This window comes from Mycobacterium sp. NGS66 (assembly GCF_059812225.1).
Window position 1 is genome coordinate 167318 of sequence record NZ_JCALCG010000006.1, and the last position, 56489, is coordinate 223806.

The 56489-nt window shown below is 64.6% G+C and carries 49 protein-coding genes, 1 other RNA gene and 2 pseudogenes (2 of these 52 running past the window's edge); 21 read left to right on the forward strand and 31 right to left on the reverse strand.

Annotated elements, in window-relative coordinates:
• On the forward strand, nucleotides 1-214 hold the end of the coding sequence (locus AC5Y2L_RS14230) for a phytanoyl-CoA dioxygenase family protein (RefSeq protein ID WP_499935934.1). The gene continues 647 nt to the left of window position 1, outside the view; 214 of the gene's 861 nt are visible here — the last part of the coding sequence; its start codon lies off the left edge, out of view; its stop codon occupies nucleotides 212-214.
• A gap of 8 nt (nucleotides 215-222) precedes the next feature.
• Here AC5Y2L_RS14230 and AC5Y2L_RS14235 read toward each other — a convergent pair whose 3' ends face one another.
• Together AC5Y2L_RS14235 and AC5Y2L_RS14240 are read right to left on the reverse strand one after the other, a co-directional pair.
• A complete protein-coding gene (locus AC5Y2L_RS14235; protein ID WP_499935932.1) occupies nucleotides 223-2274 on the reverse strand; it encodes a M13 family metallopeptidase in 2052 nt (683 codons plus the stop codon).
• A gap of 108 nt (nucleotides 2275-2382) precedes the next feature.
• Entirely contained in the window at nucleotides 2383-3120 is a 738-nt protein-coding gene (locus AC5Y2L_RS14240) for a FadR/GntR family transcriptional regulator (protein ID WP_499935931.1), read from the reverse strand.
• 23 nt (nucleotides 3121-3143) lie between these two features.
• On the opposite strand from AC5Y2L_RS14240, the gene AC5Y2L_RS14245 reads away from it, so the two are divergent.
• Entirely contained in the window at nucleotides 3144-4637 is a 1494-nt protein-coding gene (locus AC5Y2L_RS14245; RefSeq protein ID WP_499935929.1) for a carotenoid oxygenase family protein, read from the forward strand.
• Nucleotides 4634-5788 (forward strand): acyl-CoA dehydrogenase family protein, encoded by a 1155-nt coding sequence (locus tag AC5Y2L_RS14250; protein WP_499935927.1) that lies wholly within the window; start codon nucleotides 4634-4636, stop codon nucleotides 5786-5788. The genes AC5Y2L_RS14245 and AC5Y2L_RS14250 overlap by 4 nt, the downstream gene beginning before the upstream one ends.
• A 9-nt stretch (nucleotides 5789-5797) precedes the next feature.
• On the opposite strand, the gene AC5Y2L_RS14255 is transcribed toward AC5Y2L_RS14250, so the two are convergent.
• Both AC5Y2L_RS14255 and AC5Y2L_RS14260 read right to left on the reverse strand, forming a co-directional pair.
• Nucleotides 5798-6301 (reverse strand): winged helix-turn-helix transcriptional regulator, encoded by a 504-nt coding sequence (locus tag AC5Y2L_RS14255; protein WP_499935926.1) that lies wholly within the window; start codon nucleotides 6299-6301, stop codon nucleotides 5798-5800.
• Between the two features lie 51 nt (nucleotides 6302-6352).
• Complete coding sequence (locus AC5Y2L_RS14260) at nucleotides 6353-6775, reverse strand: DUF6188 family protein (RefSeq protein ID WP_499935924.1); 423 nt, start codon at nucleotides 6773-6775, stop codon at nucleotides 6353-6355.
• 270 nt (nucleotides 6776-7045) lie between these two features.
• Here AC5Y2L_RS14260 and AC5Y2L_RS14265 point away from each other — a divergent pair, with 270 nt between their 5' ends.
• Nucleotides 7046-8860, forward strand: coding sequence for a serine/threonine-protein kinase (locus AC5Y2L_RS14265; protein WP_499935923.1), 1815 nt, complete (start codon nucleotides 7046-7048; stop codon nucleotides 8858-8860).
• 10 nt (nucleotides 8861-8870) lie between these two features.
• On the opposite strand, the gene AC5Y2L_RS14270 is transcribed toward AC5Y2L_RS14265, so the two are convergent.
• A complete protein-coding gene (locus AC5Y2L_RS14270) occupies nucleotides 8871-9707 on the reverse strand; it encodes an LmeA family phospholipid-binding protein (protein WP_499935921.1) in 837 nt (278 codons plus the stop codon).
• A gap of 333 nt (nucleotides 9708-10040) precedes the next feature.
• Between AC5Y2L_RS14270 and AC5Y2L_RS14275 the strand changes: the two genes are divergently transcribed.
• Nucleotides 10041-12365, forward strand: coding sequence for a putative bifunctional diguanylate cyclase/phosphodiesterase (locus AC5Y2L_RS14275; protein WP_499935920.1), 2325 nt, complete (start codon nucleotides 10041-10043; stop codon nucleotides 12363-12365).
• Nucleotides 12366-12382: 17 nt separating this feature from the next.
• Here AC5Y2L_RS14275 and AC5Y2L_RS14280 read toward each other — a convergent pair whose 3' ends face one another.
• The 10 genes from AC5Y2L_RS14280 to prfB all read right to left on the reverse strand — a co-directional run bounded on the left by AC5Y2L_RS14280 (nucleotide 12383) and on the right by prfB (nucleotide 20643).
• A complete protein-coding gene (locus AC5Y2L_RS14280) occupies nucleotides 12383-13150 on the reverse strand; it encodes an esterase (RefSeq protein WP_499935918.1) in 768 nt (255 codons plus the stop codon).
• A 330-nt stretch (nucleotides 13151-13480) separates the two neighbouring features.
• Nucleotides 13481-13848, reverse strand: a transfer-messenger RNA (tmRNA) gene (gene ssrA, locus AC5Y2L_RS14285).
• A gap of 135 nt (nucleotides 13849-13983) precedes the next feature.
• Complete coding sequence (locus tag AC5Y2L_RS14290; protein ID WP_499935917.1) at nucleotides 13984-14946, reverse strand: ferritin-like domain-containing protein; 963 nt, start codon at nucleotides 14944-14946, stop codon at nucleotides 13984-13986.
• A 153-nt stretch (nucleotides 14947-15099) separates the two neighbouring features.
• Nucleotides 15100-15945 (reverse strand): maleylpyruvate isomerase family mycothiol-dependent enzyme, encoded by an 846-nt coding sequence (locus AC5Y2L_RS14295; RefSeq protein WP_499935916.1) that lies wholly within the window; start codon nucleotides 15943-15945, stop codon nucleotides 15100-15102.
• A gap of 39 nt (nucleotides 15946-15984) precedes the next feature.
• Nucleotides 15985-16476, reverse strand: coding sequence for an SsrA-binding protein SmpB (smpB, locus tag AC5Y2L_RS14300; RefSeq protein ID WP_499935914.1), 492 nt, complete (start codon nucleotides 16474-16476; stop codon nucleotides 15985-15987).
• A gap of 4 nt (nucleotides 16477-16480) precedes the next feature.
• A complete protein-coding gene (ftsX, locus tag AC5Y2L_RS14305) occupies nucleotides 16481-17377 on the reverse strand; it encodes a permease-like cell division protein FtsX (RefSeq protein WP_499935913.1) in 897 nt (298 codons plus the stop codon).
• Complete coding sequence (gene ftsE / locus AC5Y2L_RS14310; RefSeq protein WP_499936189.1) at nucleotides 17378-18067, reverse strand: cell division ATP-binding protein FtsE; 690 nt, start codon at nucleotides 18065-18067, stop codon at nucleotides 17378-17380.
• A 44-nt stretch (nucleotides 18068-18111) separates the two neighbouring features.
• Nucleotides 18112-18567, reverse strand: coding sequence for an Rv3103c transmembrane domain-containing protein (locus AC5Y2L_RS14315; protein ID WP_499935911.1), 456 nt, complete (start codon nucleotides 18565-18567; stop codon nucleotides 18112-18114).
• Nucleotides 18564-19547 carry a mechanosensitive ion channel family protein gene (locus tag AC5Y2L_RS14320; RefSeq protein WP_499935910.1) on the reverse strand — a complete coding sequence of 328 codons (984 nt, stop codon included), beginning with the start codon at nucleotides 19545-19547 and terminating at the stop codon, nucleotides 18564-18566. Before AC5Y2L_RS14320 ends, AC5Y2L_RS14315 begins: the two co-directional genes overlap by 4 nt.
• A complete protein-coding gene (gene prfB / locus AC5Y2L_RS14325; protein WP_499935908.1) occupies nucleotides 19537-20643 on the reverse strand; it encodes a peptide chain release factor 2 in 1107 nt (368 codons plus the stop codon). Before prfB ends, AC5Y2L_RS14320 begins: the two co-directional genes overlap by 11 nt.
• A 43-nt stretch (nucleotides 20644-20686) precedes the next feature.
• On the opposite strand from prfB, the gene AC5Y2L_RS14330 reads away from it, so the two are divergent.
• Nucleotides 20687-22045, forward strand: a complete 1359-nt coding sequence (locus AC5Y2L_RS14330) for an FAD-dependent oxidoreductase (protein ID WP_499935907.1) — start codon at nucleotides 20687-20689, stop codon at nucleotides 22043-22045.
• Nucleotides 22046-22053: 8 nt separating this feature from the next.
• On the opposite strand, the gene AC5Y2L_RS14335 is transcribed toward AC5Y2L_RS14330, so the two are convergent.
• Both AC5Y2L_RS14335 and AC5Y2L_RS14340 read right to left on the reverse strand, forming a co-directional pair.
• Nucleotides 22054-23637, reverse strand: a complete 1584-nt coding sequence (locus AC5Y2L_RS14335) for an FAD-binding oxidoreductase (protein WP_499935905.1) — start codon at nucleotides 23635-23637, stop codon at nucleotides 22054-22056.
• Between the two features lie 9 nt (nucleotides 23638-23646).
• The gene (locus AC5Y2L_RS14340) at nucleotides 23647-23847 is read right to left on the reverse strand and encodes a hypothetical protein (protein WP_499935904.1); all 201 of its coding nucleotides are present in this window, start codon (nucleotides 23845-23847) and stop codon (nucleotides 23647-23649) included.
• A gap of 271 nt (nucleotides 23848-24118) precedes the next feature.
• Between AC5Y2L_RS14340 and AC5Y2L_RS14345 the strand changes: the two genes are divergently transcribed.
• Together AC5Y2L_RS14345 and AC5Y2L_RS14350 are read left to right on the forward strand one after the other, a co-directional pair.
• Nucleotides 24119-25084, forward strand: a complete 966-nt coding sequence (locus AC5Y2L_RS14345; protein WP_499935902.1) for an Acg family FMN-binding oxidoreductase — start codon at nucleotides 24119-24121, stop codon at nucleotides 25082-25084.
• 22 nt (nucleotides 25085-25106) lie between these two features.
• Nucleotides 25107-25538, forward strand: a complete 432-nt coding sequence (locus AC5Y2L_RS14350) for a pyridoxamine 5'-phosphate oxidase family protein (protein ID WP_499935901.1) — start codon at nucleotides 25107-25109, stop codon at nucleotides 25536-25538.
• Here AC5Y2L_RS14350 and AC5Y2L_RS14355 read toward each other — a convergent pair.
• On the reverse strand, nucleotides 25533-25952 hold the full coding sequence (locus AC5Y2L_RS14355) for a group III truncated hemoglobin (RefSeq protein WP_499935899.1): 420 nt from the start codon (nucleotides 25950-25952) through the stop codon (nucleotides 25533-25535). The two genes, AC5Y2L_RS14350 and AC5Y2L_RS14355, sit on opposite strands and share 6 nt — an antisense overlap.
• Nucleotides 25953-25954: 2 nt before the next feature.
• Complete coding sequence (locus AC5Y2L_RS14360; RefSeq protein ID WP_499935898.1) at nucleotides 25955-27346, reverse strand: WS/DGAT/MGAT family O-acyltransferase; 1392 nt, start codon at nucleotides 27344-27346, stop codon at nucleotides 25955-25957.
• Between the two features lie 192 nt (nucleotides 27347-27538).
• Here AC5Y2L_RS14360 and AC5Y2L_RS14365 point away from each other — a divergent pair, with 192 nt between their 5' ends.
• Nucleotides 27539-28537: an Acg family FMN-binding oxidoreductase gene (locus AC5Y2L_RS14365; protein WP_499935897.1), complete on the forward strand. Its 999-nt coding sequence runs from the start codon at nucleotides 27539-27541 to the stop codon at nucleotides 28535-28537.
• On the opposite strand, the gene AC5Y2L_RS14370 is transcribed toward AC5Y2L_RS14365, so the two are convergent.
• The 3 genes from AC5Y2L_RS14370 to AC5Y2L_RS14380 are packed head-to-tail and all read right to left on the reverse strand — an operon-like array spanning nucleotide 28517 to nucleotide 31701.
• Nucleotides 28517-30217, reverse strand: a complete 1701-nt coding sequence (locus tag AC5Y2L_RS14370) for a GAF domain-containing sensor histidine kinase (protein WP_499935895.1) — start codon at nucleotides 30215-30217, stop codon at nucleotides 28517-28519. The genes AC5Y2L_RS14365 and AC5Y2L_RS14370 overlap by 21 nt on opposite strands.
• Before the next feature lie 10 nt (nucleotides 30218-30227).
• On the reverse strand, nucleotides 30228-30875 hold the full coding sequence (gene dosR, locus AC5Y2L_RS14375) for a hypoxia response regulator transcription factor DosR/DevR (protein ID WP_499935894.1): 648 nt from the start codon (nucleotides 30873-30875) through the stop codon (nucleotides 30228-30230).
• A 22-nt stretch (nucleotides 30876-30897) separates the two neighbouring features.
• A complete protein-coding gene (locus AC5Y2L_RS14380; RefSeq protein WP_499935893.1) occupies nucleotides 30898-31701 on the reverse strand; it encodes a universal stress protein in 804 nt (267 codons plus the stop codon).
• A 293-nt stretch (nucleotides 31702-31994) separates the two neighbouring features.
• Here AC5Y2L_RS14380 and AC5Y2L_RS14385 point away from each other — a divergent pair, with 293 nt between their 5' ends.
• Genes AC5Y2L_RS14385 through AC5Y2L_RS14395 form a run of 3 tightly spaced genes read left to right on the forward strand, consistent with a single transcriptional unit; the run spans nucleotide 31995 to nucleotide 35659 of the window.
• On the forward strand, nucleotides 31995-34238 hold the full coding sequence (locus AC5Y2L_RS14385; RefSeq protein WP_499936187.1) for a nitric-oxide reductase large subunit: 2244 nt from the start codon (nucleotides 31995-31997) through the stop codon (nucleotides 34236-34238).
• A gap of 3 nt (nucleotides 34239-34241) precedes the next feature.
• Nucleotides 34242-34880 (forward strand): hypothetical protein, encoded by a 639-nt coding sequence (locus AC5Y2L_RS14390; RefSeq protein ID WP_499935891.1) that lies wholly within the window; start codon nucleotides 34242-34244, stop codon nucleotides 34878-34880.
• Complete coding sequence (locus AC5Y2L_RS14395; RefSeq protein WP_499936185.1) at nucleotides 34862-35659, forward strand: slipin family protein; 798 nt, start codon at nucleotides 34862-34864, stop codon at nucleotides 35657-35659. The genes AC5Y2L_RS14390 and AC5Y2L_RS14395 overlap by 19 nt, the downstream gene beginning before the upstream one ends.
• A gap of 5 nt (nucleotides 35660-35664) precedes the next feature.
• Here AC5Y2L_RS14395 and AC5Y2L_RS14400 read toward each other — a convergent pair whose 3' ends face one another.
• The gene (locus tag AC5Y2L_RS14400; RefSeq protein WP_499935890.1) at nucleotides 35665-35985 is read right to left on the reverse strand and encodes a hypothetical protein; all 321 of its coding nucleotides are present in this window, start codon (nucleotides 35983-35985) and stop codon (nucleotides 35665-35667) included.
• A gap of 23 nt (nucleotides 35986-36008) precedes the next feature.
• On the opposite strand from AC5Y2L_RS14400, the gene hisN reads away from it, so the two are divergent.
• From hisN to AC5Y2L_RS14415, 3 genes are all read left to right on the forward strand, one after another.
• On the forward strand, nucleotides 36009-36797 hold the full coding sequence (hisN, locus tag AC5Y2L_RS14405; RefSeq protein ID WP_499935888.1) for a histidinol-phosphatase: 789 nt from the start codon (nucleotides 36009-36011) through the stop codon (nucleotides 36795-36797).
• Nucleotides 36798-36878: 81 nt separating this feature from the next.
• Nucleotides 36879-38297 (forward strand): acyl-CoA dehydrogenase family protein, encoded by a 1419-nt coding sequence (locus AC5Y2L_RS14410; RefSeq protein WP_499935887.1) that lies wholly within the window; start codon nucleotides 36879-36881, stop codon nucleotides 38295-38297.
• Nucleotides 38298-38321: 24 nt separating this feature from the next.
• A complete protein-coding gene (locus tag AC5Y2L_RS14415) occupies nucleotides 38322-39524 on the forward strand; it encodes an acyl-CoA dehydrogenase family protein (RefSeq protein ID WP_499935886.1) in 1203 nt (400 codons plus the stop codon).
• 279 nt (nucleotides 39525-39803) lie between these two features.
• Here AC5Y2L_RS14415 and dmpG read toward each other — a convergent pair whose 3' ends face one another.
• The 4 genes and pseudogenes from dmpG to AC5Y2L_RS14435 all read right to left on the reverse strand — a co-directional run bounded on the left by dmpG (nucleotide 39804) and on the right by AC5Y2L_RS14435 (nucleotide 43198).
• Nucleotides 39804-40820, reverse strand: a complete 1017-nt coding sequence (gene dmpG / locus AC5Y2L_RS14420; RefSeq protein WP_499935885.1) for a 4-hydroxy-2-oxovalerate aldolase — start codon at nucleotides 40818-40820, stop codon at nucleotides 39804-39806.
• Nucleotides 40817-41772, reverse strand: a pseudogene (locus AC5Y2L_RS14425) (acetaldehyde dehydrogenase (acetylating)). The gene dmpG and the pseudogene AC5Y2L_RS14425 overlap by 4 nt, the downstream one beginning before the upstream one ends.
• Nucleotides 41773-41780: 8 nt before the next feature.
• Nucleotides 41781-42563 (reverse strand): 2-keto-4-pentenoate hydratase, encoded by a 783-nt coding sequence (locus AC5Y2L_RS14430; RefSeq protein WP_499936184.1) that lies wholly within the window; start codon nucleotides 42561-42563, stop codon nucleotides 41781-41783.
• Nucleotides 42563-43198, reverse strand: a complete 636-nt coding sequence (locus AC5Y2L_RS14435) for a TetR/AcrR family transcriptional regulator (RefSeq protein ID WP_499935881.1) — start codon at nucleotides 43196-43198, stop codon at nucleotides 42563-42565. Before AC5Y2L_RS14435 ends, AC5Y2L_RS14430 begins: the two co-directional genes overlap by 1 nt.
• Nucleotides 43199-43290: 92 nt before the next feature.
• On the opposite strand from AC5Y2L_RS14435, the gene AC5Y2L_RS14440 reads away from it, so the two are divergent.
• The 4 genes and pseudogenes from AC5Y2L_RS14440 to AC5Y2L_RS14455 all read left to right on the forward strand — a co-directional run bounded on the left by AC5Y2L_RS14440 (nucleotide 43291) and on the right by AC5Y2L_RS14455 (nucleotide 47775).
• Nucleotides 43291-44874 carry a bifunctional 3-(3-hydroxy-phenyl)propionate/3-hydroxycinnamic acid hydroxylase gene (locus AC5Y2L_RS14440; RefSeq protein WP_499935879.1) on the forward strand — a complete coding sequence of 528 codons (1584 nt, stop codon included), beginning with the start codon at nucleotides 43291-43293 and terminating at the stop codon, nucleotides 44872-44874.
• Nucleotides 44871-45740, forward strand: coding sequence for an alpha/beta fold hydrolase (locus tag AC5Y2L_RS14445; RefSeq protein ID WP_499935878.1), 870 nt, complete (start codon nucleotides 44871-44873; stop codon nucleotides 45738-45740). The genes AC5Y2L_RS14440 and AC5Y2L_RS14445 overlap by 4 nt, the downstream gene beginning before the upstream one ends.
• Nucleotides 45737-46735 carry a VOC family protein gene (locus tag AC5Y2L_RS14450; RefSeq protein ID WP_499935876.1) on the forward strand — a complete coding sequence of 333 codons (999 nt, stop codon included), beginning with the start codon at nucleotides 45737-45739 and terminating at the stop codon, nucleotides 46733-46735. Before AC5Y2L_RS14445 ends, AC5Y2L_RS14450 begins: the two co-directional genes overlap by 4 nt.
• A 12-nt stretch (nucleotides 46736-46747) precedes the next feature.
• Nucleotides 46748-47775, forward strand: a pseudogene (locus tag AC5Y2L_RS14455) (amidohydrolase family protein).
• A 75-nt stretch (nucleotides 47776-47850) separates the two neighbouring features.
• Here the strand turns inward: AC5Y2L_RS14455 and AC5Y2L_RS14460 are convergent.
• Entirely contained in the window at nucleotides 47851-48435 is a 585-nt protein-coding gene (locus AC5Y2L_RS14460) for a hypothetical protein (RefSeq protein ID WP_499935875.1), read from the reverse strand.
• A 267-nt stretch (nucleotides 48436-48702) separates the two neighbouring features.
• Nucleotides 48703-49161 (reverse strand): RNA polymerase sigma factor, encoded by a 459-nt coding sequence (locus AC5Y2L_RS14465; RefSeq protein ID WP_499935874.1) that lies wholly within the window; start codon nucleotides 49159-49161, stop codon nucleotides 48703-48705.
• Between the two features lie 875 nt (nucleotides 49162-50036).
• Here AC5Y2L_RS14465 and AC5Y2L_RS14470 point away from each other — a divergent pair.
• Nucleotides 50037-50747 carry a hypothetical protein gene (locus AC5Y2L_RS14470; RefSeq protein ID WP_499935872.1) on the forward strand — a complete coding sequence of 237 codons (711 nt, stop codon included), beginning with the start codon at nucleotides 50037-50039 and terminating at the stop codon, nucleotides 50745-50747.
• A 57-nt stretch (nucleotides 50748-50804) separates the two neighbouring features.
• On the opposite strand, the gene AC5Y2L_RS14475 is transcribed toward AC5Y2L_RS14470, so the two are convergent.
• Nucleotides 50805-53066: a serine/threonine-protein kinase gene (locus AC5Y2L_RS14475; RefSeq protein WP_499935870.1), complete on the reverse strand. Its 2262-nt coding sequence runs from the start codon at nucleotides 53064-53066 to the stop codon at nucleotides 50805-50807.
• A 547-nt stretch (nucleotides 53067-53613) separates the two neighbouring features.
• Between AC5Y2L_RS14475 and AC5Y2L_RS14480 the strand changes: the two genes are divergently transcribed.
• Nucleotides 53614-54792 (forward strand): BTAD domain-containing putative transcriptional regulator, encoded by a 1179-nt coding sequence (locus AC5Y2L_RS14480; protein WP_499935869.1) that lies wholly within the window; start codon nucleotides 53614-53616, stop codon nucleotides 54790-54792.
• A gap of 77 nt (nucleotides 54793-54869) precedes the next feature.
• Here AC5Y2L_RS14480 and AC5Y2L_RS14485 read toward each other — a convergent pair whose 3' ends face one another.
• Nucleotides 54870-56489, reverse strand: partial view of a trypsin-like peptidase domain-containing protein gene (locus tag AC5Y2L_RS14485; protein ID WP_499936182.1) — the 3' portion only. It continues 75 nt past the right edge of the window; 1620 of the gene's 1695 nt are visible here — the last part of the coding sequence; its start codon lies off the right edge, out of view; its stop codon occupies nucleotides 54870-54872.

Below are 56489 nucleotides of genomic sequence, written 5' to 3' on the forward strand. Positions count from 1 at the left end.
CACCACCGCCGCTGACCGGCTCGCCGTCACCGCCCAGTACTGCCAACCGTGGCTGCGGCCGATGGAGGCCTTCACCTTGTCGATCTCGCGCGATATCGCCCGAGCGGTCTCCGACGACATCCGCCGCATGCTGGGCTACAGCATCCATCCGCCCTTCGTCGGCGCGGTCGACGGGCTGCACCCCCTGCGGCTGCTGGAAACCGGGGAGGACTAGCAGCCGGGTCACCAGACCCGGACGCGGTCCTCGGGCTTGAGAAACAGCGAGTCGCCGGGCTGGACGTTGAACGCGGCATACCACTCGTCCATGTTGCGGACGATCCCGTTGACCCGGAACTTCGCGGGGCTGTGGACGTCCGACATCAACCGGCTGCGCACAGTTTGGGGACGGCAGATCTCCTTCCAGCTCGCCGCGAAGGCGATGAAGAACCGCTGGTCTCCGGTGAGGCCGTCGATTATCGGCGCCTCTTTTCCGCCGAGGGACAGCCGGTAGGCGTCGTACGCGATGCGCAGTCCGGCGAGATCGGCGATGTTCTCGCCGAGTGTCAGCTTCCCGTTGATGCGATTGCCCGGTAGCGGCTCATACCCGTTGAACTGCTCGACGAGCTTGTCCGACTCGCGCACATAGCGCTCGGCGTCGGCGGGCGTCCACCAATCGCGCTGCACGCCGGTGCCGTCGCTCTTGCGGCCTTGGTCGTCGAAGGCGTGGCTCATCTCGTGGCCGATTGTGGCCCCGATGGCGCCATAGTTCGCCGCGGGATCGGCCGCGGGATCAAAGTTCGGCGGCTGCAGGATCGCGGCGGGAAACACGATGTCGTTGAGCCGCGGAGAGTAGTAGGCGTTGTTGGTCTGCGGCGTCATGTCCCATTCGCCGCGGTCGATGGGCTTTCCCAACTTGCTGACGTCGTCGTTCCAGGACCACACGGCCAGATTGTTCTCGTTGCCGACGAGGTCGCGCGCGTCGATCTTGACCGTCGCGTAGGACTTCCACTTGTCCGGATAGCCGATCTTGGCAACCAGTGCTGCCAGTTTCGCCTGCGCTTCTTTTTTGGTCTCCGGTGCCATCCACGACGCGCCGTCGATGCGCTTGCTGTACGCCTTGCGGAGATTCTCGACCAGCGCTCGCGCGCTGTCGCGGGTCTGCTGACTGAAGTGCGCGTGCACGTAAAGCTCGCCGACCGGGTCGCCGAGTTCATTGCTCACCCGCGAAACACCGCGCTTTTCCCGCGGTGCGCGCTCCTGGGCGCCCGCCATCGTGCGTCCGTAGAAGTCGAACAGTTCATCGGCGAACGGCGTCGAAAGCTCACTGCCGTATGAATGCAGGACGTGGTAGCGCTGGTACGCCTTCCACGCGTCCAACGGCTCGGTAGCGAAAAGCCTTGCGGTGCTGCGCAATACGTCGGGCATGCCGACCTGCAGGTCGGTGGTCGGCGGCAACTTCAGCGCGTCGAACATCTCGTGCAGCGGCGCGCCCTGCCCAATCTGCTCCACCTCTGCACGCGGCATGATGTTGGTGGTCTGCTCGACGTTGCGCGCAAGCTCCCGCGGCAGTTGCACCTCGGCCAGCTTGGTTTCCAAGGCAAGCAACTGTTCGGCCTGTTGCTGCGCATCGGCGTAACCGGCCAGACCCAGCAGCTTGGCGACGTGCGCGACGAACTTGTTTCGCAGCTCCACCGATTCAGGATCGGTGTTGACGTAATAGCCGCGGTCACCGAGCGAAAGCCCGCCCTGCCAGATCTTGGGTAGGTAGCGGGTCGGCGTCTTCGGGTCGATATCCACCGACACCGGGAACGGGTCGTCCACCCGGGTCTTGCCGTTGAAGGAAACCAGAACCGCGTTGAGCCCCGGCCTGTCGGTGATGGCATCGATCGACGTGAGCAGGGACCGCACGGGCTCGACGCCCTTCTTGTTCAGCAGCTCCTCGTTCATGTACGAGGCGTAGAGATCGCCGATCTGCTGCGAGATATCACCCGCCGCAGCGTGTTTCGCGGCAGCGCTCTGGACGATCGCCTTGAGGTCCGCGTCCAGCTGGTTTTGGATGTCGAGATTGACGCCCGCGCAGACCCGGTCCGCAGGGATCTTGGCGTTCTTCACCCAACTGCCGACGACATAGTCGAAAAAATCGTTGCCGGGCCGCACCGACCTGTCCATGTCGGCCAGGTCGACGCCCCAGCTGCCGATTTTGGCCTTGGGCGGCTGCGGCGCCGGTCGGTCACATCCGACGAGCACCAACCCGGTGGCCAGGGACAGAGCCACCGCCCGAACGAATGCGCGCACCGCGAACCCTCCATGAGCTGAGACCGGCATGTCTGCTGACCGCCACAGGCAATTTACTGCGGCGGCTTACGGACCGCATTTGGTGCACCGGCTAACACGGCCGAGGGATCACCGCCACGGGAGGTCGGTGTGGTCAGTGCCCCAGCGTGACGGGGGAATCATCGGTGCGCCGGCCAACCCGGAGGCTTCGACGTGTCGGAGGGCCGCGTCGAGGTGTTGGCGCATCCGGCGCTCGGCTTTCCGCGGGTCTGCCGCAGCGATAGCGTCGGCGATCGCGCGGTGTGATCTGGCGGCTTCGGCGCGGTCGTACTGAGTGATGTCCTGTTCGGCGGCAGCCCAGCGGACCGCTTGCTCCACCGCGGCCAGCACGGTTGTGAGCAGAGCGTTTCCGCTCGAACGCACCACGAGTTCGTGGAATTCGTGGTATCCGCGGCCGTCGGGCGCGATGCCGCGCTCGGCAACTTCGACGATTGCCGCTCGCTCCTCCGGCGAGGCGTGTTCGGCGACCAACGCTGTCGCCGACGGTTCGAGCATCTTGCGGAATGAAAGGAGGTCACCCCACGTCGCCCCGGTCAGCGTGAGCAATTGCACCAACGAGCGAGCGGCCCGCTGGGGTTCGGGGTGACGGATCCGCACACCGCCGCGGCCCTGGGTTGTCTCGGTAAGGCCTTCGGCGTCGAGCAATCGCAGCGCAACGCGGACCGTTTCGCGGCTGACGCCAAGCTGGTTCACCAGCTCGGTTTCGGTGGGTAGCGAGTCCCCCGGGGAAAGCTCACCGCTGAGGATGCGACGCCGCAGCGCACCGGCGACGATATCGGGGGCGCGGGCGGGTTTCGCAACGGTCATGCGACTTAGTATACTAAGCAGCCATGGTGGCGATCCCCAACGCGGCAGTACTCACCGGGGCGTTTCGCCCGATGAGGTTCGAGGCAACCGTCGAGGACTGCGTCACGACGTTCGGCGAGATCCCCCGAGGACTGTCCGGCGGGTTCTATCGCGTGGGCCCGACGTTCAAGCGGCCGACCAAGCAAGGCGGCAACGGACTGCTGGCCATGGACGGCATGGTGCAAGGCCTGGTGTTCGAGAACGGCCGGGCCGATTTCCGCAACCGCTGGGTCCGCACGCCCAAATACCTGCTCGAGGAGCGCCACGGGCGCAGCGTATTCTGCTGGGCCGACGGCGACTGGGTCGATTGGCGCAACATCGGGTTCGGCCCGGCCATCCGTGACGAGCTCACCCGCGGAATCCCGCAGGGCACCAGCAACATCAATTGCTTCCCGTTCGCCGGCGAGATCCTTGCCTCCGGCGAGCAGGGCGGTCCACCCGTCGCGCTGGATCCCCTGACATTGGAAACCCGAGGGATTGTCGGCTGGTCACCGCAGCTGTCGCGCGGCATCTTCGACCAAGCGGGTTTCGGCGATGCCGCATTCACCGCGCACCCGAAGTGGGACCATGCCACCGGCACCCTGTACGGCTGGTCGTACAGCGACCGGCGCCCGTATGTGACCGTTCACGTGGTTCGGCCGGACGGCACCGTGACTTCACGCGAGCTCTGGGAGGCACCGTACTGCTCGGAAGTTCACGACATGTGGTTGACGCCCGAGTGGATGGTGTTGCCGTTCCAGGGGTTTGCGTTCGAACCTGACCGGGTGCGCCGCGGGCTCTCGGTCCAGGCATGGAATCCGGAGCTACCGATCGTCCTGGCGTTGGTGCCGCGCAACGACGTTGCACACGGCGACATTCGTTGGATTACCGCAGAAGTCGAGCCGCAGTACGTGATGCATACGCTGTCGGCCAACGTCGTCGACGACACCATCACGCTGGACGCGCCCATCTTCGAGCGGCCGCCTTTCCCGCTCGACATCGATGGTTTCGAAGGTGACGATGTCGCGCTGTTCTTCAACCTGGCCCGCAGCACGCTGGGCCGCTGGAGCGTCGACTTGCGGGCCGGCACTGTCAAATCCGAGATGCTCAACGACCGACCCGCCGAGCTGCCGAAGGTCGACGAACGATACTACGGGCGTGGCCATCGGTGGGGCTACCTCATCGGGGGCGACGCGAAGGGCGACGGAATGCGGATGCACAGTCTCGTCGTGCGAGATATCGAAACGGGGAACGAGCAGGAGTACCGGTTGCGCCACGAGCGGCCGTCGCTGGTGATGGAGCCGACGTTCGCGCCGCGCGAGCCTGATGCTCCAGAGGGCGACGGTTTTCTGATAGTGCCGGTGTCGAGGTGGACCGAAAACCTGGGCGAGTACGTCATTTTCGACACTTCCGACATCACGAGCGGTCCGGTGTGCCGCATCGAGATCCCGTTCCTGCTGGGCTTCACACCACACGGCCATTGGATGGATTTCCGATGACGGCCGCGCTGAGCGCGGCCGAAGAGGCCGAACTGCGCACGTCGGTGCACGGCATCGTCGCGAAGTTCGGCAACGACTATTTCACCCGGTGCAGCGAGACGTTGCAGCACCCCACCGAGCTATGGGACGCGCTCGCGGCGGGCGGGTTCGTCGGGGTCAATCTCCCGGAGCAATATGGCGGCGGCGGAATGGGATTGACCGCTTTGAGCATTGTCGCCGAGGAGGCTGCCGCCGCGGGGTGCCCGGAGATCATGCTGATGATCTCGCCGGGCATCGTCGGCAGCCTGCTGTCCAGGCATGCGACGCCCCAACAGAAGCAGCGCTGGTTGGCGCCGATGGCAGCAGGCACCGCCAAATTCGCATTCGCGATCACCGAGCCGGACGCGGGCTCCAATTCCCACCACATCAGCACCACCGCGCGTCGGGCGGGCGACAAGTACTACATCACCGGGCAGAAGACGTTCATCACCGCCATCGACCAGGCCGATGCGGTCTTGGTCGTCGCCCGCACCGGCATGGATTCCGCAGGCCGCGGCCAACTTTCGCTCTTCATGGTCGACGCTGACGCGCCAGGACTCGAAATGCACCGCATTCCCATGACTTTCGAGATCACCGACAAGTCATTCTCGGTCTTCTTCGACGACGTGGCGGTCGGCGCCGATTGCCTTGTCGGCGGCGAAGGCAACGGTCTGCGTGTCGCATTCGACGGAATGAATCCCGAACGGGTGATCATCGCATCGATCTGCAACGGTGTGGGCCGCTACGCCATGGAAAAGGCGGTCGAATACGCGCGAGAGCGCCGAGTCTGGAACGTGCCGATAGGCGCTCACCAAGGTGTGGCACATCCGTTGGCGGAGGCCAAAATAGCGCTCGAAGCGGCGCGGTTGATGACCAGGCACGCCGCCGCCGGAGTCGACCGCGGCGCAGACGCCGGCGAGGCGAGCAATATGGCCAAGTTCTTGGCGGCGGACGCGGCAACTCGCTGCGTCGACCAGGCCATCGAGGTGCACGGCGGCAGCGGCTTCACCAGAGAAGTCGCGCTCGCCAACATGTACGAGTTCGTGCGGCTGTTCAAGACCGTGCCGATCACCCGCGCCATGGTGTTGAACTACGTCGCCCAGCACAGCCTCGGCCTGCCCAAATCGTATTGAGCGCAAGGGCTATTGGCTCTGCGGTGCCATATCCGGCACGGAGGCCCAGGGCGTTCCCCATCCTTGCCGCGCCCCCGGTCCGGGGGCAATCCCGGTGTCGTGGGCGCGAAGCGGCTGACCGCAAACCGAGCAGCTGATCGCCGCCTGGGTGCGCTCGCCGCATGAGTTGTGTCGGATGAGCATTGGCTCGCCATCGCTGGAAACCCAGCGGTCTCCCCACGCCATCAATGCGAGCAGCACGTCCATGAGCTCCTGACCCTTGGCGGTGAGCACATACTCGTATCGATCGGGCTCGCGCTGGTATCGCCTGCGCTCAACCACTCCCACCTCGACAAGGGTCTTCAAGCGGTCGGTCAGCACCTTGCGCGAGATGTTGAGGTTGCGTTGGATGTCGTCGAACCTGTGTCGCCCGAGCCACATGTCACGAATGATCAGCGGCGTCCACGGCTCACCGACGACGTCGAGGCTGCGGGCGATGGAACAGGCCATCCCCGAAAACGAAGTTCGCTGCATGGTCGTCACAGCTTAGTTGCTTTAGGGAACGGACTGTCGAAGACCCCGGCGTCATTTCTCGTCGAGCAGATCGTGGCGGAGCACCCGAACCTTTCCATGGGGCAGACTCGCCACATACCCGTGGTACTTGCCGTACAACTCCCAGGCGGTGACGTGTTCGTCGTGGGGCACGTCGAGCGCGTGGCCGTCGGAGAATTCGACATGCAGGTCGCCTTCGTCAGTCCACTCCGCACGGGTGCACACGGTCCCCGGGATGTCGAACAGCGGCCGCTCCTCGTCGGGGGTGGCCACCGGGTCGACGGGCACCACCTCGGCGGGATAGTCACCGACCGGCGGCACCGTCAGACGCAGTGGCACCCTGATAACCAACTCGTTGTCGTCGTCGAAATTGACCACCAGGCCGTCGCGGAACATGACCCGTACGACGGCGCATCCTTCGATCCATTGTTGTGTTTCGATCCGTTTTTGTGTCATTGTTCACCTCTTCCGCACCCGGGCCGCTTCGGCCAGCTCTGCGCATCTCCCCCGTTCTCGCCCTCGCGGGGCTGCTCGATACGAATTGGGTTCCTTAACGGAACTCTACTCTTCCGCCTGGGTGGGCGACACCAAGTCAGCGACGGCGGCCGAGCGAATCGGCCGTTCGCTGCGCCCAGCTTCTGACGGCGTCACGTGACCGACGTGGCGGTGCTGATACCTGTCGGCCGAATTCGCTCCCTGGCCGAACCGGTTTGTAGGCTTTCGGACATGCCGTTCAACAACGGTGAGGTCTTCGCTGGCTATGTAATTCAGCGCTTACTCGGCACTGGTGGTACCGGTGAGGTTTACCTCGCCCAGCATCCTCGTCTGCCTCGTCAGGACGCGCTGAAGATCTTGTCGCTGGCCGCAACAGCCGACGCGGAGTTTCGCGCCAGATTCAATCGCGAAGCCGAGTTGGCAGCGACGTTGTGGCACCCACATATCGTCGGCGTGCTCGATCGCGGCGAGTTCAACGGCCGGCTCTGGATCTCGATGGACTACGTGGACGGTACCGACGCGGGCCGGTTGGTCAGGGAACGCCACCCGCGCGGCATGTCTGAACCAGAAGCCGTGGAAATCGTGACGGCGGTGGCCGATGCGCTCGACTTCGGGCATGACCGCCGACTGCTGCATCGTGACGTCAAGCCGGAGAACATCCTGGTGACCGCCGCCGATGGCCACCGGCGCAGGATATTGCTGACCGACTTCGGCATCGCCCGCAGAATCGACGACGTCAGCAACCTCACCGAGGTCAATGTGGCTGTCGGGACCATCAGTTACGTGGCACCCGAGCAACTCCTGGGCAAGCCGCTCGACGGCCGAGCCGACCAATATGCGCTGGCCGCCACGACCTTTTATCTGCTTACCGGCGCCCCACCTTTTGCCGACTCGAATCGTGCCGTGGTGCTCAGCCACCATCTCAATACGCCACCACCGCGGATATCGGAGCGTCGACCCGAGCTCGCGCACTTGGATACCGTGCTGGCCCGGGCGCTGGCCAAAGACCCGAACGACCGGTACCCGAATTGCGCCGACTTTGCCCGGGCCCTCACGCAGGGTCCGGCCCGCGAGGCGGCGACACCGCACCCGCAAGCCCGCCCGTCGACGCCGAGTCCGGTCCCGGCCGAGAACCCCGGTTCAGGCGAACGTCCGGCCACGCAGCGTCTCGAGCGCCTCGTGGTCAACGGGATCGCGCGCGGCGTACGGCAAAGCGCCGTCGATGCTCAAGACGGTGTCGGTATCTTGCATTTTCAGGTGGTCCCCTACGAACCACTCGACAACGGGCGCACGCACGTTCGGGTCGAAATGCCGACAGATCTTGTTGCGGGTCAGCTCGCAGACGGGGATGAGATCGAGGTGAGCGGCGCCTGGGACGGCGACATCCTCGATGCAGACAAGATCATCAACTTCTCGTTCGAACCTCCTGCGAAGCGCCGCCCGCCCCGCGTCCGGACCGCATCGCCGCAAGAGCAGACACCGAAACGCCGCAGGACCCGGCTTCTTGTCGCGGCTGCCGCGCTCGGGGCGATCGTTGCGACTGTGGCTGTGGTCTTGTACTTCACCCAGGGGTTTGGCACCCAGACACGGCCCGGACCCATCGTCAAGCCGGTGAGCGCCAAGGTGTTTTCACCCGACGGCGATCCCGACAATCCGCAGAACGCCAACCTGGCCATCGACGGCAACCCAAACACGGCGTGGTCCACCGTTACCTATCAGGACGCGGTTCCTTTCCCGAAATTCATCGAAGGAATGGGCCTGCTGCTACACCTGTCCGAACCGACCGCGCTGAGCGCCGTGACCATCGACCTGTCCAGCACCGGCACCCGGGTGCAGATCCGTTCGTCACCCACCGAAAACCCGGCCAAACTAGCCGATACCAAGGCCCTGACTCCCGCGACGCCACTGCAGCCGGGCCACAACCGCATCGCGGTCAACGACCCGACCAAGACATCCAATGTGCTGGTGTGGGTCGCCACCCTGGGTACCACCAACGGCGAAAGCCGGACGTCGATCTCCGAGATCACCCTGCAGGCGGCCGGGTAGCCGGGCCGTCCTACAGATTCGCGAAGCAGCGGTCATCCCGCGGGATGGCCGCGTTGCGCGCCGAATAGTGGCCCACCACACCGCTGTCCGTGACCCGCACGCTGTCGGGGTGGATGCCGAGCGGGTAGTTGTCGGTCAGCTCGTTGGCAAACGCGTCCAACGCGGGCTGCACCGACTCGCGGGGCAGCGTGAACCCCAGTCCGGTCAGGCTGACGACCTGCAGCCCAACCCTGTCGTCCGCGACGTGCGGTTTGGCGGTGATGCTGCCCAGGACGCCGTGTAGCTGGATCGTTCCGTCGGACGGATTGGTCGTGACACTGCTGAGGAAGCTGCCGAATATCGGGATCGAGTCCTGGACCGTTTGCTTGATGCCGTCCGACGACCAAGTGACGGTGGCGTCCAACGCCCCGATCGTGCCCTTTGAATCAGCGCTGCCCTGCAGCCGCACGTCGTCAATCTTCACCTGAGCCTTCATCAACTTCGCCTGGCGGATTCGGTTTCCCGCGGTCGTGATCGAGATGTTGCCGTAATGGCCGGTCAGGTGTTGCAGCAGAAACGGGCTGGCCCCCAACGACACGTCGGCCTTGTCTTGCACCGCGCATTCGGTGGCGGCCGCGACCACGCTCTCGGCCCGGTGTCGCGCATAGAGCTCCGCGGCGATCAGGCCGGCGGTGGCGAAGGACACCACGATGACGACGATCAGGACGATCGACAGCGGATCGCCAAGGCGGAAGCGGCGCACTTTCGGGCCCTCGGGGTGCTGCTCGGTGACTGGCGCGGACACGTCCCGTTCCGGGCTCTCGCCAGTCTGGTCCGTATCACGCCTGACGCCGAAGGCACTTGTCATGGCTAATTCCTACCACCGCGGCCGACCGCGTTTGCTCCACTACCGAATGCGAAATGCGGGCCGTGATCTGACGTCGTTCCTGGCAAATACCTCGCCGGACCCTGGGCTCTGCCTCACCGTCTGGCTGCCGTCGGCTGTGATTCACGTGCCTAATAGCGCAGGCCCACAGCCAGTTGCCGGCGGCGCCCAATCCGACATACTGCTCGAACCCCCGACCCGGCAAACGTCATCGGAGGTGATGTAATACCGGCTGTCTCGAAGTCTTCGCGTTGCTAGCCTTATCGGGGTTCGGCATAGCGCCGTACCGTCGCTCATAGCTTGCGAAGTGAGAACGTGGTTGCAGCGGTGCCGACTCCCAAGACGACGGTGTCAATGTTGTCGCTTGTCGGCGGAGCAGCCGTCGCCGCGTTGGCCGCCTTCACGACGTGGCGTAGCGGTGGGTGGGGCGGACCGCGGGTGATCCACGCTGTCCATGATCTCGGCTTGTTGGGTTTTGCATCGTTCGCCACAATCTGCGCCGGGTTGGCCGCACGCAAGGCCCGGGGCCGGCAACGTCAGGCGTGGCTCTTCCTGGCCATTGGATTGGTCGGCTGGCTATTCGCTCTGGCCTGGTGGACCTACTCCGACCTGGGTCGCGGCGTGGCGGAGGCACCACTCGCGTCGTGGGCTTTGGGATTGCTCTTGCCGATCGCGAGTTGCGTTGCCCTAGTGTCGTTTCCCGTCGGATACGAAGGTCAGTCGCAAGTGCGTCTGGTGCTCGACGGGCTGATTGTCGAAGGATCGCTTTTCCTGGTGGGCTGGGTCTTTGCGATGAGCCGCGTGTACGCAGAGAACCGCGCCAACCACCTCGTGTTGACGCTGTCGCTGTCGCATGCGGCCGCCGACTCGGTCACCTTTACGGTGGCGGTCTTGGTGCTGGCTCGGGCGCGCACGCGCCAGCGGTTGACGCTCACGCTGCTGACCGCTGGGCTCGCGGTGATGGCCGTTTCGAACACCGCCTTGGTAGCCACAGTCGCCCACCGGAGCAGTGGCGCCTTACCGGCCGCCGGGTGGGCACTGGCGATGGTGACGCTGGGCCTGGCGGCACTGCTTACGCTGCGAACACCACCGCCACCGGCCGCGCCGGTGATGCCGCTGCCGGCGCCGATATCGCTGTGGTTGCCTTACGTGCCGTTTCTTGCCGCCGCCGTGACCATCAGCGTCTTCTACCGTTCCAGCCTGCAAACGGGCCCGGTGCTGGGCGTCGGGGTGCTGGTAGTGATGGCGATCTTGGCGCGCCAATTCATCGTGGTCGCCGACAATCGCCGGTTGCTCGGCATGGTCGCCGACGAGGCCCTCCACGACCCGCTCACCCGCTTGGCGAACCGGGCGCTGTTCGATGATCGTCTGTCACACGCCATCGAGTTGAATCGCCGGGATCAGCGCCCTGTCGCGGTGCTGTCGCTGGACCTCGACGATTTCAAACTCATCAACGACAACATGGGGCATTCGGTGGGCGACGCACTGCTCAAAGCAGCGTCGCAACGGCTCGTCGAGTGTGTCCGACCGGGCGACACCGTGGCCCGGATAGGCGGTGACGAGTTCGCCGTCGTGATAGAGGGAGGGGACGAGGACGCGCACATCGTTGCCCGTCGGATCGCCGAGGCCTTCAAATCACCGTTTGAGCTGTCTGGTCAGCAGCTGATCGCGCGGCCTAGCGTCGGCCTAGCCATCGCCTCGCCTGACGACCCCGAACTCACGGCCGAGCTGTTGTTCAGACAAGCCGACGCCGCCATGTACGCCGCCAAGCGGTTGCGCAGCGGCGGTCTGCAGACCTTCAGCGCGGGGATGGAGTTGGTCGCCGCCGACGGGCGCGACTTTCTCCATGACTCCGACCGGAAGTCGGCCCGTGATGGCGCCCTCGCCGTGCAACTGCTGGGTGAGCTGCGGGAGGCGATTGACGAACTGGATTTGGTCACGGTGTATCAGCCGAAGATCGACTTGCGCAGCGAGGAGATCGTCGGTGTCGAAGCACTGGTGCGTTGGCCTCATCCCGAGCGTGGCTTGCTCGCCCCGGAGCAGTTCCTGCCGTTGGTGCGCCAGCATGGGCTGATGCGGGCCGTCACCGAGCGAGTCCTTCAGCAGGCTCTCGATACCGCCGTCGCATGGCGCTCCGGACGAGCGCGTATACCGGTGTGCGTCAACCTTTTTGCTGCGTCGCTCGCAGACGTGACGGTGGCCGCGCACATCTTGGATGCGCTGGCCCAGCGTGATCTGCCCCCGGGTTCATTGATCATCGAGATCACCGAAGACCTCCTGGTGGAGGACATCCAACGCGCCCACGCCATGCTCACCACATTGCGCGGCCACGGCGTCGGCATCGCGCTCGACGACTTCGGCAGTGGCTACTCGACCCTGAGCTACCTGCGTGACCTGCCCATCGATGAGGTCAAGCTCGACAAGGACTTCATCGCGCCCATCCTGACCGACCCCCGTGCGGCCGCGATCGTCCGCGCCGTCATCGACCTGGCGCACGAGCTCTGCGTGACAACGGTCGCCGAGGGGGTTGAAAGCCAAGAGACCGCGGCCGCGCTACGTGAGTACGGCTGCGACGTCGCCCAAGGCTTCTTTTACAGTCCACCAGTCAGCGCACCTGCGATCCTTGACCTGCTCAGGTAGACCCCAAATCTGGGACTTTACGCGATCATCGGGTCGATTGCCGACCGCGGAACCAGGACCTGCAACGCCCCGAATGAGTCGGGCAGCAGCACGCCTTGGTCGAAGAAGAAGATCACCCCGTCGTTGACCACCGCGAAATTCTGGTAGTTGGCGGCGTTGTACAACGCCGGTTGTGCGATCGGCAACGGCGGCGCAGGAGTCGGCGTGGCCGCAGCCGGTTGTCCCGGTTGGGCGGGAGGCGGTGGTGGGGCCAGCTGCTTTTGCAGCTCAGCCTGCACGATCGGCGCGACGGTCTTCAGGGGATCATCCACCCGCCACAACGGCGTGTGTTCCTTGTCGTCCGACGCGGCCGTATAGGTGATCTCCTTGCGATAGGTCTGGTCCCAGTTGAACGCCTTCCACGTCGTCTGCGGATGCGCGCCGACGTTTTGGTAAACCTTGAACACCACGGTCTGCGTGCCGCGCGGGGGAATCGCCGAGCTGTACTCCGTCGGCTTCATGGTCAGCTCATATGGCGTATCGCGCGGCGCGCCCGACTTGGCGACATTCAAGAACCCGTCGCGCGTTTGGGCGATGTAGTCAGCGACCGACTTCGGATCGGGGTAGTCCAGCGGCATGCTGATATCGACCCGGTACCCAGGGTCGGAGAGCTGGATCTCACACGTCTTACCCGTGTTGCCACCCTTGAGGTCGGCACAGTAATCCTTCGGTGCCGCCGCGGCGACACCAGTTGAGCCGACGATCGCGGCTGCCGCAACCAGCACGGCCACTTTCACGATTCGCATGTCCATCCCCTCCCAGCGAACTGCGGCACGACGCCGCGCACGCGAGATTAGCGTGTTTTGTTCCTGTGCGGCCTACCGGGCGGCCGACTCCGGCGACGAACCTGCCCGACGGAATACTGGCACTCTGGTCACTCATGTCACTTGCGCGCCAGAAACGTGGCCATGTTGCGGTCTCGAATTCGATATCGCAGGTGGAATCACGTTGCAAAATGACTTGCCCAGCATCGTACGGACTAGCGTGGCTGAGCTGTCTAGGGCGCTTCCGGCCAAACTGCAGCTAGTCATCGTGGTCGGCGTATTCATATTTTGATGCCGTGACCGGCTATCACCCGGTGGAGCTGCCGGGAATCGAACCCGGGTCCTACGGCATTCCCTCAAGGCTTCTCCGTGCGCAGTTCGCTATGCCTCTGCTCGGATCTCCTGGTCTCGCGAACTAGCCAGGATGACGATCCCAGTCGCTGTGATTGTCCCGATGAGTCCCGCGACCGAACTCATCGGTGGATCCCTCTAGCTGATGCCGGGGTCCGGGTCGAGGGCGTTCCCGGTCCGACAGACTAGCTGTCGCTTAGGCAGCGAGAGCGTAGTCGCGCTGATGTGAATCGGCGCTTATCTAGTTGCAACGACGCTTACGGTGGTCTCTTGCCTGCACCGGCACGCTTCCCTTGATTCGATGCGCGAAGTCGAAACCTTTCAGCCCCATGCATCCCCGCCGATTTTCGGCAGGACCATCAATGGTACGCCGTTGCCAACGAGCGGCAACGCAATAAACTTCCCGGCCGGCGCGCCCACGGAGAACGGCCCCCGGTCAGCCCCGGGAGCCGTTCGACTACCCGCTAACTGATGCCGACCACGTCTTGGGCGATGGCGGCGACGCGCGTCTGCGCAGCCGAGACGATGCGCTGCCGGTTCTTGTGTGCCTCCTCGTAGGCGATGATCGCGCGAACGTCGTTCGCGGCGGTCAGTTCCTTGATCGCGGACACAGCTTCGTTGACGTTCAGGTCGTCGTAGTTCTTGATCGGCAACTCACGAGCGTCGAGAACGCCGACGGCCGCGCGCCCGGAGTGCAGCGCGTCGGCGACCCGGTTGGCCCCTTCGGAGCGAGTGACCCGCTCGGCGGCCTTCAGAGCGGCGTTCTGCGAAGCGGAAAGTGCCTTGGCCGCGATCTCGCCGGCGTTGCCGCCCCGCTTGATCAGGTCGTTGACCGCCGGCCCGGTGGAACGCACCGCATCCACGGCCCGGTCCAACCCGCGGGCCGACCAAGCAGCCGGCAGGTTGAACAACTTCACCGCCGTGCCCGCTGCCGCCTGCAGCGGGGTGCGACGCAGCGCCGCCGGTCCACCGAGCGCATCTTCGGCCAACACCGTGGTCAGCCAATCCACCGTCGCTGCATGCGCGTCGATCAAGCGGTCGGTCAGCTGCACGATGTCCTTGCGGTCGGCAGCGACGGCCAATGCCTTGGCGTAACGGGCCCGGTCGAGCAACTGGTCCTCCAGCGCAAGGTCACCTAACAGCGCCTCGTCAAATGGTTGGGCCTGTTCGGTGAGCGCCTTGACCGCTGCGGCGGCGCGACCCAAGAACGGGCCGATCACGTCGGGGTAGCCACCGAGGTCCCGGATCGCGCGCTCGATCGCTTCGGCGCGCTCTCGGCCATGGGCGGCGTTCTGCGAGAGTTCGCGACGCACGGCCTCAGTGCGGGCCTGGGCGACGCGCGTTTCGGCGATTTGGATCTCGGTGTTGGTCAGGTCGAGAAGCGTGCGCAGTTGTGCCAGCAATCTCGAGGTGTCGGGTGCAGTCATGAATAGACCTCCTGGGTTGACGACTTGTGTCGGCGCTGAATTGCGCCCGTAACTTTTCGGCTACCCATGCGGGCGGCGGCCCCAACATTTGACTGCCAGTTGTGAGATAAGTCGCACTGACCAGACTGCGACCGGGCGTCGCGAAAGATGCGCTCAGATCACGAAATTCAGGCGCTCGACGATCTGGGCCGCGACTTCCCTGTCACCACCGAGTTCGACCTCCTGGCTGCGCGCGGGACACATCGGCCGCCCGCCGGCAAGTCGGGTGAATTGCAGCCCGTCCAGCCGAATGGTGGCCGTGGGCTCCTGCCCAGCGAAGTCGTCGACCACCTGGGCCCGGCCGGCGACGCTGACCCGGATGCTGCGGGTCAGCGGGCCGGTCAGCTCGAACAAGATCCGGGAACCGTCGGGAGCTTTGCCCCGCTTGCCGACCACAAACCCCATGGTGTCGGCAATCTCGTCGAGCGACAGTTGCGGCGCGCGCCCGCCGAGCTCGTCGTCGGACGACGGCCGCTGCAGCGCCATGCGGATGTCCTGCTCGTGCATCCAGCAGTCGAACACTCGTACCCGCATGAACCGCCCATAGGTCTCCGGGCCTACCGGCGTCACGGTCAGTGCGTTCCATTCGTCGTCGGCCATGGCCGGCAGAACCTCACGGCGGCCCTGGGTCACCGAACGGAACCGCTCGAGGACGCTGACACCGGGCTCCCCGCTGAGATAGCGCACCCAGCACTCGTTCAACGCGCCGATGTCGTTGCGCACGTGGTCGAGTTCCTTGACGTCGACGTCCGGCTCCGGCGGGGAAATGCCGGCCAAAAATGACTCGGTCCCGATGATGTGCGACACCACCGACTGCACGTTCCACGCCGGCAGCGGCGTCGGTGTTTGCCAACCCGACTCGGGCAGCCCGTCCAGCAGCGCGTCGATGGAATCCCAGACTTCGAACAGGCCGGACAGCACGTCGGACTTGTCGAGTTTGGTGAGGGGTCGGTCGGCCATGGTCGGATCGTAGGCCGCGAAGCGTCGAAACACGCCGATTCAGTGCATCCCCTTGGCTCGGCGACCGAGTTCTCGGACCACTTCGCGCTGGGCATCGCGGCGGGCCATGTCCTGGCGTTTGTCGTAGGCGCGCTTGCCTCGCGCCAACGCCAGCTCGACCTTGACTTTCCCCTCCGAGAAATACAGCGACAACGGCACCAGGGCGAGGTTGCCGTCGCGGATCTTGCCGATCAGCGTGTCGATCTGGCGACGATGCAGCAGCAGTTTCCGAGTGCGGCGCGGGTCGTGGTTGGTCCAGCTGCCGTGCTGGTACTCCGGGATGTGCAAGTTACGCAGCCATACTTCGCCGTCGTCGACCGTCGCGAACGCGTCGGCCAGTGACGCTTGGCCCTCGCGCAGGCTCTTGACCTCGGTGCCCTGCAACGCCACCCCGGCCTCGAATAACTCGACGATCGCATAGTTGTGCCGGGCCTTGCGATTGGTGGCGATGATCTGTTTGCCGGCGCGCTTGCCGGAAGGCTTGGCGGCCACCGCTCTACCGTCGCAGGTAGATGCGCAATGTCACGTACGCCGTCAATCCGGACATGGCTACGCCCAATAGGAACAGCCAAGGGGTGATGTCGAGGATATTGATGTAGTCAATTTTCGCGATCAGGTTGGCGTGATAGAACTGGCTCAGCGCGTTGTCCAGGAATAACGCCCGCACCACGACCAGGCCCAGGATCGCGATGCCAACCCCGATCGTCGCCGCCAGCATGGCCTCCAACAGGAAGGGCAGCTGAGTATACCAGCGGGTGGCGCCCACCAGGCGCATGATCCCGATCTCGGTGCGGCGAGTGTAGGCCGCGACCTGGACCATGTTGGCGATCAGCAGGATCGCCCCGATCGCCTGAACCAGGGCGACGGCGAACGCGACATTGCTCAGGCCGTTCAGCACCGCGAACAGCCGGTCGATCAGGTCTTTCTGGTTGAGAATGCCGCGAACTCCGGGTTGGCCCCGCATGGCCGCGTCGAAATCCGAATGTTGTTCGGGGTTATACAGCTTGACGACGAACGACGCCGGGAACTCGTCCTTGGTGGCGACCCCCTTGAATGCCGGCGCCTTGCGCATGGCGTCTTCGTAGGTTTCCTGCTGGTTGATGAAACGCACCGACTTGACGTCGTTTTTGCGGGCTTCGATCTTGTCGCGAACCGCCTTGCAGGGGGCGCTGGAGCAGTCCGGGTCGTTGGCGGAGATGTCCTCGTTCAAGAACACCTGGGATTCGACGCGGTCCAGATAGATGGCTCGCGAATGCTCGGCCAACTGGACCACCAGCAGGCCGCCGCCGAACAAGCCGACCGAGATCGCGGTGGTCAGGATCATCGCGACGGTCATCGTGACGTTGCGACGAAGGCCGGTCAGGACCTCGTTGAGCAGGAACCCGAAGCGCACTTAACGATCCATCCCGTATATGCCGCGCTGTTCGTCACGGACCAGCCTGCCCAGCGACAGCTCGACCACGCGCTGGCGCATCGAGTCGACGATGTGGTGGTCGTGGGTCGCCATCACCACCGTCGTGCCCGTGCGGTTGATCCGCTCTAGCAAATCCATGATGTCCTTACTGGTGTCGGGGTCGAGGTTGCCGGTGGGCTCGTCGGCCAGCAGTACCAGCGGCCGATTGACGAATGCTCGCGCGATCGCGACCCGCTGCTGTTCACCTCCGGACAACTCGTGCGGTAACCGGTTGGCTTTGCCGGACAGGCCGACCGTCTCCAGCACGTCCGGCACCACCCGGTTGATCGTGTCGGTGCGCTTGCCGATCACCTCGAGTGCGAACGCGACGTTGTCGAACACGCTCTTTTGCTGGAGCAACCGGAAATCCTGGAAGACGCAGCCGATCACCTGGCGCAGTTTCGGTATGTGACGGCCACGCAGCTTGTTCACGTGGAACTTCGACACCCGGACATCACCGGTGGTGGGCACCTCCGCACCCAGCAGGAGCCGCATGAACGTCGACTTGCCCGAGCCCGACGGACCGATCAGAAAGACGAACTCACCCTTGTCGATCTTGACGTTGACGTCATCCAACGCCGGCCGCGCCGAAGATTTGTACTGCTTGCTGACATGGTCCAGCGTGATCATCACGGGTCGCCAGTGTAGCGGTGATTTTCGTGGGGTCGCGACGCTCAGCTGGCCGGTGGCGACGACGTCGGCGCCGGGCCGGGCCCCGGCGGGGGTTGCTGAGCCGGTGATGTGGTCGGTGCCGGACTGCGGCTCGAGGGACACAGTTGGGGCAGCAGGCAAGGCAGCTGGAACGGCGCCGTGGTCGTCGTGGTGGTGGGCGGCGAGCTCGGTGTGGTTTCCGGTGTCGGGGTCTCCGTCGTGGTCGGCGTAGGTGTGTAGGTCACGGTGCGGGGCGGCGCCGGCTGCTGCGGCACCGGGACATACACGGTTTTGGCGGGGTTATTGCCTGAGTCCTCGTAGTTGACATCGCGGTAATTGAAGTAGATCGACGCCACCCCAACAAACAGCAGGATCAGCACCACCGTGGAAGTACGGACCCGGCCGCCGAACATGTGACCGGGCCAGTGCCGCTCCGAGGCCTCACTACTCTTTTCGAGAATGTTCAGCGTGAACTTCACCGCGACTTCACCTGGGTCGTGTCGGAGGGCTTTCCCTCGGCAACCTCACCCTCGGGCACGCCGGCCTGATCGACAATGCCGACCGTCGCGTCGGCAGCGGTCACGATGCCGGCGCGGGCGAGTGCACGTAGGACGAGAACCCGCAATTGCCGGCCCGCCTCGAATTGCTTGCCTGGCAATGTGCGAGCGACCAGACGCAGAGTGACCGTGTCGAGTTCAATCTGCTCCACCCCCATCACGGTGGGCGCATCGAGCAGCAATTCACCCAGCACCGGGTCGTCGAGAGCATGCTCGCATTCCTGGTGCAGCACCTCGTTGACCCGGTTGAGGTCGGCGTTGGTCGAGACCGGGATGTCCACTACCGCGCGCGCCCAGTCCTTGGACAGGTTGATCGATTTGACGATCTGGCCGTTGGGGACGGTGAACACTTCGCCGTCGGGAGAACGCAATCTAGTTACCCGCAATGTCACGTTCTCGACGGTGCCGGTGGCGTCGGTTGCCGATCCCACGATGGTGAGCTTGACCAGATCACCAAAGCCGTATTGCCGTTCGACGATGATGAAGAAGCCGGCCAGTAGGTCCCTCACCAGCTGCTGAGCACCGAAGCCCAGCGCCGCGCCGATCACCGTCGCCGGGGCGACCAACCCACTTACGTGAATCCCCAAGATACCGGCGATTTGAAGCAGGACCACGATGGCGATCAGCACGATCGACACCCAGGAGATCACCGAGGCCACTGCCTGACGGTGCTTGGTTGCCTCCGAGCGCACCAGCGCGTCGCTTTCTTCAAAGCCTTCGTCGAGTTGTCGGGTGATCTGTTGGGCCACCCAGGTGACGCAGCGGACCGCCAGGACCGCACCAATCAGGAGCAAGGTGATTTTCAGTCCGCGGTTGATGATCCATTTGCCCAGATCGCTGCCCAAGAACTGGTGCCAGCCTTGAACCACCGACATCGCGGAAACAGTGGTATTAGTCGTCATCTTTTCGGTTGCGCCACCGGATTCCCGCTTCCAGGAATCCGTCGAGGTCTCCGTCCAGGACGGCCGCCGGATTACCGACCTCGTACTCGGTCCGCAGATCCTTGACCATCTGGTAGGGGTGAAGTACATAGGAGCGCATCTGGTTTCCCCAGGAGCTGCCGCCCTCCCCTTTCAACGCATCCAGCTCTGCACGTTCTTCTAAACGCTTGCGCTCCAACAACTTTGCTTGGAGCACTCGCATCGCAGAAACCTTGTTCTGCAGCTGCGACTTTTCGTTCTGACAAGTCACGACGATACCCGTTGGGATGTGAGTCAAACGCACCGCGGAGTCGGTGGTGTTCACCGACTGGCCACCCGGCCCGCTCGAGCGGTACACGTCCACCCGCACATCACCTTCCGGAATGTCGATGTGATCGGTGGTTTCGACCACCGGCAGCACCTCGACTTCTGCGAACGACGTCTGTCGCCGGCTCTGGTTGTCGAACGGGCTGATGCGCACCAACCGGTGGGTGCCTTGTTCGACGGACAACGTGCCGTAGGCGAACGGCGCGTGCACCGCGAAGGTGGCGCTTTTGATGCCCGCTTCTTCGGCATAGGAAGTGTCGAACACCTCGACCGGATACTTGTGCTGCTCGGCCCAGCGGATGTACATCCGCATCAGCATCTCGGCCCAGTCCGCGGCGTCCACGCCGCCGGCACCCGAACGGATGGTGATCAGCGCCTCACGCTCGTCGTACTCCCCCGAGAGCAGGGTCCGCACCTCGGCGGCTTCGATCTCCTCGCGCAGCGCCTTGAGCTCGGCGTCCGCCTCGGCCAGCGCCTCGGTTTCGCCCTCCTCAGTCGCGAGCTCGTAGAGCACCGGCAGGTCGTCGAGGCGTTGCCGCAACTCTTCGACGCGGCGCAGCTCGCCTTGCGTGTGGGATAACTCACTGGTGACTTTTTGTGCCCGCGCTTGGTCGTCCCACAATTTGGGATCGGAAGCCTCCACTTCGAGCTTCTCGATGCGCCGGCGCAGACCGTCCACATCGAGCACCCTCTCCACCGTGGTCAGGGTGGCGTCGAGGGCGGCAATGTCGGCTTGACGGTCGGGTTCCACAGCCGCCCACGTTACCGGCACGACCGTCTAGCATCAGAGGACTATGCGTCCATATCATGTGGCGATCGTCGGGTCGGGGCCATCGGGATTCTTTGCTGCGGCATCGCTGTTGAAGGCGGCCGACGCGTCCGACGACATTGACGTCGCCGTAGACATGCTGGAGATGCTGCCGACGCCCTGGGGCCTGGTACGCTCCGGCGTCGCGCCCGACCACCCGAAGATCAAGTCGATCAGCAAACAATTCGAGAAAACCGCCGCCGACCCCCGTTTCCGATTCTTCGGCAACGTGGTCGTGGGCGAGCACGTCGAGTCCGCCGAACTCGCCGAACAGTACGACGCCGTCGTCTACGCCGTGGGCGCGCAGTCCGATCGCGCGCTGAACATCCCCGGCGAGGATCTGCCCGGCAGCATCGCCGCCGTCGACTTCGTGGGCTGGTACAACGCCCACCCGAACTTTTACGACATGATGCCCGACCTGTCCGGCAGTCGCGCCGTTGTCATCGGCAACGGCAACGTCGCACTCGATGTGGCGCGCATTTTGATCACCGACCCTAATGTGTTGGCCACCACCGACATTGCTGACCACGCGCTGGAATCGCTGCGGCCGTGCGGGGTACAGGAAGTGGTGATCATCGGCCGGCGCGGGCCGCTGCAAACCGCGTTCACCACGCTGGAGTTGCGCGAGCTCGCCGACCTCGAAGGGGTCGACGTCGTGGTGGATCCGGCGGAGCTGGAAGGCATTACCGACGAGGACGCCGCGGCGGTGGGCAAGGTCTGCAAGCAGAACATCGCGGTGCTGCGCAGCTATGCCGGTCGCGAACCACGCCCCGGGCATCGACGGATGGTGTTCCGGTTCCGGACCTCTCCGATCGAGATCAAAGGCGACGGCAAGGTGGAGCGGATTGTGTTGGGCCGCAACGAGCTTGTCACCGACGAGAGCGGGCGGGTGACGGCCAAGGACACCGGCGAGCGCGAAGAGCTGGCCGTTCAGCTGGTGGTGCGCTCGGTGGGTTATCGCGGCGTGCCGACCCCGGGACTGCCGTTCGACGACAAGAACGCGACTATTCCCAACACCGCCGGGCGGGTAGAGGGCAGTCGCAACGAATACGTCGTCGGGTGGATCAAGCGCGGGCCGACCGGGGTGATCGGCACCAACAAGAAGGACTCGCAGGACACCGTCGACACCTTGCTGGCCGATTTAGCCGGAGCCGAGCTGGCGGACTTCCCGCCAGACCATGCCGACAAGCTGGCCGAGTGGTTGGCCGCACGCCAACCGAAGCTCGTCACGTCGGCTCATTGGGACGTGATCGACCGCTTCGAGCGAGCCGCCGGAGAACCGCAGGGGCGCCCGCGGGTCAAGCTGCCGAATCTGGACGAGCTGCTGCGTATCGGCCACGGCTGATCATCCACTTACGGGTCGACGAGCACACCGGGGTTGAGGATCCCGGCCGGATCCAGCGCGGACTTGGCCGCGCGTAAGGCGGCCGCGAATGGGTCGGGGCGCTGCCGGTCATACCACGGCCGGTGGTCGCGACCGACCGCGTGATGATGGGTGATGGTGCCGCCGTTGGCGCTGATCGCTTCGGACACTGCGGCTTTGATCTCGTCCCACTGTGCTTCGAGTGAGCCCCAACGTCCCCCGGCGTAGACGCCGTAATAGGGGGCCGGACCGTCGGGGTAGACATGGGTGAACCGGCACGTCACCGCACCGGCGCCGCAGACCTTTTCTATCGCCGTGCGTGCGGCTTCGGTCACCGCGGCATGCAGGCCGTCGAATCCGGACCAGGTGCAAGCGGTTTCGAAGGTCTCGGCGATCACGGCGCGCCGCGCCAGGGCGTCACGCTGATACGGCATCCGCAGGAACACCGAGCGCCAGGTGGCTGATGCATCGTTTGCCGGTGTGTCACTTGGTGTTTCGCGGCTGCGCCGGGCGATAACAGTGCCGCGGTGCCCAGCGGCGATCTCGATCGCCCGGTCGAGCCAGGGGTCGATCGGGTGATCGGCCGATTCGAAGGCCAGCACCAGCAGCCCGCCGCTGACCGTCGTGCCCGCATTCAGAAACGCTTCGGCCGGATCCAGCAGTCGACAGTTCGCCGGGTAGAGGCCGGCCTGCGCGATCGTCCGGGTCGCCGCCACCGCCGCGGTCCAGTCCTCGAAGGCCACCGAAGCCGTGACTTGCCATCGCGGGCGGTCCTGCAGTCGCATCCACGCCTCGGTGATGATGCCGAGCGCGCCTTCGGAGCCCAGGAACAAGCGATCAGAGGACGGCCCCGCACCGGATCCCGGCAGCCGCCGTGACTCGCTTACCCCGGCCGGCGTGACCACCCGCAACGATTCGGTCAGGTCGTCGATGTGGGTGTACAGCGTGGCGAAGTGCCCGCCGGCGCGGGTGGCCAGCCAACCGCCGAGGCTGGAGAAACCGAAGGACTGCGGAAAGTGCCGCAGCGTCAGGTCATGCGGCCGCAGCTGCTGCTCGATCCACGGACCGAGCGCGCCGGCCTGAATGCGCGCGGCCCGGCTGACCCGGTCCACCTCCAGCACCGAACTCATGACGGAAACGTCGACCGTGACCGCCGGCCCGTCGAAGCGCGGCTCGACCCCGCCGACCACCGAGCTGCCACCACCGTACGGAATCGCGGGAATGCCTGCGCGCGAACACCAATCGAGCACGTCGATCACGTCTTGTTCGCGGCGCGGCCGGATGATCACGTCGGGGACGTGGTCGAGGTGGCCGTGCAGGTTGCGTGCGACGTCACGAAACGCCTTGCCGCGCGCATGCCCAGCGCGATCCGCGGCGTCTGTCGAGCACAGGCTGGCCAGCGACGGCGGTGGGGTGATTCGCGGGGGCGGCAACCCCAGTTCGTCGGGTTTCGGGGGTGGGTGGTCGGTCAGGTCATGGCCGGGAAGTAACTCGGCGACCCGTGACTCCAAGGTCCGCGTCTCCTGCTCGGACAACGCGTCCTCGACCGTGCCCCAACCCCACCACGAGCGCATGCGGTGGCGTCAGCGTTTGACGACGACGAATGCCCCGCCGGCGACGAGCAGCACCAGCGCCAGCGCAATACCCCAGCCCGCGCCGGCCAGGATCCAGGTGACGGCTACCACTCCGATCAGTGGCGACAGCGCGAAGAGGGTCAGTCCGGGGTGCTGCCTGATCACTTCGAGCGCACTCGTTGCCCGGACCCGATCGATTTCCTTGCCCATGAGATTCAGAATGCCAGAGAATTCGGCTTTTGCCGCATTTTGTTTGCGGATGCCCGCTGGAGCGGCGGAGCTCTTCACAATTGTCACTCGGCTACCAGAAAGAGGGTGGCATCGCGTGCTCGAATTCGATAGCGCGGGCGATATCAAGCTGCAGCGGCAGTGGATTCGGCCCCGGTCAGCCGTGAAATTCCCTGCTGTGCAATCCACTTGACTCGACTGAGAGGACCAATGGCCCTATCGACGCGCACCAAGCGTCCATAACGTAAAGCATGTGGACATCGAGGTTCTCGAAAACGCAGTTCTGCTGGCTTGCCGCGCGCCGTCGGTCCACAATAGCCAGCCGTGGCACTGGGTGGCCGACGCTAAAGCGCTCCACTTGTTCGTCGATCATCACCAAACCGTGCCTGCCACAGACCATTCCGGTCGGCAAGCGCTGCTGAGTTGTGGTGCTGCGCTCGATCACCTGCGCATCGCGATGACGGCTGCGCATTGGACAGCCGACATCACTCGGTTTCCCAACCCGAACAACCGGGGACATTTGGCCACCGCCGAATTCCGCCCTATCGATCACGTCACCACTTCACAGCGAAACCGCGCCGAGGCGATTCTGCACCGGCGAACGGATCGGCTTCCGTTTCGGTCCCCCGACTTCTGGGATGTGTTCGAACCTGTGCTGCGAAGCGGTCTCGATGAGGCCGAGGTGATGCTCGACGTCCTCGCCGACGATCAACGGCCACGACTCGCAAGGGCATCACAACTCAGCGCGGCACTGCGACGCGACGACGCGTCGTACCACGCTGAACTGCAATGGTGGACTTCGCCGTTCGTGCTGGCGCAGGGTGTGCCCCCGGACGCGTTGGTGTCCGATCAGGAACGTCTGCGGGTCGACGTGGGCCGGGATTTTCCCGTCCGCAGCCGGCAAGACCGTCGCCCCCAAATCGGGGCCGACGAGTCGAAAATGCTTGTGCTGTCTACGCCTGAGGACACCCGGCTCGACGTGTTGCGGTGCGGCGAGGTGCTGTCGACAGTATTGCTGGAATGCACCATGGCCGGCATGGCGACCTGCCCGTTGACCCATCTGATCGAAACGAGCGAAAGCCGCGACATCGTGCGCGGGCTCATCGGCGGACGTGGCGAGCCACAGGTTGTGATCCGCACCGGCATTGCACCACCGATGGAAGATCTCCCGGCCCCGACACCGCGGCGGCCGTTGGAGTGTGTGCTAGAGATTCGTTAAGCGTTCGAGAAAGGTTGAGTCCATGGCCGAGGAGCCCGTCACCATCCTGTCCGAAGACGAAAGCTGGCGCCGGTTGGGCGGTGTCGCGCTGGGCCGACTGGTTACCACGTTTGCCGGCGAGCCCGAGATCTTTCCGGTCAACTATGCCGTCCAGGGCCGGACCGTGTTGTTTCGGACGGCCGAGGGCACCAAATTGTTCTCGGCCGTGGCCAGCAACACCGTGCTGTTCGAGGCCGACGACCACGACGTCGCCGAGGGCTGGAGCGTGATCGTCAGGGGTCGCGCAAAGCTGTTGCGTACCGATGCCGAGATCGCGGAAGCCGAACGCGCGCAATTGATGCCGTGGACCGCGATGCCCAAGGTTCACTTCGTACGGGTGACACCGTCCGAAATCACCGGCCGTCAGTTCAGGTTCGGTCCCGAACCAGACCCGCACGCCAGCTTCGCGTCATGAGCGTGCGAGCAAGGCATCGAGCTCGGTCGCGGCAACACCGGTAAGCCGGCGCTGCATCGCCCACGCGATCCGGGTCGCCTGGACTTTTGCCCGCTCGGCCGTCGTGCCCTGATACATCTCGTCGACGGTGTCGTGCCAGATCCTGAGCCAGCGCACAAAATGGCTTGCGGACAGTGGGGTCCGCTGGTGCACGTCACGATGCGCGACGAGTGCGCTGCCCCGGTAGCGCCCGGCGCGGAACAGCACGGTCTCCCAGAAGTCGCACATTGTCGGGAGGTGTGCGTCCAGTCCCCTCGTCCGCAGGTCGGCGAACGGGGCCGCCAGCACATCGTCGCCGAAGACCCGGCCGTAGAAGCGTCGCAGCAGCGCTTCCACGTCCGAGCGGTCGACGATATCGATAACCGGCACAGTCATGGTCACACGACGAGGGACAGTGGTCCGCGGGTGCGAGAAGCATTGCGCCGCTTACTGATCCCTACCAGACGAGCTACCGCGGCTTCGATCCCGCGAGCCAATTGGTCGGCGTCGGCAGCCACGTCGTAGTCGGTGAGAATCCCGAAGAACAAGTGGTCGGCGTAGCTGAGCATCGCGACGCCGGTCCGCAGGTGCATCGCCAGCGGCGAAACGGGAAACACCCCGAGCACCCGCTTGCCCATCATCCGGAGTGGACGGCGCGGTCCCGGCACATTGGTCGCCACGGTCACCACACCGCGCTGCGGCAGCCGCATCAGCAGCCCGGCAGTCCACGCGGTCAGCGCGAAGGGCATGCGATTCGCCAGGGACACAAACACGTTCCCGGCCTGCCGCTGGCCGCCGGCCTTGGTCCGATCCATTCGCGCATGTACGGTCCGCAGCCGCTGCACCGCATTGTCTTCGTCGACCGGCAGGTTCGGCAGCATCACCGACACCCGGTTGTCGGTCTTGTCGAATGCGTCGGCGGCCCGCATCGAAACCGGCACCAATGTTCGCAGGGATTCAGGCGTCGGCTGCTCGCCACGTTCGAGCAGAATGTTGCGGTAGCTTTCGGTAATCGCCGCCAGCGCAACATCATTGATCGTCACACCGAATGTCTGGCGCACCTCCTCGATGTCGCTCAGCGCAACGCGTGCCGCGCTGTAGCGACGCATGGTGCTCAGCGGTCCGTTCAGGGGCGACGGTGCGGGGCTCAGCAATCCGGCGGCTATCTCGCCAGCGCCCTGCGCGGCCCGCACCATACCCGCCATGAGCGCACCCGGCGCCTTCCACACGCGACCCAGCACAGTGATCGGATCCGACCACGCCTTCTCAGGCTCCTGGACGCCCGCGGCCGTGCGCAAGCGATGCGCATAGCTCTCGCTGATGCCGTTATCGCACATGCCGGCGAGCATGTGAGCGGCCGCGATTCCGTCGGCCATGCAGTGGTGCACCTTGGTCAGCATCGCCCACCGATCGTCGGTGAGTCCCTCGATGACCCAGAGCTCCCACAGTGGTCGATCGCGGTCCAGGCGCCGCGCCATCACATCGGCGATCACTCGGTGCAGCTCACGTTCGTCGCCGGGATGCGCCAGGGCGATGCGCCGCACGTGGCGCTCGATGTCGAAGTTCGGATCGTCAATCCATTCCGGAGCGCCGAGATCGAACGGACGCAGTCGCAACCGCTGACCGAACCGGGGGCAGGCCCGCATCCGTTGACCGACCTCCGCCACCAGCGCGTCCTGCTCGGGTGCCGGTCCTTCGATGACCGCGAGGCCGCCGATTGCCAGACTCACCCGCCGATCGGCGTCTTCCGCCTTGAGGAACCCCGCATCGAGTGTGGTCAGCTGGTTCATGATTGACGACCTCCCTGCGGGCTTACTGCAACTCTCAGTACCACTTTCGTCTGATGGCGGCGGCTCGGGCAGGGCCGAAAGTCCTTCACTGCCGAAGGCTTCCTGCCCTGCCGCGATCGGCCGGACCGGACGATCCTTGATGTCATGGCTACAGGTGTCGACATCAGGGCTTGTCTGAGCAGAAAGGCAGCCATGGACGCTGAATTCCCCGACGCCGAGACGCTTCGGACAGTCCTCACGCTGGCCACTCGTGCCCCGTCGATCTACAACACACAACCGTGGCGGTGGCGCGTTGGCACCGCGAGTCTGGACTTGTACTCCGAGCCGGAAATGCAGTTGCTAGGCACCGACCCGGACGGGCGTGATCTGATTGTGAGCTGCGGCATCGCGTTGCATCACTGCGTTGTCGCGTTGGCGTCGATGGGCTGGCAAGCCAAGGTGCACCGCCTGCCCCAGCCCGACGACCCGCGGCACCTCGCCACGATCGAGGTCCGGCCGCACACCCCGGATCAAGCCGACATCGCGCTGGCGGCGGCCATACCGCGGCGGCGAACCGACCGTCGGACCTACAGCTCCTGGCCGGTGGCCGGCGGAGACATCGCCCTGATGGCCGCCCGGGCGGCTCGAAGCGGGGTCATGCTTCGGCAGGTTGACGCCCTGGACCGGATGAAAAATATTGTGACGCAAGCTGTCTGGAACCACATGTCCAGTGACGACTATCTGCGTGAGCTCACCATGTGGAGCGGCCGGTATGGCTCGGTGGCGGGCGTCCCGGCCCGGAACATACCGCCCACCGACCCCGGCGCACCCATTCCCGGCCGCGTGTTCGCCGGACCGGGACTGGCCCAACCGTCCGGCGCCTCCCCCGCCGACGACAACGCCGCGCTGCTGGCGCTGGGCACCGAGAGAGACGACCGATTGGCCCGGTTGCGCGCCGGCGAGGCCACCAGCGTCGTGTTGCTGACAGCCACGGCGATAGGACTGGCGAGCTGTCCCATCACCGAACCGCTGGAAGTCCGCGAAACCCGCGAGGCGATCCGCGCCGACGTCTTCGGCGAAAGCGGCTACCCGCAGATGCTGCTGCGCGTGGGCTGGGCACCGATCAATGCCGATCCGTTGCCTGCCACGCCACGGCGCACGCTCTCCCGCGTGGTCGAGTGGCCTGAGGGGTTACTGGACGAGCGGCGCTGACCAGCGCAAGAATGTTCCGTGGCCGGCGGGCAGGGTCTCGACGGTGAATTCACCGCCCACCTGCTGCGCGCGCCGCTGCAGATTCGTCAGACCGCTGCCGGTGAACTCGTCAGGCATCCCCCGTCCGTCGTCGCTCACCTCGATGCTCAGGTCGTCTTCGACGCTGACCCGAACGGTCAACGTGGTGGCCTGCGCATGCCGTGCTGCGTTGCTCACCGCCTCGCGGACCACTGCCTCGGCGTGGTCGGCCAGCGCGCCGCCGACCACCGACAACGGCCCGACGTACTGGACGGTGGTGCGCAAACCCGATCCGGCGAATTGTGCCACCGCCTCGTCGATGCGCTGCCGCAGCCGGGTGATGCCTTGCGACGCCCCATGCAAGTCGAAGATTGTGGTCCGGATTTCCTGGATGACGGCCTGAAGATCGTCGATGGCTGCCGAGAGTCGTTGCTGCACTAGGGGTTCACGCGTCCGGGGAACGGCGCCCTGCAAGGAGAGGCCGACGGCGAAGAGCCGCTGGATGACGTGGTCGTGCAGGTCGCGAGCGATGCGGTCGCGGTCGGTGAGCACGTCGAGTTCGCGCATCCGCCGCTGTGAGGTGGCCAGCTGCCAAGCCATCGCGGCCTGATCGGCGAATGCGGCCATCATCTCGAGTTGTTCATCGCTGAATGAACTCTGCCGGCCTTGCCGCAACACGACGACCACACCGGCGACGGTGCCGGTTGCGCGCAGCGGTAGCAACAGCGCCGGACCCGGGTCAACCAGACCGTCCAGATCTATCCGGTCCACCCGCCGCGGAGTGCCATTGACGAAAACTTCCCCGACCGGGGTACCAGTCACCGGAATCACCTGCCCGGCAGCGGCATTGGCGGCCACACCCGTAGCTTCGATCACCAGCAGCTCGCGCGCTGCCGGCGCGTCCTCGTCCGGGACGGCCACCAACGCCGCGTCCGCCCCGGTGAGCTTCAGCGCCTCCTCGGCGACGAGGCGGAAGACCGTCGCGGGTTCGGTGCCGGACAACAACTCCGTCGCGATATCACGGGTGGCCTCGATCCAGGACTGCCGTGCCCTGGCCTTCTCGTAGAGCCGGGCGTTGGCGATCGCGATACCAGCGGCCGAGGCCAGCGCCTGGACCAGTACCTCGTCGTCGTCGCTGAACGGCTGGCCGGTGGTCTTGTCGGTGAGGTAGAGCGTGCCGAGCGATTCGTCGCGTACCCGAACCGGCACCCCCAGGAAGGTCCGCATCGGCGGGTGGTTCGGCGGAAAACCGACCGAGGCGGGGTGCAGCGAGATATCGTCCAGCCGTAGGGGTTTGGGCTCGTCGATGAGCAGGCCGATGATGCCGAGACCTTCGGGCAGGTGGCCGATCCGCCGGACGGTTTCCTCGTCGACCCCCTCGTAGACAAAGTGCAGCACTTTGTTGTCCCGCCCGTGCACCTCCAGGGCGCCGTAGCGGGCATCGACCAGATCGGTTGCCGAGTGCACGATCGAGCGCAGCGTCGCGTTGAGCTCCAGCCCCGAGGTGACCACCAGCATGGCCTCCACCAGACCGTCCAGCCGGTCCCGGCCTTCGACGATTTGCCCCACGCGGTCTTGGACTTCCACCAAGAGCTCGCGCAAGCGTAACTGCGACAACGTCTCGCGCAGGCGGCGCACACTCGCATCGTCGGTATCGGTCATGCCGGGCAATTCATCCGTCGCCCGGACGTGAGCGCTTCAATTCCGTTGCGAATACCGCAGCCTGCGTTCGGCGTTCCATGCCCAGCTTGGCCAGCAACCGGGATACGTAGTTCTTCACCGTCTTCTCGGCCAAAAACATCCGGTCGGCAATCTGCTTGTTGGTCAGCCCTTCGCTGAGCAAACTCAGCAGCGTCCGCTCCTGATCGGTCAGACCCGACAGCGGGTCGTGCTTTTCGTTCTCTCCGCGCAGTTTCGCCATCAGCGCGGCCGCGGCGCGATTGTCCAACAGGGACCGACCGGCACCGACGTCTTTGACGGCACGCGCCAATTCCATCCCTTTGATGTCTTTGACGACGTACCCGCTGGCGCCGGCCAGGATCGCGTCCAGCATCGCCTCGTCGGACGTGTACGACGTCAGGATCAGGCAGCGCAGATCCGGCATGCGCGACAACAGATCTCGGCACAACTCGATGCCGTTCCCGTCGGGCAGTCGCACATCGAGCACCGCAACGTCCGGGCACGCCGCGGGAATCCTGGCCATCGCCTCGGCGACCGACCCTGCTTCTCCCACGACATCGAGTTCGGGATCGGCGCCCAGCAAGTCGATCAACCCACGCCGCACCACCTCGTGATCGTCGACCAAGAAGACCTTTACCAAGGCGCCTGCTCCTCACGGTCCCTTACAAATTGCCGCAGCGTACGGTCAGCATCGAACATCCCGCGGTGTAGGCACCACACAGGTGCCTGGCTGCGTGTGCGTCAGTGACGAACACCCGGCCGCAATCCGCGTTGCGCTCCAGGTAGTGCGCGACACTCTCGGTTATGACGGTCGGCTCGACCCGCACGTCCGGGTACAAGCGTGTCCAGCGGGCCAGCCGGTGGTCCAGTTGCGTTCGCGCTGATCGGTTTTCGCACTCCGACTCATGGGCGTCGCCAACGTGCGCGGAGATCACGTGCAGCGGAACTCCCCGCAGCCTGGCCTCCTCGAACGCGTGTCGCAGCACCACACCATTGTCCACTCCTGCGACAACGGCACCGATTTGGGGGCCACCGGAAGCATCGAGCGGTCGGTGGATCACAGCAACGGAGCACAGGGCCGATCCGGCCAGGGTCGCCGCAACGGTGCCTTCGCCGCGGCAAGCGTGGTTGAGCCCGATCGAGCCGACACAGATCATCGCCGCCGACCTCGACTCCTGCATCAGCTTGGTCAGCGGCCTGCCCCAAAGGATTTCGGTTTCCATCTTCACCGGCTTGCCGGTGGCGTCGACCGCCCGGTATGCCTCGTACAGCGCCGCCCGGGCGATGGTCTGCCGGCCGTCGTAACTGCCGCCACCCGAGACCTGCAGCGGGTCGATGACATAGACCAGGCGCAGCGGGATGTCGCGGCTCACCGCCTCGTCGACGGCCCATAGCGCCGCATGAATCGCCGCGCGGGACCCGTCCACGCCCACCACGACTGCCGGGGCTGATTGAATGGTGCTCATCGCGGACTCCTTTGCCGAGCGTTTGGTTCGAAATTCACGCTATTGAGCGAGAGCCGTATTCCGTAGTGGGCATTAGTCCTCAATTAAGGGCCATTGGTCCCTTTGACAGGTATGCATCGAAAACTAGGGTTGTCGCCACGGCAGTACCCAGGTTCGGCGTTGTCGCGTGAATATCGCCCGGCAGTCGCCCCTCGTCACGAGAGGTCGTCGCAGTGTCCATTCGGCAAACCGAGCAGCAGCCGTCATCCCAACCACTGGTCAGTAAAGGCTGGATCCAGGGCGTCGCCCTGGTCATGATCTTCGGCTTTCTGGTGATGGGCATCCTGGCGTATCGCACCTATACGGCGTCGATGCCCATGCCCGACAAGGTAGTCAGCGAGTCGGGCCAGCAGCTGTTCACCGGCGACGACATCACCAAAGGCCAAGAGCTGTACCAGGCCCGCGGACTGATGCAGTACGGCTCGGTCCTGGGCCATGGGGCCTACCTCGGGCCCGACTACACCGCCGAATATCTGCGCATGGCCACCGACGACGTCGCCGGTCAATTCCGCGCGCAGGGCGTGACCGAGCCACACGACCGCGTGGTCAACGAATTCCGGACAAATCGGTACCACCCCGACACCAAGACGTTGGTGTTCACCGACCGGCAGGCCGCGGCGTTCGACCGAATCCAACGCCACTACGCAGCATATTTCGGTGAAAACTCCACCAAATACGGTTTACTGCCGCAACTGATCACCGATAAAGCACAAATTCGCCAACTGACCGCGTTCTTCGCCTGGACGGCATGGGCCGCCGCTGCCGACCGTCCCGGTCACAAGTACAGCTACACCAACAATTGGCCCGCAGAACCGCGAGTCGACAACGGCCCGACCGCCTCGGTGGTCGTGTGGTCGGCACTCTCGCTGATCGCACTGCTGGGCGGCATCGGAATCATGTTCGCCGTCTACGGACGCTGGAGTCAGAAGGTGGGCTGGCACAGTGCCGAGACATCCACGCTGTCGTTTCGCCAGCCGGGCGAGGTGGGCCTGACACCGGCGCAGCGGGCCTGCATCTGGTTCTTCGCGATTGTGTCGCTGCTGTTCCTGGCTCAGACGCTGCTGGGCGCTGCGGCCGAACACTATCGGGCTGATTTGTCGACCTTCTTCGGCATAGACCTGGCCCGTCTGCTGCCGTACAACCTGGCCCGCACCTGGCATTTGCAGCTCGCGCTGTTCTGGACCGCGGCAGCGTTTCTGGCCGGCGGCATCTTCCTGGTGCCGTTCATCGCCCGTCGGGAGCCGAAACGTCAAGGGGTACTGGCTTACGTGCTGCTTGGCGCGGTCGCAGTAGTGGTGTTCGGTTCGCTGATCTGCGAAGCGCTCTCCATCTACGGCGTAATCCCCCCGGGCGGGTTGCTTTCTCAGCAGTGGGAGTATCTCGACCTGCCGCGGCTGTGGCAGATCCTGCTGATCGTCGGGATGTTCGTGTGGATCGCGATCATCTGGCGCGGCATGCGTGCCCGGCTCAAAGGCGAGTCGAAGATGAACATGCCGTGGCTGTTCTTCTTCTCCGGCCTGGCGATTCCGGTGTTCTACACGGTGGGGATGCTGGCCCCCAGCGACAGCCACTACACCGTGGCCGACTTCTGGCGGTTCTGGGTGGTGCACCTGTGGGTCGAGGACTTCCTCGAACTGTTCACCACCGTGATGGTGGCCTACATGTTCGTGCTGCTCGGTGTGGTGCGCGAACGAATTGCATTGGGCGTCATCTTCCTTGACATCATCCTGTATTCCGCCGGCGGTGTCATCGGCACCATGCACCACCTCTACTTCTCCGGCACTCCGGTCGAGCACATGGCGCTGGGCGCGTTCTTCTCGGCGGCCGAGGTGATCCCGCTGACGTTCCTGACGGTCGAGGCGTGGGCGTTCCTGCAGCTGGGTGCGCGTCAGCAGTCCGGTGACGCCAAGCCGTTCCCGCATCGCTGGGCAGTCATGTTCTTGGTCGCGGTGGGCTTCTGGAACTTCTTGGGAGCAGGCATCTTTGGGTTCCTGATCAACCTGCCGGTGGTGTCCTACTACCAGATCGGGACCGCGCTGACGGCAAATCACGGACACGCCGCGATGATGGGCGTGTACGGCATGCTCGCCGTCGGTTTGGCCATGTTCGCCTTCCGCTATGTGATTCCGGCGGAAAAATGGCCGGACAGGCTGGCGCGAATCTCGTTCTGGTGCATGAACATCGGCCTGGCATGGATGGTGTTCGCCACCTTGCTGCCGCTGGGGGTGCTGCAGCTGTTCCACTCGGTCAACGACGGCTACTTCGAGGCGCGATCGCTGGGTTACATCACCAAGCCGGGCAACGCCGTCATCGAATGGCTGCGGATGCCCGGAGATGTGATCCTCATCGTCGGTGGCGTCCTGCCGTTCGTCTGGATCGCGTGGACGGCACTGCGTCATTTCCGCTCGGGCACCATTTTGGAAGAGATGCCGGAACATCCGCTCTACACCGAGCCCGCCGCGGAGGCCGACGAGGCTCCGATCGAAGCGAGGGACTGACGGATGTCCGCGCCGGGCACGTCGGTTTGGCTGGTCGCCGGCTACTCGCTGGTCCTGCTGATCTTCGGATGGAGCTTCGACGCGATGGCGCGGCGCGCTTCGGTGCATGCAGCGCGTTGGCGCACAGGCCAATTCGTGTACCGGCCGGACCACGACGCATGGGTGTGTCCGCAGGATCACTGGCTGTGGCCGAGTTCGTTCGACCCCAAGCACCGGGTAATGCGGTACCGGGCGCTGCCGGTGGTCTGCAACAGCTGCCCGGTCAAATCGCGTTGCACCACATCGGATCACGGCCGCGAGATCAGTCGCGAGATCGACCCGTGGCCGCATTCGGATGCCGGGCGTTTCCATCGCGGGATCGCCTGCTGCGTGGCGGCATTGGGTATCGTGATGCCCTTGGCGACCTTGATTTCCAGCCATTCGGTCAGCGACGTGCTGGTGCTGACGGGCACCGTGGTCGTCGTCCTGCTGCTTTCACTGCCGCTGGCGCGCCATCTGTGGAACACTCCCTCCAATGCACCGGACCACCTCCCGCATCGAACCGCGCTGGAGGATCAGGTGGCCGCCGCCATCAACCGATACTCCACGCGATGGGGCGGCCGGGAAGGTAAGGAGGACAAGACATCGGTACCGGAGCAGTGATCGGCGTTGTCGCCGCGGCAATCGCAGTGCTGACAGTGGTCGCATTTTTCTCAGCGACCGTACTTCGCGAGTACGAGCGCGGGGTGGTATTCCGGATGGGTCATGTCCGGCGTCTGTACCAACCCGGCCTTCGATTCCTTATTCCGTTGGTGGACAGGCTTATTCGGGTAGATCAGCGACTGGTGACCTTGACCATCCCACCCCAGGAGCTGATCACCCGCGACAATGTGCCGGCCCGCGTCAACGCGGTCGTCATGTTCGCCGTGGTAGATCCGCTGAAAGCGATTCTGGCGGTGGAGAACTATGCGGTGGCGACTTCGCAGATCGCGCAGACAACCCTGCGATCGCTACTGGGCCGGGCCGACCTGGACACCCTGCTAGCCCATCGCGAAGACCTCAACAGCGATCTGCGCACCATCATCGAGAAAATGACCGAACCATGGGGCGTGCAGGTTCGGGTGGTGGAAATCAAGGATGTCGAGATTCCCGAGTCGATGCAGCGCGCGATGGCCCGCGAAGCAGAAGCCGAACGCGAACGGCGCGCCAAGGTCATCAATGCCCGTGGCGAGCTGCAGGCCTCGGAGGAGCTGCGAGAAGCCGCGGAAACTCTTTCCAAGAGCCCGGCCTCACTGCAGTTACGTTATCTGCAAACGTTATTGGAGCTGGGGGCGGACCAAAATTCGACAGTGGTCTTCCCGCTCCCGGTCGACATCATCACCCCGTTCCTACGGCACCCGGAACTGCTGCGCAGCGTCGCCGAGAGCTTCCAAAGCCGCTGAGTCGGCTAGGTGGGCGGCTCGGACGGTGCCAACCACCACTTGTCGGGATTCTTGGGCGAATACACGACCGGCATCAACTGGCCGATGGTCGGCCAGTTTTCGACGTCGACGGCCATGCGCTGATATACCGCGTACTCGTTGACGGTGGGACCGTTGATGACACCGGCGATGGTGACGAACTGCTCACCGTCGGCGTCCGGCCGGGGGCTTACTCCGGTGACCAGCAGCGTGCCGGCCACCTGGTCACCCCGCGGGCGGCGGAGCCAGGGCGCAAGGTAAGTCACCAGAATGGCGACCAACAGGATCAGAAGGAGGAATTCCCACATCAGGCAATGGTAGGACTGCTGACATGACCCACCCCGATCTGACGCTGGCGCTGACGCTGGCCGACCGTGCTGACGCGTTGACCACAACCCGGTTCGGCGCACTCGACCTGCATGTCGACACCAAGCCGGATCTGACGCCGGTGACCGACGCCGATCGGGCCGTCGAAGCCGCCCTGCGCGAGGTGCTCGCCCGCGACCGGCCCGAGGACAGCGTCCTGGGCGAAGAATTCGGCGGCACAAGCACTTTCAGCGGTCGGCAATGGGTGATCGATCCGATCGACGGTACCAAGAACTTCGTGCGCGGGGTGCCGGTGTGGGCCAGCTTGATCGCGTTGCTGGACGACGGCGTTCCGTCGGTGGGCGTGGTGAGCGCACCGGCCCTGCAGCGGCGGTGGTGGGCGGCGCGCGGCCTGGGAGCGTTTGCAGCTCTGCAGGGCGCACGGCCCAGGCGGCTGTCGGTGTCGTCGGTGTCCGAGCTGAGTTCGGCGAGCCTGTCGTTCTCCAGCTTGTCGGGCTGGGCGCAGCTGGGATTGCGCGAACGCTTCGTCGAGCTCACCGATGCCGTGTGGCGGGTACGCGGCTACGGCGACTTCCTGTCCTACTGCCTGGTGGCCGAAGGCGCCGTCGACATCGCCGCCGAACCCGAGGTGTCGCTGTGGGACCTGGCGGCCCTCGACGTCCTGGTGCGGGAGGCCGGCGGACGATTTACCGCCCTGGACGGCACCGCCGGCCCGCATGGGGGAAGTGCCGTGGCGACCAATGGCCTACTACACGAGCAGGTGCTGAACAGGCTTAACGCGCCCGGCGTGTGAATTAATTAACACGCGACTAGCTATCTTACTCCGGAGTAAGATACGGTTATTGGCATCGCCCCCACAACCGAGGCTGCACACATGACCAAAACCCTTTCTGCTTCGAACTCCGCGTCGAATCCTTCGGCGAACTCACGTCCTCGCCGCAGGCGACGCGGCCGCAAGACCGGTGTCGGGCTGCAGCCGCACAAGCGGACCGGGATCGACATCTCGCTGGCCCTGCTGACGCCGATTGTCGGTCAGGAGTTCCTGGACAAGTACCACCTGCGCGATCCACTCAACCGATCGCTGCGCTACGGCGTGAACAAGATGTTCTCCACCCTGGGCGCCACCAGCCGTCAGTTCAAGCGAGTGCAGAACCTGCGCGGTACGCCAACCCGGCTGAAGTCCAGCGACAAGAACTACTTCGACCTGACGCCCGATGACGACCAGAAGCTGATCGTCGAGACCGTCAACGAATTCGCCGCAGAGGTATTGCGGCCCGCCGCCCACGACGCCGACAACGCCGCGACGTACCCGTCCGATCTGATCGCCAAAGCAGCCGAACTGGGCATCACGGCGATCAACATCCCCGAGGACTTCGACGGCATCGCCGCACATCGCTCCAGCGTGACCAACGTCTTGGTGGCCGAGGCGCTGGCCTACGGCGATATGGGTCTGGCCCTGCCGATCCTGGCGCCCGGCGGCGTGGCGTCCGCGCTAACCCACTGGGGCAGCGCCGACCAGCAGGCCACATACCTGAAAGAGTTTGCGGGCGACAATGTTCCGCAAGCCTGCGTGGCCATCGCCGAACCACACGCGTTGTTCGACCCGACCCGGCTCAAGACCACCGCAACGCGCACCCCGAGCGGATACCGACTCGACGGGGTGAAGTCGCTGGTTCCCGCGGCGGCCAACGCCGAACTGTTCATCGTCGCGGCACAGCTGAATGGCAAGCCGGCGCTGTTCATCGTCGAGTCGTCCAGCGAGGGCCTGACGGTCAGGGCAGATCCCAGCATGGGTGTGCGCGCCGCGGCGTTGGGTCAGGTTGAGCTGTCCGGGGTTTCGCTGCCTTTGAACGCCAGGCTCGGCGAGGACGAGGCCACCGACGCCGACTACTCCGAGGCGGTCGCGCTGTCCCGGCTCGGCTGGGCCGCCCTCGCGGTCGGCACGTCGCACGCGGTGCTCGATTACGTCGTGCCCTATGTCAAAGAACGCCAGGCATTCGGCGAGCCGATCGCTCATCGTCAGGCCGTGGCGTTCATGTGCGCCAACATTGCTATCGAGCTTGACGGGCTGCGGCTGATCACCTGGCGCGGCGCATCGCGCGCCGAGCAGGGCCTGCCGTTTGCCCGCGAAGCGGCGCTGGCCAAACGGCTCGGCTCCGACAAGGGCATGCAGATCGGTCTGGACGGCGTGCAGCTGCTCGGCGGCCACGGCTACACCAAAGAGCACCCGGTCGAACGCTGGTACCGCGATTTGCGGGCCATCGGCGTCGCCGAGGGCGTCGTCCTCATCTAGTCCAAGCCAAGCGAAAGACCAATCATGGCAATCAATCTGGAGCTACCGCGCAAACTGCAAGCGGTGATCACCAAAACGCATCAGGGTGTCGCAGAGATGGTGCGGCCCATCGCCCGCAAGTACGACCTGAAGGAACACGAGTACCCCGTCGAACTGGACACGCTGATCAGTCTGTTCGAGGGAGCGTCGGAGTCATTCAGCTTCGCCGGAGCCGATTCACTACGCGACAGTGAGGACAAAGAGGACAATCACAACGGCGCCAACATGGCCGCGTTGGTTCAGACGATGGAAGCCAGCTGGGGCGATGTGGCAATGATGCTGTCCATCCCCTATCAGGGGCTGGGCAACGCCGCCATCTCCGCGGTGGCCACCGACGAGCAACTGGAACGGCTGGGCAAGGTGTGGGCCGCGATGGCTATCACGGAGCCCGGGTTCGGGTCGGATTCGGCGGCGGTCACGACGACGGCGACGCTGGACGGCGACGAGTACGTCATCAACGGCGAGAAGATCTTCGTCACCGCCGGTTCGCGGGCCACCCACATCGTGGTGTGGGCCACGCTGGACAAGTCAAAAGGCCGTGCGGCGATCAAGTCGTTCATCGTGCCGCGTGAGCACCCCGGTGTCACGGTGGAGCGCCTCGAGCACAAGCTTGGTATCAAGGGATCCGACACGGCGGTGATTCGTTTCGACAACGCCCGCATTCCCAAGGACAACTTGCTGGGTAACCCGGAAATCGAAGAGGGCAAAGGCTTTTCCGGGGTGATGGAGACCTTCGACAATACCCGGCCCATTGTCGCCGCGATGGCCGTCGGGATCGGTCGCGCCGCCTTGGAGGAAATCCGCAAGATCCTCACCAACGCCGGAGTGGAGATCGACTACGACCGGCCCGCCCATGTGCAGAGCGCCGCGGCGGCCGAATTCCTGCGCATGGAAGCCGATTGGGAGGCCAGCTATTTGCTGTCGCTGCGGGCGGCCTGGCAGGCAGACAACAACATTCCCAACTCCAAAGAAGCCTCGATGAGTAAGGCCAAGGCCGGCCGGATGGCCAGCGACGTCACCTGTAAGTCGGTCGAATTGGCCGGCACCACAGGCTATTCCGAGCAGTCGCTGCTGGAGAAGTGGGCCCGCGACTCCAAGATCCTGGATATCTTCGAGGGCACCCAGCAGATCCAGCAGTTGGTGGTCGCGCGCCGGCTGCTCGGCCTGTCGTCGTCGGAACTGAAGTAGCCGGCCGCAACCATCAGCAGTAGCGGCCGCGAAGGGACGCACAAATCGCTTAGCGGATATCGTCACTGCAGCAACTCTCGTATCAAGATTCCGGGCCATGTGAGGGGTTGTAATTCGATAGCGCCCGCGATATCGAGTTGCAGAATCACCGACCCAGCTTCGCAGGGATGGATGTGGCTGGTGTGACTAAGCGCCTCGGTGGCTGCGTCTGGGTAAATCAGTTCACATGCCGCGAGCTTCACGTCGAGCCCGTTTGCTCGTCAGACATCCGTGAGCCAGTCATGACGTTGCGTCCTCGGCGGCGACGAGATCCAATGCGATATCGACGAGCATGTCTTCTTGCCCCCCGATCATCCCGCGGCGGCCGGCCTCCTCCAGCAGGGTGCGCGCGTCGATGCCGTAGCGTTCGGCGGCGGCCTCGGCGTGCCGCAGGAAGCTGGAGTACACCCCCGCATAACCCAGCGTCAGCGTTTCCCTGTCGACGCGAACCGGTCGGTGCTGCAACGGACGGACGATGTCGTCGGCGGCGTCCTCGAGTGCGTGTAAGTCGCAACCATGATCCCAGCCCAGCTTCTCGGCGGCGGCGACGAACACCTCCAACGGCGCGTTGCCGGCACCGGCACCCATCCCGGTCAGCGACGCGTCGACTCGATTGGCGCCGTGTTCGACAGCGACGATCGAGTTGGCCACTCCCAGCGATAGGTTGTGGTGCGCGTGTATGCCGATTTCCGTTGTAGGCAAGAGGGTTTGACGCAACGCATCGACGCGGTCGGCGACATCGCGCATGGTCAGGGCTCCGCCGGAGTCGACGACGTAGACGCATGTCGCCCCGTAGCCTTCCATGAGTTTGGCTTGCTCTGCCAAGCCCCATGGAGTATTCAGATGGCTCATCATCAAGAAGCCCACGGCGTCCATCCCGAGCTCACCGGCAGCGGCCAGGTATGGCGCCGAGATATCCGCTTCGGTGCAGTGAGTGCCGACGCGCACGACGCCGGCACCCGCCCGGTGCGCATCCACCAGGTTGCGGACGCTGCCGATGCCGGGCAGTAGCAGAGTGGCTATCTTGGCGCGGGTGACAACATCGGCGACGGCTTCGATCCATTCCAGGTCGGTGTGCGCGCCAAAGCCGTAGATACAGCTGGACCCACCCAGCCCGTCGCCATGCGCGACCTCCACGGAATCCACGCCGGCGTTGTCCAACGCCTTGGCGATCGCGATCGCCTGCTCGATGCTGTACTGGTGCCGGACAGCGTGCATGCCGTCGCGCAGCGTGACGTCGCTGATGTACAGATTCATGGTGTGGCTCCGGCGATTTCGGTGTCGTGCGCCGCGATGCGTTCAGCCGTGGCTTTCGCCGCCGAGGTCATGATGTCGAGATTGCCCGCGTATGCCGGTAAGTAGTGGGCGGCGCCCGCGACTTCGAGCATCACCGTCACCCGGGTGCCGATGAACTTTCCCGTCTCCGGGATGTAGAGCGGATCGTCGGCGGTGCAGGTTTCGAATTGCACCCGTTGCTTGAGCCGGTAGCCGGGCACGTATGTCCTGACCTTGTCGACCATGTCTACGATGTCCTTCTCGATCTGCTGATGGTCACAATCACCGTCGACCAAGCAGTAGACCGTGTTGCGCATCAGCACCGGCGGGTCGGCGGGGTTGAGGATCATGACTGCCTTGCCGCGCTGCGCTCCGCCGACGACTTGCAGTGCGACCGCGGTGGTTTCGATGAACTCGTCGATGTTGGCACGGATGCCCGGGCCGGCGGACTTCGACGCGATCGACGACACGATTTCTGCGTAGGAAACGATTCCGCTCCGGGCCACTGCGGCGACGATCGGTACGGTCGCCTGCCCGCCGCAGGTGACCATGTTCAGGTTCGGCGCGTCGAGGTGGTCATCGAGATTGACCACCGGCACACACAACGGCCCGATCGAGGCTGGCGTCAGGTCCAGCATCCGTATTCCGGTGTCTGCCAATCGAGTCCAGTTGGCGCGGTGCGCGTCAGCAGAGCTGGCGTCGAAAACGAGTTGGATCTGGGCGAATTCAGGCATGGCCAGCAGGCCCTCGACGCCGTCAGCGGTGGTCGGCACGCCCAGCCGGGCGGCGCAGGCAAGTCCGTCGGAGTCAGCTTCGATGCCCACCATCGCGGCCACCCGCAGGGGCCACCGCCGCGGAGGATCTTGATCATGAGATCGGTGCCGATGTTGCCCGACCCGATGATCGCGACCGGCCAATGATGTTGTGTCGTCATGAGTTTACCTAGCTGAAGCTCAGCGACACGGTACCGAGGCCACTGATGGTGGCGGTGGCGTGATCGCCGCCGCGGACGAAAGCGGCCGTGGTGAACGAGCCGGACATGACGAACTGGCCGGGCAGTAACTCGGTGCCGAACGGAGCCAGCGCGTTGGCCAGCCATGCCACCGCCGCAGCCGGGTCACCCAACACGGCCGAGCCAAGGCCAGAGTCGACGTCAATTCCATTGAGCGACAATGATGCCCGCGCGTTCGCCAAGTCAGCCCGGTCGGTATCGGTAACCCAGTCACCCAACACTACGGCTCCTGAGCTGGCGTTGTCAGCGACGGTGTCGGGCAGGGTCAGTCGCCAGTCGGCGATGCGGCTGTCGACGATCTCCAGCGCGACGGCGACGGCTTCGGTTGCTGCACGCACGTCATCGACCGTGACCCCGGGTCCCCGCAGTGCCCGAGATAACAGGAAGGCGACCTCGGGTTCGACCCGCGGCGCGCAGAACCGCGCCGCCGGGACAGCTGCCCCCTCCACCACCATGTCGTCGAGGATGTAGCCGAAGTCGGGTTCGTCGACGCCGAGCAGTTCCTGCATCGGTTGGGAGGTCAGCCCGATCTTGTGGCCGACCAGCGTGTGTCCGGCGCTTAACCGCCGCGACAGGTTGGCCTGCTGGATCGCGTAGGCGTCGGCGACGTCGAGGCTCGGATAACGCACAGTGAGTGGATCGATTGGCGCCCGGTCGATTTGGGCGGCGTGCAAGAAGTCGGCTGCCTCAGCGACCTGCACCGCGCTCAGCATCACCGCGCCGCCTGTCCATCGATGAGCCGGCGGGCCATATCGTAGATCGCGCGGCCGTGCAGCTCGAACAACGCGACCAGATCGACCGCGTCGCCACCGACCTCCTTGGCGATGAACAGGCCGTCGGCACCCGCCATCGCATAGATCGCCAGTTGGTGGGCATCGGCGTCGGTCAAGCCGGGAGCGAATTTTCGAAAGTTCGCAATCAGTTCTTCGAATGCCTGAGCGCGGACCTGAAGAAACATCGTGCGGGCACGCGGTTCGGTGGGCCGACGTTCCAGCGCCAGCATCAACCCCAACCGGATGAAGTCCGGGGCATCAAGCAGCGCCTTGGCGATCTGAGTCGCCAGTACAAGGAAGCGCTCCTCGACGGGGCCACTCTCCGGGACCACCCATGCCGCCTCCCAGGCGCCGAAGCTGCGCTCGATGACCGCCGCAATCAGGTCGTCCTTGTCCTTGAAGTGCCAGTAGATGGAGCTGGCCGGCAACCCGCACTTGGCGCTCACCAACGCGATGCTGGTTCCCTCGTACCCGCGTTCGGCCGCGATCTCGGTTGCCGCGTCCAGGATTCGGGCGCGCGACAATTCACCATCGGCCCGGCCCCGCCGGCGTTTTGGAGCCTGCTTTTCGGCCATCGAACCTCCGCCGCAATCAGGTCTTGACTCTGTAGCGATCACTACATTACCGTAATGATCACTACAGAACAAGCCTTAGGAGATGAGCGGCAATGACCGACCCCACAACATATGACGTGGCCGTGATCGGGTATGGCCCCACCGGCGCCACCGCGGCCAACCTCCTGGGCCAACTCGGCCTGAAAGTCGTTGTCATCGAACGTGATCCGGACGTCTATGGCCGGGCGCGCGCGATTTCGACCGACGAAGAAGTCATGCGGATCTGGCAGTCCGTCGGTCTGGCGGACCGGTTGCAGCAGGATATGTTGCCGGACCGGCCGATCGCGTTCGTCGACCACGCCGGGGCGCCCTTCATCGACCTGAAGATCAACTCCCACGGGATGGGGCATCCGCCGCAGCAATTCCTCTATCAGCCCGCCGTGGATCAGGTGTTGCGCGACGGGGTTGCCCGGTTCCCGAATGTCGAAGTGTTGGTGGAGCACGAATGTCTGCGGGTGGTCACGCAGGACGACGCGGTCGAGCTGATGCTGGCCGACCTGCGGACCGACACTTTCAAGCGGCTGCGGGCGTCGTACGTCATCGCCGCCGATGGCGGCTCGTCACCGACCCGTGGGCAGTTGGGCGTCGGCTATTCCGGACGCACCTACGCGGAACGCTGGGTCGTCATCGACACCAAGGTGATCCGGCAATGGGACGCACACGACCGATTACGGTTCCACTGCAATCCGGCCCGTCCCACCGTCGACTGCCCGACCCCGCTTGGTCACCACCGTTGGGAATATCCAGCCCGCGAGGGTGAGGACGCCTCGAAGTTGGTTTCTGACGCAGAGGTGTGGAAGGTTCTCAACGCCCAGGGCATCACCGAGGACCAGGTCGAGATATTGCGCGCGGTGGTCTATTGCCATCACGTTCGCGTCGCGGACCGCTGGCGGGTGGGACGGGTCTTCCTGGCCGGCGATGCCGCCCACGCCATGCCGCCATGGATCGGTCAAGGCATGTCGGCGGGTGTGCGCGACGCGGCCAACCTGTGCTGGAAGCTCGCCGCCGTGCTGCGCGGACAGGCGCCGGACGTACTGCTGGACTCATATCAGGCCGAACGCAAGCCCCACGTCACCGAAGTGACCAGACGGGCGGTGTTCGTCGGCCGGATCATCACCGAACGCAACAAAATCATTGCCGCGCTTCGCAATCGCGCCCTCCGGGCCATCATGCCATTATCGGCGGTGACGAACTGGCTGCAAAAATCGATGTGGGTCCCCGAGGCGCGTTACAAAACCGGCTTCCTGGCAGCCGGTCACCGCGCGGCCGGCTGGCAGATTCCGCAACCGTGGGTCGTGGACACCAAGGGCGCCACCGTCCGACTCGACGACGTCATCGGCGGCCAGTGGGCACTGCTCTACACCGGCGACGCTCCATCGGGGAGCCGGGCGTGGACGGAACTTGGTGTGCCGGCGCTGCGGTTATGCGGAACCGGGCCCGCCCCGCTCGACGCAATTCGCGACAAAGACGGCACTCTGCTGCCCTGGCTAAAGCAAAAGAAGGCAGCCGCGGTGGTGGTACGTCCCGACGGATTCATCTACGCCGCAGCGGAATCCGGGAAGCCCCTGCCGCCGCCCCCGGCCGGCTACACCGCTGGCGCCGCACGCCCGGCCACCCGCACAGGAGCCATCGCATGACTACCGCACTGGACGAACGCACCGTAACGGTCGCGGGTAAACCGATCTTTTACGCCGAAACCGGCACTGGCCCGGCAGTGGTCATGCTGCACGGCGGCGGCCCCGGCGCCTCCGGAGTGTCGAACTACTCACGCAACATCGACGCACTTGCCCAGCGGTTCCGCGTTATCGTTCCCGACATGCCCGGCTACGGTCGCTCCCACAAGGGAATTGACCAGTCGGACCCGTTCGGCTACTTGGCCGACAGTATCCGTGGACTGCTCGACGAATTAGACATCGGCTCCGCGCATTTGGTCGGCAACTCCTACGGCGGCGCGGCGGCACTGCGGTTAGCACTCGACACACCGCACCGGGTGGGCAGGCTGGTGCTGATGGGTCCCGGTGGTATCGGGACCACCCGAAGCGCGCCGACTGCCGGTCTGAGAAGCCTGCTTTCCTATTACGGCGGGGACCGGCCCAGCCGCGCCATGCTGGAGACCTTCATCCGCACATATCTGGTTTACGACGGCGCCTCAGTGCCCGCTGAGCTGATCGACCTGCGATACCAGGCGTCGAACGAACCGGACGTGGTGGCCAATCCGCCATTGCGCCGGCCGTCGGGACCGCTGGCCCTGCGCACCCTGTGGCGCATGGACCTAACCCGCGACAAACGGCTTGGGCAGTTGGCAACACCGACCCTGATCCTCTGGGGCCGCGACGATAAGGTCAACCGCCCAAGCGGAGGACCGCTGTTGCTCAACCTGATGCCCAACGCACAGTTGGTCATGACCCCATACACCGGCCACTGGCTGCAGTGGGAGCGCGCCGAACTGTTCAATCAACTTGTGTCCGATTTCCTTTCGCAAAGATCGGCTTTTGCATCATGACCGTGTTCGGCAATGTTCACCTCGGCTACATCGTCATCGAGACCGACAAGTTCGCCGACTGGCGCCGTTTCGGCCAAGACGCCATCGGCATGCATTATGACGAAACGCTGCCCGACGTGATGCGGTTCCGCCTCGACGACAACGAATGTCGCTTTCTGTTGCAGCGTGGTACCGCCGAGGACGTCACTGCGCTGGGCTGGCAGCTCGACGACCACGCCACCTTCGATGAAATCCTTGCTCGCGTCACCGGCCACGGGGTTCCGGTGACGGAAGGTACTCCCGAAGAGGCAGCACTGCGCGGCGTCGAACGGCTGGTGCGATTTCCCGGACCCAATGGTCTTGCGCAAGAGATCTTCACCCGCGCCCGTACCGGCAACGCGCCACTTGCCATGCGGATCGGCGGTGGCTTCGTCACCGGCCAAAGCGGCATGGGTCATGTCGCCATCACATCGAAGAAACCCCACCAGCTGCGCGGCTACTACAACACAGTCTTCGATGCCCGCCTGTCCGACTACATCGACGAGACCATCAGCGGCCTCAAATTCAAGATTCGCTTCCTTCGGGTGAACGAACGCCACCACTCGGTGGCGATCGCCGCGGTCAACCGGCTGCCGATCAACCCGATCCGCACCCGGGTGCAGCACCTCAATGTTCAGGTCGCCGAGCTCGACGACATGGTCGCTTCCTATCAGCGGGTCAAACAACTCGGTTTCCACATGGCCCTCGGTGTCGGCCAACACACCAACGACCGCGAACTGTCCTTCTACGCCATAACGCCTTCGGGGTTCGAATGGGAAGTGGGCTGGAACCCCATCGTGGTCGACGAAAAGACCTGGGAGCCAACCACTCACCAGGGCATCAGCATCTGGGGTCACACCCGCGAGGGCGAGCGGATCATCGACAAGCTGGCGCAATTCAAGACCGCGGGACAATCATTGCTGCATCGCGAAAACGTCGTCCCGGCGCTGGCCGGCGCCGGGATCCGCGACGACTGACGGGAGGCCTATATGCTGCGAATCGACGCGCATCACCACATGATCCCGCCCGACTACCGAAAAGCCCTGCAGCAAGCGGGGATCGACGAAGCCGGCGGACGCGCGCTGCCCGACTGGAGCCTTGAGGCGTCATTGCGAGCCATGGCCGAACTCGGCGTCGCCGCAGCTGTGCTGTCGGTGTCCACCCCGGGCGTCGCATTCCTGCCTATGGCCGATGCCGCAGCGCTGGCGCGTGATCTCAACGATTACAGCGCCGAACTGGTTGCCGCGCAACCCGACCGGTTCGGGTTCTTCGCCACGGTGCCGATGCCAGGGATCGACGAATCCGTCGCGGAAAGCACACGGGCGCTCGACGAACTCAAGGCCGACGGCGTTGTGCTGCTGGCCAACAACGCCGGCGTGTACTTGGGACAGAACGGGCAGGACCCGCTGTTCGAGGTCCTCAACGAGCGCGGCGCGGTGGTCTTGATCCATCCCGCCGAATTGCCGGGGCCGACCGTGCCCGGCGTCGCGCCGTTCGCCGCCGATTTCCTGCTCGACACCACACGGGCGGCGTATTTGTTGGTGCGCAACGGGATACGGCAGCGCTACCCGCATATCAAGTTCATCCTCAGCCACGCCGGCGGTTTCGTCCCGTATGCCAGCCACCGGATGGCCTTGGCCATCACCGCCGACACGGGCCGCAGCCCGGCCGATCTGCTCGACGAATTCTCCAGCTTCTACTTCGACACCGCCCTATCTTCCAGCGCGCAGCGCTGCCGACGCTGCTGGCCTTCGCCAAGCCGGGTCACATCACGTTCGGATCAGACTGGCCGTTCGCGCCGGTCGCCGCGGGGAAGCTATTTGCGGCCGGGCTGGAGACCTATCCGGGGATCGATACCGCCACCCGCTCGGCCATCGACCGCACCAACGCGCTCTCGTTGTTCCCGAGGTTCGGCGCTGCGCCCCAACCCATTCCACGGCCGGCCGCGCAGCGGATACGACACACCGTCAGCCGCGGCGCCATGCGGGTGGTCGCTCGAATGATGAACGTGAACTGATCGCGACACTGCCGGTCGTCACGCATCGCGAAATTCGGTCCCCTATTGAGCCGTGCCAGAGCTGTCACGGCTGGGTTAACCCGGTTCGCCGGGTTGGGAGCCGCCGAGGGCTGGGCCGCGCCGCGAAGATTCACACCACAGTTTTGTCGATGGTGCGAATGCGAACGCCGCAGTGAACAAAGGAAATGCGGCAAGGAAATAATCAAGGTCAGAGACAGACTCGTAGTAGTACGAGCTCGCGACAAGTGGATGGAATAGGTTCGCGACGGCGGCGACACAACCGATGAGGATCAGCCATCGGCCGACCAGCCGGCGCATCAGCAGAAGTATCCCACCCGATAACAACATGGTCGTCGCGACCACGACTTCGACGAGCGCTGTCCATCCGATCCATATGCCCGGTGGGTAGAAGCTCAGGCTGCCATTGGCGTGGGTCACGATCTGGGGTGGATCCGAGCGGTGAAGTAGCGACAGCAAACCGGCCACCGTGTAGAAGGCCCAAAATATGCTGCCCGCCAAGGCAAGCACACTTGCGATCACAGCGAGCGCGCCGCTCGGTGGCGACTGTGCCTCATCGCGGGGGTACGTCATCACATCCTCTTTCTCGTGGCGGATGTCATCGCAGGGCTTCTCATCGGTTCGGTTCGGCGGGTTGCCCATTGCACATGCTTAGAATCCGCGGCGGCACTTGGCAAGTACTTGGCAAAGGCATGGCGCCACCCGTACCGGCCGAGATTTTCCAAAAGTGTGCCCTCACCGGGCCGCCAATGCCCACACTAAGGACGTCGCACAAACACGGGTGACGCGCGATTACGGAGAACACCAGATGAACGGGCGCAACGAACCACAATCGATCAGCCTCCGCAAGTTCTGCCTGTTGATCTTCCTCCAGACCGGGGTGCCGTTTGGCATCTGCATGGGCTTCGTTTACTCCGAGGGCCGCAGCCTCGTCGCCTCAGTCGTGTATGGCCTTGGTGCGGGACTGTTATTTGGGGTCATGATGATGCTCCCGTATGCAGCCAGTTCGCGGCGCCGGATCACCGTGGATGGACCGCTCTCACCGGAGATCTGATCGGGCAGCCGGTCGCGGACTTCTTCTCGGCGGTTCTGGCGGACGCACCGAATCACCTGATGGCGGGCGATGCCATACAGCCACGGCCGTAGGTTGGCCGGGTTACGCAGCGTCGCCAGGTCGCGAGCCGCCTCGTAAAACGTTTCCTGCACGCAGTCCGCGGCGGCGTCGCGGTCGGCAAGCTGTCCGAGGCAGTATGCGTACAGCCGGTCGGCGTAACGCTCATAGATCGCGGCAAAGGCGTGCCGATCGCGGCGGGCGGCGCGGACCAGCTCGGCGTCGTCGACGATGTGCGAGTGAGTGACTGCGGTCATCTGAGCATTTCCAAATCGGTTCGACTGCGGTGGATCACCGTGGGTGGGCGTGCTCAGAATTTCGGGCTGCACTTGGCAAGTGCTTGGCATCGGCATGGACCCGACGGATGCACGGCAAGCTGGCTGGCGGTTCGGCCATCGACGGGTGATACCGGCCTGCCTGCAGGCCCATGGGTGCGTGGTAAATACCTGCTGCGCAACGACATTCGCGAGTGCGACCCACGGTATTCGCTGGTATCAACCGCATTCGGTCATCGGCGCGGCTCAGCCCTGCGCACGTCGGCATCTGTCACAATCGATCCATTTCACGTCCCATGCGCGCGTTCTCGAGATACGCGCAACGCGACGGACAACTGGACCGCTTAGGCTCTGAATCGGCCAATGCCGTGGCAAGGATCCGATGCAAAGCCGACGCTGCGGCTCGACTCGCCGCTATCCACCGTCGAGTCCGTGGCAACACGGTGTCCCCGGCGCTGCAAAGAACGACGTTCGGTTCAGTAATCGGAGTCGCCGTCGGACTCGGACGGGCTGTCGCACCGGTAGGTGGCTTAGGTTGTGCCGTAGCACTTTTCGGTGACGCGGTAAGCGTCATGCGAGCGCTTTCACAAGCTCTGACTTCGTCGGTAAGGTCCATGATGGTGTCGTTCCCGTCGCCGCAGCCCGATTGGCCGCTCTAAAGCTGGGGAGCACGGGCAGACGGCAATCGCACGCTTTTATGCGACTTCTACGTGACGTCGTCGCGGTTGCAGCTGGCCGGCGCGCACGTCCACGCAATGCGGGGGTCGGTCAGAAGGTCAGTAGGGCTTCTGACGTCACCTTGCAGGTAGGTGCCGAAATTGCTACCGGCGAAAGCTTGCCGGTGTTATCCTCCCGGCGTGCGTCACCTGCGAGCCAAGAGGTTCGCCCGGTTTCGGATTTGGCCGTCTCGGCCGATATCCGGTCCGCTGCAACAACAGTCGCGCTGTCAGCGGCTGCCCGTGGAGCGTGCGGTCGCGGCCGCGACGGTGCTTACGTCCACACTGATAATGGTGGCTTGCGCACCCGGTGCTGATCCTCACCAGACGACGACCGCCTCACCAACCACCACAACCACGACCACGCCGACCACCACAACGTCCAGCCGCGCCTCCGGGCAGACCGCAACGGCCTCGGACGGCAGCTTCATCGTCGCCCTGCCGAATGGTTGGCGGGCCGAATCACAGCAGAGCGCGCTGATCAAGCTGACGTACGCCGGTCATGACGTCGACTTCAGAGTCGGCCTGGTGCAGCCGGAATACCGCGGCCGCACGCTTAATGAATCCGCCGAACTCGAGGAGAAACGACTGGTCAAGCAGCTCAAAGCGGTTCTGGATGCGGGCGGTATCGAGTCGACGAGCGTCGACGGCGAGCCCGCGGCACGCTTCACAGTCACCATTCCAGCGGACAAGACCCCTCCGGCCAGCCCCGAATCGCGGGTAAGACTCCTGATGGTCCGGCACCACGACGCCGAGTATTTAGTCCAATTGACGGTCACGCCGCCAGCAGACTTCAACGACGCCCTACCGGACTACGAATTCGTCATGACTTCGTGGAAGTGGTCGACCTGACGGCCGCTTGTCCAGCGACCGCGGCGGCACTGACCAGTGTCTGGACTCGATACTGCGTCAAGCGCTGTTCACAAGAATCGCGTACTGAGCAGCCGCGCGCTGCCGCGCATCCTTTTCCTCGTTGCTAAAGACCACGGCGACATACCGCCCAAACGAAACCCAACAAGCAAAGCGAACATTCGCGTTGTCTGACCAGATGATCTTCTTCTGTTCGAAGCATCGGGCGCTCGTGACCCGCTCAGGCGGTGCCACCTCGTGGTCGACAAACTCCGCGGAGTTGGCTTGCACGAGCTTGGGCAGCAGCGCACTCGCCGCAGCGTCATCTTGGGCCCGTAGCAGTTGACCGCTGACGGTGAAGGCGCACCGATCGACCCCGGCTTGCTCTAGCAGCCGCTCTCTGACGGCTTGGCTCTCGGCGCATATGACGACCGCCCGAGGACCGATGCTGCCGTAGTCGACCGATATCTTCGGCTGTTCTCCCGCGACGAAAAGCCGGCTGAGCATGTGATCGGGATCGAGGGGTAGTGAACCGACATTTCCGCCCGGTAGGAGCCGATCCATCAGCGGTACTTGTAGATCGAGAGTGCGTTGCACCCGCGGCATCAAATCGTTCAGACCCCGCGCGCTGGAGTTGCCGTTTTCAATCGATACGACGAAAAAGCCATGGGCCATGGTCGCCGCCATCGAAGCGTAACCCGGCCGCCAATGTGCCTTGGCCTGCGGATATCCCGGAATCGTGAGGTGTCGGTTCTCGGGATTGACCGCGAAATCGGTGTCGTCCATCTCGGTAGCGGCCCGAGCGGCCGCGTCGGGGTTCGGGAAGCTTGTCAGCATGAGCCGCAGAAAGTCCCCGCTCTTATCGCGGACGTAGTCCGTCATCCGTTTTGATATTCCATCGAGGATGTAGGCGCTGATCATGCCGTACTTCTCCAGCACCGGTTGCACGAGCGGGATCCCGGTGCCGCCGAGATTTTTGGCGGCGGTTTGCGGATCGGGTGTGGCCACTCCGTAGAGGTGATCCAGTTTTGGGTCGATGTCGTAGGGATTGGCGAAACCCTCAGCCAAGCGATAACTCGCGAGATACCGGCCCTCCGATTCGGTCGCGGGGCCCGTCAGCGTGCGCGGCTTCGTCTCGTAATGACCCACGTCGAGATTGCTGATGTCGGCCGCCTGCGTGGGTTTGCCGCCATTTAGCCGCCAGATCCCGAGTCCGCTCAGCACCGCGACGACGGCCACGGCGGCCGCCGCGATCGGAATCCATCGACGGCGGCGCTTGGGTGCGGGTGCCGGGGTGGGTCCAAACGGTGGGGCCCAATAGGGAGATGAGGGTGGGGGCGGCAGTGGGCGCGAAGGCGGAGACGGTGGTCCGGCGGTGCCAGCGCCACCGTGGGGCACCCACGTGGGTGCTGCTGAGTCGGTGGGCGTGGCTGGAACCGAGGCAGTGGGTGCCGTCACGAGCTGAGACGGTGGCGCGGCGACGGCGACGGCCGCCGCGGCCCCTCGTGCCAGCTCGCCGGCGCTCGGGTAGCGGTCATCGTGGTTTTTGGCCATTCCCCGGGCGACCACTTGATCGAGCGCCTCTGGGATCTGCGGGCGCCGCGAGCTGGGCTGCGGGATGGGCTGGGTCAGGTGCGCGCCAATCAGACTGGTGCGGTCACCGCTATAGGGTGGCGAGCCGGTCAGCATTTCAAACAGCACGCACGCCAGCGCGTAGATGTCGACGCTATGGGTGATCATGTTGGAATCGCCGACGAAGCGTTCGGGCGCCATGTAGGTCCAGGTCCCCAACACGTCGCCGGCCTGGGTGAGCTTTTCCTCGGTGAGCGCACTGGCGATTCCGAAATCCACTAGATAGGCGAAGTCGTCGCCGGTAAGCAAAATGTTGGCCGGTTTGACATCGCGATGGATGATCCCGGCCGCATGAGCCGCGTCCAGAGCGGAGGCGATCTGACGCAAAATCGCCACGGCCCGCGTCGGCTCCAGCGGCCCCGAGCGGTCCAGCATGCTCGCCAGATCGGTGCCCTGGATCAAGCGCATATCCACATACAGCCGCCCATCGATCTCGCCGACGGTGTGCACGGGCACCACATGCGGCTCGTGCAGCCGCCCCGCCACACGTGCCTCGCGCTGCAGGCGCTTCTTGAACTCTGGGTCATGCGCGTAACGCTCCGACATGAGTTTGAGCGCCACCACGCGGCCCATCACGGTGTCCTCGGCCTCGAACACCTCACCCATGCCGCCGCGGCCCAGCAAACGCGTGAGCCGATAGGGACCGAACCGCGAACCCGCGCCTAAACCGTCCGTATCGCCGTCGCTCATCGCCGCCTCCCCGACCCGCCCGCACTTACATGCGCGCCAGACACAGGCTCGTCGCCCAGGTCTGTCCAAGAGATATTAGACCTGCCGCGACCGCGCCACAGCTAAATGTCGCGGCCCTCTGCAACGCCACTTGCGTCATACGCGGCTACCCGGGTAGTCGACCGCCCGGACCTTGCTCCAGCAAACGTGGCCCCCAGTTGCGCCGCCAACGGCGGATTAGTCCCGTGACAGGCTCTGCTCGGGTTCTGCGTCTCTACCGAAATTCGCGGCGCAAACCAATTGAGCTACGCCGCAACATAAATCCCGCGCGAGCGACTCAGTCCGTTAACGAAATAGTCGATAGGTGATCTGCGTTGACCGTGGCCCTACCCTTGGCCCGACGAAGCCGAGCCGAAAGCCGCCTCGGTCCAGGACGCCGCGATGCCGATGCGGGAGTATTGTCGGGCACTCCCTTGCGCGAGTTTCGCCGTTGCGCGTTGGGAATCATCGTCAGCCAGCGAAGATTGTTTGGACAGGCTTGACGGCTGCTACGGGAAGGACATCTGCGATGGCCGACCACCGTCTCGGATACGGAGTGTTGGGCCCGCTGCAGTTGACGATCGATGGCACCAGCGTGCCGTTGGGCACCCCAAAGCAGCGCGCCGTGCTTGCCTTGTTGCTCGTCAACCGCAATCGCACCGTGCGAGAAGACTCGCTCATCAATTCGGTGTGGGAGGAAAAACCTCCGCCCGAGGCCCGTGCCGGCCTGCAGGCGTATGTGTCTAATCTGCGCAGGCTCATGGCCAGAGCCGGCATCGACGGTCGCCAGGTCCTCGCCTACGCGCCACCGGGCTACCGGCTCAACGTTGCCGAAACAAGTTGCGACGTAGGCAGGTTCATCATCGAAAAGACTGCTGGTGTCCGGGCGGCCGCCGCCCGCGAATTCGAGCAAGCCTGCACCCATCTGTCGGCGGCACTGACCGAGTGGCGCGGAGAGACGCTGGAAGATCTCGCCGAGTTCCCGTTCGTCGGGCCATTCGACGCCGCGATGACCGAGGATAAGCTGCTTGTCTATACCGCCCTGGCGGAATCCGAAATGGCATGCGGCCGTGCTTATGCGGTGATCAGGGAGCTGGAAGCGCTGACCGCCGAGCATCCCTATCGGGAGCCGCTGTGGGAGCAGCTGATTACCGCGTACTACGTATCAGATCGGCAAACCGACGCCCTCGAGGCTTATCAGCGCCTGAAGAACACCCTTGCGGAGGAACTCGGCATCGACCCGACCCCGACACTTCGCGCCCTGCACGAACGAATCCTTCGTCAGGAGCCAATCGACCTGAAACAAGCCGCGCAAAAAACGGCGATCGACACCGCCACCAGCATCGAGCGACACGGCACGGCCACGCAGGGCTCTCCTACCGCACGACTCACCGCAGCGTCGGGACAAATCCACGCTCTGCGCGGCGGAGCCACCCGCATCGGGCGGCTTGCCAGTAATGACATCGTCCTGAGCGACCCCAACGTCAGCCGCCATCACGCGGTGATCATCGACACCGGCGCAATTTTCGTGATCAGCGATATGGGCTCAGCCAACGGTGTTTACGTTGGGGGACAACGAATCGTTAATCCGACCAGCCTTGCCGACGGCGACCAAATCCGAATAGGCGACCACGAATTCACCTTCCAGATCCACCACGAGGACGACGGGCACATCGAGGACCCGAGCCTGCCCACGAGTAAGACGTAGAACGTCAAGCCCGGCACGGCGCCAATGCTTTGGTAAGCGCCGTTGCGACGTCTCGCCGACAAGCCCGCGCCATCGCATCAAGAAGGGCCGAATTTCACTGGATTGACTGCCTTGATCTCATTTTGGGGGCCAATAATCAGGACCGCGAAAGCGCCGCCGATTCCCGGCACAACCTTGAGGCTCCCGTTGACGCATTGTGAGGCAGTGTCCAATCTCCATTTACCTTCCGCTTTGAACAGAAGGGTCTGTTTGTCATCAGCGATGAACTCAATTTTGAACGGCGTGCCGTTGGGTATGCCCGCGACTTGGAAGTTTGCATGGATTACGTCGTTGGGGGCGACGCCCGGCAGGATCTGCGGCTGCTGTTCTGTGCTGTTTCCGCTGCAGTCCGGCGAGGATTTTTTCGACCAGCCCGCCGCTTTCGCCGTCGCGTTCGCATCCAGGTGCGGCAGCTTGGCAAAGTACGGCGATATATATTTCGGGTCGCCGCCGTTGCGCGCGATCCGAACCACATCGGCGGCGAGCGCCACCGGTCGGATCAGCGAGGACCCGGAAGTGAATTCGCCTTTTGAACCCCCCGATTTCTCGGCTGCCACGACGGCGGAGTTTATTCCGATCAGCTCGCCGGCGTCGTTGATCGAAGCGCCGCCGGAGTTGCCCGACCCAAGTCGCTCTGTGCTATCGATCCAGAACCGGTCGGTGTGCGTGTCCGGATCGGACTCCCAGGACGCCACATCACCGCTGGTGATCGTCAGCGGGCCGGCAACCTCGCGCGGGCCGGAGGTTAATGCGGGATAGCCCAGCGCGGTGATGTGATCTCCCGTATGAAGGGCGTTGCTGTCACCGATCGGCACGGGTTCCGGTAATCCGAGGGGTCCCCTGGGCAGGGCGCCGCCGTCCTGTAGCGCGTTGATTTTCATCACCGCGATGTCGAGATAGCCGTCGGACACGATCGGGATCGCGCGGTATTTCGGCACGGCCGGGGTGGCGTCGTCTTTGGCCAGGGCGATCAAGTACACCGCAGCGTCGGGACCGTTGCCGGGGTCTCCTTTTGGGAGCGCGCTGGGATGGCCGACGTGCGCGTTGGTCAAGATCAGCCCATCCGCACTGATGATGGTCCCCGATCCCTTCCACAAGGGCCCACCGTCAGCTTCGGTGGCGACGATTTGCACGCTTGCGCGCTTGGCCCGCTCCAGGTGTGCTGCGCTCAAACCGCGCGGGTGGTTGCCGCCGGATAGCAGCACCACCGCGGTGACTCCCGCAGCGACTACTGCGAGCACACCTACGATGGACGCGGCCCGGATCGCCATGCTGCGCCGGCGTTTTGCGGCGATAGCGCGCTGCGCGGCCGAGATCCCCACCATCGGCACCAGCGACAACGTGTACCCCCCCGTCGGGTGGCCAAGGTGCACCTCAGTCGGCTCGGCGATCAGCTTGCTGGTGATGCGCTTGCCATCGACATAAGAGCCGGACCTGGAGCTGTCCTGGTACCACCATCCGTCCGCGCGGTGTTCAAGCACGGCGTGGTTGCGCGAGACGACCTGATCATCGACGACGACCTCGAGATCGGATCCCCGACCGATCCGCACGGGGCCTGGGGGAACGAAGCGCTTGTCGCCGGCCCTGGTACGAACCAATATTCCGCCAACGGGCAGCTTCGCCGACGTATCGGTATAGACCAGCGTCGCGTCGACGTC

What these genes read in the sequence shown, in the direction of transcription:
- AC5Y2L_RS14255 (WP_499935926.1), bottom strand. Translation starts at nt 6,301, where the DNA reads ATGCAGCGAACTTCGTTTTCGGGGATGGCCTGTTCCATCGCCCGCAGC.
- AC5Y2L_RS14330 (WP_499935907.1), top strand. Translation starts at nt 20,687, where the DNA reads ATGCGTCCATATCATGTGGCGATCGTCGGGTCGGGGCCATCGGGATTC.
- AC5Y2L_RS14450 (WP_499935876.1), top strand. Translation starts at nt 45,737, where the DNA reads ATGACCGTGTTCGGCAATGTTCACCTCGGCTACATCGTCATCGAGACC.
- AC5Y2L_RS14240 (WP_499935931.1), bottom strand. Translation starts at nt 3,120, where the DNA reads ATGACCGTTGCGAAACCCGCCCGCGCCCCCGATATCGTCGCCGGTGCG.
- hisN (WP_499935888.1), top strand. Translation starts at nt 36,009, where the DNA reads ATGACCCACCCCGATCTGACGCTGGCGCTGACGCTGGCCGACCGTGCT.
- AC5Y2L_RS14370 (WP_499935895.1), bottom strand. Translation starts at nt 30,217, where the DNA reads ATGACCGATACCGACGATGCGAGTGTGCGCCGCCTGCGCGAGACGTTG.
- AC5Y2L_RS14270 (WP_499935921.1), bottom strand. Translation starts at nt 9,707, where the DNA reads ATGACAAGTGCCTTCGGCGTCAGGCGTGATACGGACCAGACTGGCGAG.
- AC5Y2L_RS14475 (WP_499935870.1), bottom strand. Translation starts at nt 53,066, where the DNA reads ATGAGCGACGGCGATACGGACGGTTTAGGCGCGGGTTCGCGGTTCGGT.
- AC5Y2L_RS14440 (WP_499935879.1), top strand. Translation starts at nt 43,291, where the DNA reads ATGACCGACCCCACAACATATGACGTGGCCGTGATCGGGTATGGCCCC.
- ftsE (WP_499936189.1), bottom strand. Translation starts at nt 18,067, where the DNA reads ATGATCACGCTGGACCATGTCAGCAAGCAGTACAAATCTTCGGCGCGG.
- AC5Y2L_RS14265 (WP_499935923.1), top strand. Translation starts at nt 7,046, where the DNA reads ATGCCGTTCAACAACGGTGAGGTCTTCGCTGGCTATGTAATTCAGCGC.
- AC5Y2L_RS14380 (WP_499935893.1), bottom strand. Translation starts at nt 31,701, where the DNA reads ATGAGCACCATTCAATCAGCCCCGGCAGTCGTGGTGGGCGTGGACGGG.
- AC5Y2L_RS14410 (WP_499935887.1), top strand. Translation starts at nt 36,879, where the DNA reads ATGACCAAAACCCTTTCTGCTTCGAACTCCGCGTCGAATCCTTCGGCG.
- AC5Y2L_RS14320 (WP_499935910.1), bottom strand. Translation starts at nt 19,547, where the DNA reads ATGACGACTAATACCACTGTTTCCGCGATGTCGGTGGTTCAAGGCTGG.
- AC5Y2L_RS14445 (WP_499935878.1), top strand. Translation starts at nt 44,871, where the DNA reads ATGACTACCGCACTGGACGAACGCACCGTAACGGTCGCGGGTAAACCG.
- AC5Y2L_RS14430 (WP_499936184.1), bottom strand. Translation starts at nt 42,563, where the DNA reads ATGCTGAGCGCGGTGCAGGTCGCTGAGGCAGCCGACTTCTTGCACGCC.
- AC5Y2L_RS14415 (WP_499935886.1), top strand. Translation starts at nt 38,322, where the DNA reads ATGGCAATCAATCTGGAGCTACCGCGCAAACTGCAAGCGGTGATCACC.
- AC5Y2L_RS14335 (WP_499935905.1), bottom strand. Translation starts at nt 23,637, where the DNA reads ATGCGCTCGTGGTGGGGTTGGGGCACGGTCGAGGACGCGTTGTCCGAG.
- AC5Y2L_RS14360 (WP_499935898.1), bottom strand. Translation starts at nt 27,346, where the DNA reads ATGAACCAGCTGACCACACTCGATGCGGGGTTCCTCAAGGCGGAAGAC.
- AC5Y2L_RS14355 (WP_499935899.1), bottom strand. Translation starts at nt 25,952, where the DNA reads ATGACTGTGCCGGTTATCGATATCGTCGACCGCTCGGACGTGGAAGCG.
- AC5Y2L_RS14435 (WP_499935881.1), bottom strand. Translation starts at nt 43,198, where the DNA reads ATGGCCGAAAAGCAGGCTCCAAAACGCCGGCGGGGCCGGGCCGATGGT.
- AC5Y2L_RS14295 (WP_499935916.1), bottom strand. Translation starts at nt 15,945, where the DNA reads ATGGCCGACCGACCCCTCACCAAACTCGACAAGTCCGACGTGCTGTCC.
- dmpG (WP_499935885.1), bottom strand. Translation starts at nt 40,820, where the DNA reads ATGAATCTGTACATCAGCGACGTCACGCTGCGCGACGGCATGCACGCT.
- AC5Y2L_RS14365 (WP_499935897.1), top strand. Translation starts at nt 27,539, where the DNA reads ATGGACGCTGAATTCCCCGACGCCGAGACGCTTCGGACAGTCCTCACG.
- AC5Y2L_RS14400 (WP_499935890.1), bottom strand. Translation starts at nt 35,985, where the DNA reads ATGTGGGAATTCCTCCTTCTGATCCTGTTGGTCGCCATTCTGGTGACT.
- AC5Y2L_RS14480 (WP_499935869.1), top strand. Translation starts at nt 53,614, where the DNA reads ATGGCCGACCACCGTCTCGGATACGGAGTGTTGGGCCCGCTGCAGTTG.
- AC5Y2L_RS14245 (WP_499935929.1), top strand. Translation starts at nt 3,144, where the DNA reads ATGGTGGCGATCCCCAACGCGGCAGTACTCACCGGGGCGTTTCGCCCG.
- AC5Y2L_RS14290 (WP_499935917.1), bottom strand. Translation starts at nt 14,946, where the DNA reads ATGACTGCACCCGACACCTCGAGATTGCTGGCACAACTGCGCACGCTT.
- AC5Y2L_RS14350 (WP_499935901.1), top strand. Translation starts at nt 25,107, where the DNA reads ATGGCCGAGGAGCCCGTCACCATCCTGTCCGAAGACGAAAGCTGGCGC.
- AC5Y2L_RS14260 (WP_499935924.1), bottom strand. Translation starts at nt 6,775, where the DNA reads ATGACACAAAAACGGATCGAAACACAACAATGGATCGAAGGATGCGCC.
- AC5Y2L_RS14465 (WP_499935874.1), bottom strand. Translation starts at nt 49,161, where the DNA reads ATGACCGCAGTCACTCACTCGCACATCGTCGACGACGCCGAGCTGGTC.
- AC5Y2L_RS14385 (WP_499936187.1), top strand. Translation starts at nt 31,995, where the DNA reads ATGATCTTCGGCTTTCTGGTGATGGGCATCCTGGCGTATCGCACCTAT.
- AC5Y2L_RS14390 (WP_499935891.1), top strand. Translation starts at nt 34,242, where the DNA reads ATGTCCGCGCCGGGCACGTCGGTTTGGCTGGTCGCCGGCTACTCGCTG.
- AC5Y2L_RS14340 (WP_499935904.1), bottom strand. Translation starts at nt 23,847, where the DNA reads ATGGGCAAGGAAATCGATCGGGTCCGGGCAACGAGTGCGCTCGAAGTG.
- AC5Y2L_RS14460 (WP_499935875.1), bottom strand. Translation starts at nt 48,435, where the DNA reads ATGGGCAACCCGCCGAACCGAACCGATGAGAAGCCCTGCGATGACATC.
- AC5Y2L_RS14250 (WP_499935927.1), top strand. Translation starts at nt 4,634, where the DNA reads ATGACGGCCGCGCTGAGCGCGGCCGAAGAGGCCGAACTGCGCACGTCG.
- AC5Y2L_RS14280 (WP_499935918.1), bottom strand. Translation starts at nt 13,150, where the DNA reads ATGCGAATCGTGAAAGTGGCCGTGCTGGTTGCGGCAGCCGCGATCGTC.